This window comes from Hymenobacter mucosus, from assembly GCF_900188255.1.
Classification (GTDB): Bacteria; Bacteroidota; Bacteroidia; order Cytophagales; family Hymenobacteraceae; genus Hymenobacter; species Hymenobacter mucosus.
Genome location: NZ_FZNS01000019.1, coordinates 1 through 57663, shown reverse-complemented (window position 1 = coordinate 57663; position 57663 = coordinate 1). Strand labels below are relative to the sequence as shown.

The window sequence follows — 57663 nt, the reverse complement described above, 5'->3', positions numbered from 1 at the left end:
TGAACCTGATCGAAATCCTCTGGCACCGCTGCAAGCACTACTGGCTCACCCCGGACGACTATCGCACCGAGCAAACCCTACGCGACAAGCTCGACTACCTCATGCCCAGAGTCGGAACTGAGTATACGGTTACTTTTAGCTGACCACTTACCAGCGTGCCAGCACCCGTGGGGTCGTTTTGCTGCTGAGAATTGGGCCGGCCAGGCGTGGCATACCCCACGCTGCCGGCCGCCGAGTGGAAGTTCGCAGCCACGCTAGCACCCGCGGCACGAATCCGTTCCAACGATACACCATTCACGTCGTCTAGCAGCGTCAAGTGTTGGGAGGTATTGTAGGCGTAGCGGTCTAGCACCATGCCCTGGGCATCCTGCACTACCACAGCACCGGCATCATCCGGGAAAGTAGGTAGGGCTGGCAGAGTAAGGAGGGCATCTGGGTTGGTACTAGTAGGGTATTGACTTTGCACTACATCGGGGCGGGTAGTGAGCACCACTAACTGCCCCGGTCCTAGCATCACTGCGCTGGCGCTGATGGGCTCAGTATCCAGGGTCTTATCGGGCTTTTCATTGCCCAGTTCCCAGCCATGCAGGTCCACGTACTTGGTGGAGCGATTCAGCAGCTCCACGAAATCTACGCCACCCGTGCGGGGGTTGAACAGGATTTCGTTGATGACTACGTCGCCCGCGACGGCCGGTACGGGCACCGCAAAGGTAGCCGAGGTAGCAGGGCCGGCAGCATTTCCCACGCAATCGGTAATGCGTTGCACCGTCACCGTCAGCGGCTGGTTTGGGGTAAGTGGCGCACCTAGTGTGAGGTCCACGGCGCGAAAGTCGGGTGACACGGGCGCCGCGCGGGTGACGGCTATGGTGGGCGTAATAGCGTACAGAGTAGTTGTAGCAGCGGTGGCGCTATCTAGCTTTTCGGCAAAGAATAAGCGGACAGTAGTTGTGGAAACAGCTAGGGCACGGAGCAACGTGGGGGCCGTGCGGTCGGGGTTGGTAGCGCGTACAGAGTTGGCACGGCCGGGTGTACCCCCACTAGCATCTGTACTAGCTCGCCAGTTGGAGCCGGCAGCGCAAGGAGTGGCCGTATCTATCATTTCCAAAGTCCAGCCGCCGTCTTTTTTGCGCGCATCTTGGTACCACGCGTCAGCATAGCTTACCTCGAACAAGGTGCGACCATCTTTGGCGCGAAGTATTAACTGGTCGCCGGCATTACTAAGACTAGGAAAGTTACTTAGCCCGAACACTTTACCGTAGTTAGCAAACTGCGCACCGCGCGTGCTTGCGCATACCACGGCATACTCACCGGGTAGCAGTACGGCGCCAGCTGGAAATACCGCAGCCGTGCTGCTACCCGGCTTTAGCAGCCGCACGCCCGCCAGGTCTAGCACGGCAGTAGCGGAGGGATTATGCACTTCCATAAACTCCGAAGTAGGCAGGCCCACTACCGGGCTTTCATCGGCTAGCAGCTCCGTAATGAGTAGTTGATTAATCCCAGGCGCCACAGGAAACCCATTGTTCTGGAAGCTTACCGATAGGGAGCCAGCCGCCGTGTTGCCAAATACGTCGGTTGCGTTGCGCGCTTCCACCGTAGTGGCCCCCAATGGCAAGTCGGCGGCTAAGGTTAGGTGCACTACTGATGCGTCGGCCGCATCACGCGTGGCGGCCGTTATACGGGGGGCTCCCGCTCCGGCCAGCTGGTAGTTGGTGGCAGCTTGGGTAGCTGTTACTGGTTCGTTGAACGCCACATCAAGCTGCCGGGCAGCCGTAGCAACAGCCCGCGTGAGCACGGGAGCAGTAGCATCTGTTACGCGAAAGTCATCGAAGTAAAACGCCCGACTATTGGCCGATGAGTACGTAGCATAGACGCCGACATAGGCGCTCCGCTGGTGGGTAGCGTCGGTGGCAGTGCCCTCGCTCACGTAGGTAGTGCCACCCGCTAAGTCGCGCTCCAGCGTCCACTGGTTTTGCACGTTGCGCCGCACCCGCACGCGTACCAAGTTGTTGGTGGTTGAGCTAAGTGTGGCATCCTGCCCGTTGATGACGTATATGGGGCTACCTGAGGCATCTTTCCGGAACAGGGCTACTTCATCGGTGGTGCCACCTAAGCGCACAAAGTAGCCTTTAGTGCCCGTAGCTTTCAAGTCGGCTTGGTCGGCCATAAGCCACACGTCGGCGTAGTTGCCGCCGCTAGTCGCCAGCTTGAGGTTAACCCAAAACTCCCACGTTGTGCCGGTGCTTGCTGTGCAGGGAGTGAGGAGTTGCAACTCGGTGCCGGTAGTGGCTGGGCCACTGGTTTGGAGCTGCTGAGCCGCGTTTACTTGAAAGGATGAGGCGTCGCCCGTCCAGGTTGGGTTCTGGGTGAAGTTGCCGTCCGTAAAGGACTCCACAAGCTGCGCAGTAGCCGGACTAGCACCGGCGCATAATAGTAGCAGTAGTAATAGTTTCACGCGAAATAAAGCCTGATGAATTGCCGAAGTGCAGCTCCTATTTTACCCAAGGAACAGTTCGGAGCTACAGGGTGAAATATACCACAATTCATGATGTACCTTTACCTCCGACAAATACCTAAACCTCATGAAAGTAGCCGTAGTAGGCGCCACCGGCTTGGTCGGGGGCGAAATGCTGAAAGTACTGGCCGAGCGCAACTTCCCGGTCACTGAACTCCTGCCCGTGGCCTCCGAGAAATCGGTAGGTCAGGAAATTGAATTTCAGGGCAAAAAATATAAGGTAGTGAGCATGGACGACGCCATTGCGGCTCGTCCCGCCGTAGCTATTTTCTCGGCTGGCGGCTCTATCTCCAAGGAGCAAGCTCCGCGCTTCGCCGAAGTAGGTACCGTCGTTATCGACAACTCCTCCGCGTGGCGCATGGACCCCACCAAGAAGCTGGTGGTACCCGAAATCAACGCCAAAGAGCTAACGGCCGACGATAAAATCATTGCCAACCCCAACTGCTCCACCATTCAGATGGTGGTAGCCCTCAACAAGCTGCACGAAACCTACAAGGCCCAGCGCATTGTGGTGAGCACCTACCAGAGCGTAACGGGCACGGGCAAGAAAGCCGTAGATCAGCTTATGCAGGAGCGCTCCGGCGCCGAGGTAACGTCCCAGGCTTACCCTCATCGCATCGACTTGAACGTGTTGCCTCACATCGACGTGTTCGAGGACAATGGCTACACCAAGGAGGAAATGAAGATGGTGAAGGAGACCAAGAAAATATTTGGCGATGACAACATCCGCGTAACGGCTACTACCGTGCGCATTCCCGTAATGGGTGGTCACTCGGAAGCCGTGAACGTGGAGTTTGCCGAAGAGTTTGATCTGGAGCAAGTTCGCGAACTGCTTCGCCAGACCGAAGGCGTAGAGTTGGTAGACGACGTGAAAAACAACGTGTACCCGATGCCCAAAGACGCCCACGGCAAAGATGCCGTGTTGGTAGGCCGCCTACGCCGCGACGAAACCCAGCCCCGCACCCTAAATATGTGGGTAGTGGCCGACAACCTGCGCAAGGGTGCAGCCACCAATGCCGTGCAGATTGCGGAGAAAATGCTGGAAATGGGTTTGCTACAAGAATAAGTCTGATTGTTCTACTGCAGCCTACCTACAGGGGCCGGAGACTATTATCTTCGGCCCCTGTATTTTGCTATAGCACTTATACATAGCTAGGTACCCTCTTCTTTTTCTACTATAATAAGAGTAATTGTATACCTGGCCTTCGCGGCCACGCTTGCCCCCGGCAGTTGCGCTTCTATTCGTTAGCAAAAGCCGTTACCCCATTGCCATTGGCAGCGCACCGGTTGGTGCCAACATCACTATCACCGGCGGCCACAGCAAAGAGGTGTTTAGTGGTGTAGCCCTAGTGTCCATTACGCTAAAATCGGGCGCTGGCTACTTTGCCAAAGCCAGCTACCAGACCAAACTCTCGAAGCCTGGCTTAGATGACAAAACGATGAAGCTGGAGGCCGATCTTAGCGGCTGGTACTTTAGCAACCGCCTGTTCGGAAGCTTGATTGGTTTGCTGATCGTAGACCCCACTACCGGAGCCATGTATCGGATTTCCGACAAAGCAATGTAAGGCGTACTAGTACCTAGCGCCCAGAGCTTCAACCCCGTTGATAAAACTAATCTGCGCGCTAGGTCCCTAGATGAAGCTCCGACTAGCCTGCGCGACAAAATGGTTCTGGTGCAGCGGTAACTACTACTTAGGCTTCATAAAAAGCCCTCTTGGCAGAGCCAAGAGGGCTTTTTATTTTCTTCTCATAGATTCAATGGCTGTTGCTGATATCGGCACAGCAAATCCTTACTTCCCAAATACCAGCTCTGCAAAGCCCTCAATGGCTTTGCGCGTGTCGGTGGGGCGCTCCAGAAACCCGACGTGCCCCACATTGGCTAGCCAGAGTACGGTACAGTGGTCGGGGAGCAGGCTTTCCTCGTGCGTCTTTTCCAAGGGCACCGCCTTATCGTCTTTGCCAGCAATAAACAGGACCGGGTAGGTAGCCCTTTCCAACACCGAGCGCCGGTCGGGGCGGCGAGCTATGGCGTCTATTCCTCCTAACGCCGTTTCCAAGGGTACAGCGGCCCCAATGCGTTGCAACATTTCCAGATGGTTAGTCATCGACTCGCGGTGGGCAGCTGCAAACTGCGGCTTTAGAAACTCCTGCGTGAAAGCCGCTACCCCGTGCTGCTGCAAAAACTCTCGGTTACGCTGGCGCCGTTCTGCATCCTCCTCCGCATCGGGTAGAGAAGAGGAATGAAACAAACAGAGTCCTGCTACCTGAGCCGGAAACTTCTCAGCAAAGGCCAGGGCCACGTAGCCCCCCATGCTATGGCCCACTAGCAGCACCTCATGCGCGCCCTCCTTCTTAAGTGTTGCTTGCAGGTAATCGGCGGCGGCTTCCAGGGAGTAGTCGGCGGCCGGTTGGGGGTCGGGGCCGTAGCCAGGCAGGTTAGGACGCAGTACGCGGTAGTGCGAGGGGAAATCTGTTAGAAACTCGTCCCAAATTTCGTTGCTTTCTAGGAAGCCGTGCAGGAAAACGATAGTAGCCGGGGCTTTGCTCATGAGTAGTGCTGAAAAAGAAGGACCACCCAGCATCCTAGGTGGCCTCTGCTCCCTGTACGAGCAAGCAATGGCAGTCGTTAAGGCCGAGCTACCGACCTGTAATTCCGTATATCGCCTCAGCAAAAGCCAGCAGGGCGTGGCGCGTGCGCTCAGGCTCTTCGAAATACCCTAAGTGACCCACATTGCTTAGTAGCAACGCATAGCTCTCAGCAGGTAAAGCAAGCTGAGGCAGCAAGCTTTCTACAGCCACGGCCACGTCATCTTTGCCACCGATAAAAAGCACCGGAAAACGAGCCTCGCGTAGCAAGTGCGTGCGGTCGGGCCGGTTTTTCATGGCTTCCAGCCCGCCCAACACGGTAGCTTCTGGTGTGTCCCGGCCAATAGCCTCCAAGAACGCCTGCTGCGCTGCCAGCCGCTCCCGGTTGGCAGGCGCAAACAGGGGCCGGATAAAGGAGTCCATAAACTTCCCTACTCCATGACGGAGCACAAAGTCCTTGTTCTTGTCCCGGTTAGCCTTTTTCTCATCGGTATCAGGTAAGGCAGTGGAGTGAAACAGTACCAAGCCGGCCACTGTATCGGGAATTTCCTCGGCTACCGCCAAGGCCACGTAGCCGCCCATGCTGTGGCCCACTAGTAACGCCTGCTCCACGTTTTGCTGGCGCAGCTGCTCCGCCACGTAGCGGGCCTGCGCTTCCATAGAGTAGTCGGAACCGTCAGAAATGTTGTCGCCGTGACCCAAAAGGTCGAGCGTAAAAAGTTGGTAGCCGGCCGGAAACGCACGGATAAACTCCGTCCAGATGGCGCGCGATTCGGCGAAGCCGTGCAGGAAAACGATGGTAGGCTGGTGAGATGACATGCTAGGCGTATACGTTGTTGATAATCAGAGCAACAAAAAAACGTCGTGTCGGACTTATCGGGGCATCTTCACGACCGATGTTGCTGTAGTGCGTTACTATAACAACGAGGCGTAAAGATGCTGCGGTAAGCCCAGCACGACGTTCTTGCGTGGCCGTTTGATCAACGGCTTAGCTTAGCAGCTTAGGCAGCTACTTCTTCTTTCTGCTTGATCAGCTGCACGCTGGCCGACAGCTTCACGTCGTCGCCGAGCACGATAGAGCCAGCTTCGGTTACGGCGTGAAAGGTCAGGCCAAACTCTTTGCGGTTGATTTTGCCGCTGATTTCAAAGCCGGCCTTTTCGTTGCCGTAAAAATCGTTGGCTACGCCGCCGAATTCTACATCCAGCGTCACGGGCTTGGTTACGTCCTTCACGGTCAGGTTGCCCGTCAGCTTGTAGTCGCTGCCCTTTTGGGTTAGCGAAGTCGAAGTGAAGGTAATCTGAGGGTAGGTAGCAGCGTCGAAGAAGTCGTTGTTGCGCAGGTGCTCGTCGCGCTGCTCCTGGTTGGTATCGATGCTGTTCACGTCCAGAGCAAAGCTCACTTGGGCGTTTTCGAAGCTGTCATTCTCCGTTACAGCTTGGCCTTCAAACTTCTTGAACGAGCCCGTAACGGTAGAAATAACGAGGTGCTTGATTTTGAACTGTACTTCGGAGTGGGTGGGGTCAATTACCCAAGTGGTAGTAGCCATAGTAGTAGGCGTTGCTGTTGATGACACTGGAAGACTCTGGAGCATCTGCGCCGCTGAATCTGGGACAAATGTAGAGACATTTATTTGATTGATGTACCTACATGAATAAATATTTTTTTGTTCCCTTACTTCAGTAAGAACCCCCTAATGCTGAAGGGGAAGCGTAGCCATTCACCCCATTTTCAGCGCAACGTAGGCTCCTTGCTATAGCCTGTGTTGCCCGACTGGATATAAGCAAAAAGCCCCACCAGACGAATCTGGCGAGGCTTTTTGCACAGGCAATCAGCTTATAGCAACACAGTTTCTACCGGGGCCTGAGCAACTACTTTACCGGCCAATTCACGCAGGGCACTGGCAATACCAGCGGCATCAAAACCACACTCTTTATAGAGCTCATCCTGAGTGCCGTGCTCCACAATGCGGTCGGGGATGCCGAGGCGCTTCACGGGTAGGCTGTATCCATGATCGGCCAAGAACTCCAACACGGCGGCACCAAAACCACCGGGTAGGCATCCATCTTCTACCGTCACAATGCCTTTATACTGACGAGCAATGTTGTGCAGCATTTCCTCATCCAGCGGCTTACAGAAACGCATATCGTAATGACCTGGGTTGAGGCCTTCGGCGGCGAGCTGTTGAGTAGCTTTCACGGCGTAGTTGCCGATGTGACCGATGCTAAGTACTGCTACTCCTTCGCCCTCGCGCACCACACGGCCCGTGCCAATGGTAAGCTTTTTCAGCGGCTTGCGCCACTCCGGCATGACGCCTTCGCCGCGGGGGTAACGGATGCTGAACGGGCCGGCGTTTTCGGGCAGGGTGGCCGTGTACATCAGGTTGCGCAGCTCTTCCTCATTCATGGGGGCCGATACCACCATGTTGGGGATGCAGCGCATATAGGCTAGGTCGTAGCAGCCGTGGTGGGTAGGACCATCGGCACCGGCAAAACCAGCGCGGTCGAGGCAGAAAACGACGTGCAAGTTCTGCAAAGCCACATCGTGCAGCACCTGGTCGTAGGCACGCTGCATAAACGAGGAGTAAATGTTGCAGAACGGCACCAAACCCTGCGTGGCAAGGCCAGCGGAGAACGTAACGGCGTGCTGCTCGGCAATGCCCACATCGAAGGCGCGGTCGGGCATGGCCTTCATCATGATGTTCAACGATGAACCCGACGGCATAGCCGGCGTCACACCCATGATCTTATCATTCTGCTCGGCCAGCTCTACCATTGTCTCACCAAATACATCTTGGTACTTGGGTGCTTGGGGGGTAGAGAAGGTCTTTTTGTGAATTTCACCGGTTACCTTATCGAAAAGGCCGGGCGCGTGCCATAAGGTTTGGTCTTTTTCGGCCAGCGCGTAGCCCTTTCCTTTCACCGTTACGCAGTGCAGGATTTTGGGCCCCGGAATGCTCTTGAGGTCGTTGAGGATAGTAGCGAGGTGCTGCACATCGTGGCCATCCACGGGGCCGAAATAGCGGAAGTTCAGCGCCTCAAACAGGTTGCTCTGCTTAAGCAGGGTAGCCTTCATGGCCGACTCTACCTTGCGGGCAATCTGCTGGGGATTGGGGCCGAACTTTGAGAGCTTGCCGAGTACATTCCACAGCTCATCACGCACCTTGTTATACGTGCGGGACGTTGTGATATCGGTGAGATATTCTTTGAGCGCGCCCACATTGGGGTCAATGCTCATGCAGTTATCGTTGAGGATAACCAGTAGGTTGGATTTCTCTACGCCCGCGTGGTTGAGCGCCTCAAACGCCATACCGGCCGTCATGGCACCGTCGCCAATTACGGCAATATGCTGACGGTCAAATTCTTTCTTGTAGTCGGAGGCTACGGCCATGCCTAGTGCGGCACCAATGCTAGTGGAGCTGTGGCCCACGCCGAAAGCATCGTACTCACTTTCGCTGCGCTTCGGAAAACCCGACATACCGTGGTAACGACGGTTGGTAGGAAACCGGTCGCGGCGGCCAGTGAGAATTTTATGACCGTAGGCCTGGTGTCCTACGTCCCACACTAACTGGTCGTAGGGCGTGTTGAAAACGTAATGCAGAGCTACCGTTAGCTCCACTACTCCTAGCGAGGCCCCAAAGTGTCCGCCGTAAATCGATACGGAATCAATGATGAACTGCCGCAGCTCCTGGCTTACCTGAACCAACTGGTCTGGACTGAGCTTCTTGAGGTCGTCGGGCGAATTAATCTCCGCCAGCAGGGCACCAGGTTCGACAATCATGTGCAAGGAGTAGAAAAGAGAGATAAGTAGCGAAGCAACAACAAAATAAGCCAGAAGGTTAAGCTGCTTCTAGTTATCTGGTATCGTCAACAGGCAAAGGTACGGGTTTTCCGGTCCGACGGATGAACCGTTGAGTTACGAAATTCCGCCTACGTGACTACTAGGCAAAGGCAAGTTAAGCTACGTACCGGCTGCTGGCGGGAAAGTAGTGCTCTTTTGCTCAGCGAGTAACACCCGCGCGGCAGAACTAGTAAGGACAAATACGGGGTGGTCCTGTTGGACCAATATGCCTGCTGTTTTCGGCGCGGTGCGAGGAAGCAGGCTCACTTGTAGCAGCAATTAACGGCGGTTTAACATCCTCCCCTGCCCTAATCCGTACCTTTACCACGCACCCATTTCGCCCCCATGCCCCAACTCACGGAAACCCAAGCCGAAGATCAGCAACTGCTCGATAAACTGCGCCCCTCGCGGATTATTCTGCCGGTGCTGATTGGATTGGGTGTAGTAGGGTTCATGTTCTGGCGTAGCTACAAGCCCGGCGACCTGGCTCCCCTAGCCAACGCTAAGCCAGTTTGGCTATTGATTATGCTGGCCGTCCTCGTGGCCCGCGACGCGGGATATGTGTACCGAATTCGCTACCTCACCCAAAAGGTTTTGAGTTGGCGAGCCGCCCTAGATGTTATCATGCTCTGGGAATTTTCGTCGTGCGTGCTGCCCTCGGCCGTGGGGGGTACGGCCGTGGCGCCGGTGTTGCTTCACAAGGAAGGCATTCCGCTCGGCAAGTCGGTAGCCTATATCATGGCCACGGCCATGCTCGACAACCTGTATTACGTGCTGGCGGTGCCACTGGTGGTGCTGATTGGGGGCGACGCCCTGTACCCGCACGAGGCCTTACAGGGCGGCTTGGTTGCTACGTTGCGGATAGCATTTATTGCGAGCTACGTCTTTGTATCGGCCTACGCTTTTCTGATGGTGTACGCTATCTTCGTGAATCCCAGATCAGTACGCCGCCTATTTATCCGGTTGTTTTCTATTGCCGGCCTACGCCGCTGGCGTAATAAAGCTTATCAACACGGCAACGAGTTGGTACTAGCCTCAGCGCAACTGCGCGGCAATGGGCTGGCTTACTGGCTGCGCGCTTCCCTCAGCACGGCTTTCGTCTGGACGGCGCGGTATCTGGTTATTGGCTGTCTGATTTCGGCATTCATTGACGTAACCTGGGCGGAGTTCTGGCTGATTTTTGGCCGCAACCTCACCTATAAGGTTATCCTGCTCATTGCCATTACCCCCGGCGGCGCGGGCATTGCGGAGGGCGCCTTCCCTACCTTCTTCGGAAAGTTTATTGGCACGCCTACCATGACCAACTTCATGGTGCTGCTTTACCGCATTGTTACTTACTACCTCTACCTGGTGCTGGGCGCCATTTTCCTACCTCGCTGGATTACGCGCATCTTCGGAAAGCGTGACGCTGAGAAGGTGCTGCACTCCTAATTTCAGGTTATCACCTCTAACCAAAAGTGCCAGCCCAACTACTTGGGCTGGCACTTTTGGTTACGCAGCTAGGAAGCTGCGGCCCTTAGTTTGGAGGTGTCGGAGCGGGTATGAGTCGCTGATAGGTTTGCCAGAACTCCGGACGATAGGCTACTTTGGACAGCTGCCACAGAGGGCCACCCTGTACCTCTACGTTCGTTTTAGGGTCTGGCATGCGAGCCGCAGCAATGGTAGTGGGCGGGGCGTAGTAGATATCGTACGTTTTCTGGTTGTGAAAAGGCGCTCCACCTAGCACCCGACCCACGCTACTAGCCTGGGCCACGCTGGTAGCCGCGTAGTACCGACCCGTGGGAGCCTGTTGGTACATTACGACATGGGCAGTCCGATGGTCAGTGTACACTTGTCTGTACAAACGAGAAATATTATTGCCGCGGCCATAATACTTGTGAGCTATGGCATTATGCTCTGTCGTGTCGTTTTGCCATAAGGCTTCGTAGCGCACCACGGCGTAGTCCTGTTGCCGAACATACAACCGCCCTGAGTAACCACTGGTCTGGTACATGCCCGTTGCCCGGTGGCTAGCGCGCTTCACGGCAAAGCGAATCACGTAGTAGGTTTCGCCACCATGCTGCTCTAGGGTATCCAGCCACAGTTGGTATTTTCCCAATGTGCCGGCTTTGAACAGCGGGGAGATGCGTACCGGGTCGAAGCCCCCCGAAAACCCGTGCCCTCCCTCTAAGTACATGCTGAAGCTGGTGGGCTCAGTAGCGGGTGTTAGCACGTGCTTGTGCTCTACTTTCGTTACAGGCCTGGGCTCCAGGCTAAGAAAGCCGCCCGCCCAGTTGTGATAACCAGCCGGCACAAACTCTTGGCTCACATACTCAACCTCGTGCCGTAACGTATCGAAGCTCATGATTCGCCGGTGGCTGTAGGCCTCCTGTTGGTAGTCTTGCCGTTCGTAGTTCGTTGCTATAGCCTGGATTACCTTCTTCATTATCCGTTTAGGGTCCTGAGACTGGGCACTCACGCGCACGGCAGCAAGGGCAAAGGCAGCAGGCACCAAGCGTACCGTTTGAGTACCCGTAGCCTCGGCAAACATGGTAGCTGCTTCGTACCCAATGCTACTAATCTGTACCACCTCGCCCCGACCAACGTTCATCTGAAAACGGCCCTGGGCATCTGCTATAGTACCCGCACTTCGCGCCGGTACAGCTACCGTAGCAAACGGCACTGGTTGGTTGGTTTTGCGGTCGAGAACTATCCCACTGAGCGCAACCTGACTTCCTGACCTGACCATGGGGCGCGCCGCCGGGTTTGGGCGCCCTGGATGCGTAGCCTCCAAGATAGGGGCAGCCACCGGAGCAATTTCTTGTGCCGTTGCCCCCGTTTCCGGCACCACGGCGTGAGGCAGATTTACCGTTTTCAGGAATAAGAACCCATCCACTACCTCGCTCCATGGACCGGTGATAGGCGCGTACTCAAAAGCATACGTAGTGAGCTGCCTACCCGGTGCGGCCCGCTTCAGGCTGACAAAGCTGTAGTCGTGTCCTTGGGCTAGTAGCTCGGCTTCTAGTGTACCAGCCGCCGGAGTAGGTACTTGTTTGTGTTTACCCCAGTACCCAAAACCATACGTTCCGCCACCGGCCAGCGTGCCTAGCACATACACCGCATCGGGGCCCAGCGCAGCCTTCACGGCGCGGCCCATCGGTTTATACTCGCGCAGTTCAGCGTCTTGTAGTAGCTCGGTGCGGTTGGCAAGATGGGGCAAGGCACCCCAGCAAATCACCTTCTCCCGGGGGTGTTTGCGTAGATACCAGAGAAGGTTATCAGCCATCTGGGCGTCGCGCGGGTTACTATCAGCGGCCTTGAAGCTCGCCGAATCTTTATCGGCGGGGTCGTTGGTGGCGTAGTCGTGGGCTAAGGCCTGAATGCTACGCAGATTCTGAAGCCAAAATTCGGCCCGTTCGCGGCGCTTTGCATCTGAGCCGGCTGCTACCTTTTCGAGCAGCTTACGCGCTTTTCCTACTTGCCTATCAAACAAAAGAATCTGGTGAGACGGCGGAAAAATGAAGACTTCCCCCATGGTAGCCAAGCACTCATCTACATAGTCATAGGCAATATCTCCACTACCTTTTTCAGGCTTCAGGAAAGCTTCAAGCTCTTCTAGAAGCTCGTCCTGATGGCCGCTCAACTGGGAATCGAAGCCAGCTACCCGGAGGCCACCCTTTCCCAGAAGTGGCAGAATAGCCTGAAACTCCTGGGTCTCACTCCATACAGGATACACGCTGCTATGTACTACTTCACGCACGGGTTTGCCGGCCTCCAGTGCTTGCTGCGCTTTGTCTAGCTCGTAGAAGCTACTCTCGAATGCCACGGTAGTAAAGCTCATGCGCTGCTGCAAGAACTTTATCAGCCGGATTTTAGCTTCCGTCACATTCCCCTCCCCGTGCGTAGGCTCGCCAAGCATTACCACGCGGGCATTTCCTATTTCTGCGCGTAGAAATGCGAGGTCCTCGAAGCTGGAATCAGTAGGTGCGCCGCTGCGAATAATGTGAATGGGTAACGGGGCGTTGCTTGGTTGGGCCCACAGCCGGCTGGTGATGAGCAGGAACAGGAAGGCACTACTTAGCGCGCGGTATACACTAGCCATAGAAAGTAGCTGCTTTATAGAGTAATGAAGCGTAAGCTACGGATTCCGTGCTGGTGTCTTACTGCTTGTGGAAAGTAACGCCGCGTGTCTTTGCTTCGCCTTCAAACTGTAAGTAGTACGCCCCGGGTAGTAGGTGTTCTACCCTTAGATAAGTCGTACCGGGCTGGGTCTTTCCAGTCAGCACTACTTGTCCCAAGAGGTTCAGCACCTGGTAGCGCAGTGCCGCAGGGACCTGAATGGTCAGTTGGTCTTGCACCGGATTGGGGTACACAATGGCCAGGTCAGTAGCCCCACTTACTACCGCCACGGCAGAGAAAGTAGCAGTGCCCGTTACATCTACTTGGCGAAGGCGGTAGTACAGGGTACCGCTTTCGCGCGTTTCATCCATCCACGTGTAGTTGTGCGCAACAGCGCTATTTCCTTGCCCGGCCAGGGTAGCTACCGTGGCAAACTGCCCGTTTGCCGTGCGCCGCTGCACTTCAAACTGGGCGTTGGCTTGCTCCGTAGCGGTAATCCAGTACACCTGCACACCAGATGCTAGGCGTTGAGCGTCAAATTTGGTGAGGCTAACGGGCAATGGATTTTGACTGATAGACGCATCGGTGCTAGCCAACGCAAACCGGCCTAGCCCCGTCATTGGCCCCGACGTCAACGAACCCGAAACGTAGGAGCCTGCAGTAGCGGTGCCAGTGCTACCTCCACGCCCCACGCTGCTCCAGCCGCTACCGTTGTTGCGGGCTACTACCAGCGCGGAAGCTTCAGGATTGTTGACTTGGTCATCGGGTCCGAATGCCAGCGCAACTGTTCCCGCAAAGGCTCCTGGTGCTAAGCTTGGCTCCGCACTGATGGCAAAATGGCGTACCCGATTCACGCGCCGCAAGTCGCCGGTAAGCAAACCTGGCTCAAAGCTGCCTTCCGTTTGCACTGCCGTAAATGCGGTGGCTTGCGTTAGAGCAGTGATAGTAAGCACCAAGGGCCGGTAGGCCGTACTTTGGCTGGTAGGGCGTCCTAACGGAAACGCCAGCGTGGCGGGGCCAGCAGCCACACGCGCCACAGGACCATTAACGAAGCTGTTATCGGAGCCGCCGGTAGCATCGTTGAGCAGGGTGAGCATGTTGGTGGCATCGGTGGTGAGACGCCCAGCCGTGAGCTGTAGCACATTATTTACCTGCACGGAAGTAGCCAGCGTTACGCCGGCAGCGCTAGTGTTAGTAATCTGCAATGGCACATCGGCGCCCAGATAGCTGCCACTAGACGCTGGTCCTCCCCAAGCAGCACCACTAATACGCTGGGCAGTGCTGCCATTTAGCACTAGCCGGGCGGTGGTAGTACCACTAGTTTGCGGCTGAAACCGGAACGCACCTTGCACCACAATGTCGCCCGCCACCCGAATCTCACTATTTGTGGAAGCCGTGAACGTAGCTCCTGGCCCAACCACCAACTTACCCCGCACAACTAGAGGACTGGAACCACTACCCGTATAGTTGATAGCGTTTTGCCCCAGCCGACTGCGGAATAGTAGATTAGGATAGGTGCGGCCATTAATGGACACGGTAGCGCTCGACTGACTCTTGGCCCGAAACTCCCAAATACCGGCCTCGGTGCCCACCACTGCCGCCAGGTTTTCAACTAGTGCTGCGTGTGGTCGGTCGGTATAATGCCGGTACGTGCCCCCATTATAGAGGTAGAAAGTTGGGTTGGCACCTACCACGTCAATGACGCCTACGTCGCTAGCATTTGTCACAACGGCCTTGCTGTGGACGGCTAATGCTATTTCCGTAACGCTACTGCGGGTAAGACTCAGGGGCGCCGAGTTTGTATTGAGCGTTGGTATCTCAAAGAGAATCGAGTCGCCCGCGCCGGGGTTGAGCGTCAAGGACCGGATTCCTACCGCGGGGCTGCTAGTGGTGCTCGTAGCACCCCTCGGAACTAACAGCACCGTATAGCGTCCGGCAACTACGGCGTGGTCGAGGAGCACATCATCATTTTCAGTCGGCACGGCATCTCCTACCCAGTTCTGAGCATCAAACCAGCTACTGCTACCCGCACCGCCGTCCCAGCGCACCACGGGCGATATTACAAAGCTGCTGCTACCCGACGTGCCACCACCAGGCCCAGGGTTGACTACCGTAATGGTGGCAGTGCCCGCCTTCGAGACAGAGCTAGCCGGTACGCTAGCCGTTAGCTGCGTTGCACTCACAACTGTGGTGGCTAGGCTAACTCCGTCCAGCTGCACTGTGCTACCACCAAAAAATCCGCTTCCGGTTACTGTGAGAGCAAAGCCATTGCTGCCCTCCGCTATACTGGTTGGGTTAATGCTCGTCAGTACCGGCACGGGATTTAGGGACGAAACGGCCTGTATCTGCACGTTGTCGATGCGTAGCGTGCTGGTACCAGATGCCCCGCTAGCCAGCAAACGCAGAATAATATTCGACTTATTATTGAGAGCATAATACCCTGATAAGTCCACGACGTGCTCAGTAAAGCTGCTTACTACAGTGCTCGTCACGGCGGGCAGGTCAGTAAACGAACTGCCGCCGTTGGTACTGAAAGATACCGTTAAGGTAGGCGCCCCACTGGCAGGATGTTGCTGCTGGTAGTAGAGTTTATAGGAAGAATAAGTGGGTAGGCTAGTGCCTCCAAGGGTAAACTCAAAGTACCGGCTGTTATTCCCGCTGGAGTTATTCATGCCTAATGCCTGCCCCGCAATACTGGTTGCAGTGAATGCGGCAGCCCCCGTACCGTTGCCATTAAACGTCGTGAAGGGTTCAGTAGAAGAAGCCGTAGCCGTCACGTTGGGAGCCAGCACGGGCGTAAGCTCTGCATAACTAGCGCCCGAGTTGAAGGTGTAATTGACGATTGTGGTTTGAGCGAAACTATCTACTGATTGAATAAAGAAGGTGGTGAAAAGGCTTGCTAGCAGCAGCACTTGTTTCATGAGTAACAGGCAATAATGTAGATGAATAGCAATAAGTCGGTTCAGCAATATAACAACCTGATAGCTACTTCCCTTATACCTCTCCCAATAAGCCTTGCTAACACGCGCTTCTACTAGTTGAATAGAATGCTTTCGTTGCTAAAGCAGAATTTTACGGGTGTACTACAAGCAAAACAAAAGGCCTTCTGCTGGTAGCAGAAGGCCTTCTCATTACAAGGGCCGCTATGGCACCAAAATAGCACTCTAATTACTCTTTCTCGAGCCGTAGTTCAGCACCGGTAGGAGCTTTGAGCGTCAGCTTGTCGTCCGTCAGAGTTACGACATCAAAGGTGTTGCTTTCAGCGGCACCGTCGGGGGTCATAGTGATTTTCTTACCTGCTTGGTCGAACGTGTATTTGCCGTTTACCGCACCTGCAACCGAGGTCATATTATACTGGCCATTGGCAAAGAACTGAATACGGTCGTCTTCCTGCGCATCAGTTTGCTTTACCTTATCACCGGTGGAGCTGAGCTCTTTATCGGTTTTCCAGGTTTTGCTTTCGGTGCCATACAGCATGTTTACGCCTTCTACTTTACCTTCTTTGCTACCGCAAGAAGTCATGAACAATGCCATGAGGACGAGCAGGCTAGCAAGGTAGCGGAGGGGAGTGAATTGGGTTTTCATGGGAGTAGGGAGTTGGTTGGAGAATACAGATGTAACCGCTGGGCTAGGGCCCAACTTGCGCTTCTTACGGCGGGTTGTTGCAAGATGTTCTGGTATGTACTGTTGAGTTTATACTACGTACAACCTAATTGCAAGCCCGGCGTAAGAAGGCCTACAGCGCCAATCATCCACCTGATACTCGGTGCTTTCCCCCTCACTTTTAATTACCTACTACTATGGGACTGTTTGATTTTCTTTCCAACGACGGCGATAAAAAACCTGTTCAACCAGCTGCAAAACCCGCCGCTGGTGGGGCCACCGATTTCTTCGGCAACGCTGGTAACGCGGCCAAGCCTGCTGCCCCCACCGCAGCCGCTGGCGATACGTATACCGTAGTAAGTGGCGACTCGCTTTCTAAGATTGCCAAAAATCACTACGGCGACGCCGCCAAATGGCACCAGATTTATGATGCCAACAAAGCAACTATCGGTTCTAATCCTGACCGCATCGAGGTGGGCCAAGTACTTACGCTGCCGAAGCTGTAAGCAAGCCCTTCTCTTAGTAATATCCTAAAAAGCCATCCTGCACAGGATGGCTTTTTTTGTACTCTGGCGCCTAGCCGGGTGGTAGAAAAATCGTTGTCCGTGCTATAATCTGCTGGCCAAGTCAACAAATATTTTCTTTATCAACTAGTGGAGCACTGTTCCACAGCCGCCCAAACAGGCACGTAACACGCTGGCACAAGCACATATATAGCCTAATCGTGGTATAGTGAGGCAGCCACGAGTAGAAAATATTTTTTTCACCTAAGTGTTGCATATGTCAAAACCACTGCCATACATTTGCAATACCAACACGGTACTCCTCTGCTAGCGGCAGAGAAGTTTTCATAGGATTTATACAGAAGTGGCGAGAGAACAGGCTCCGTGACCCACTGGCAACCATCGACCGCGCGAAAGGTGCCAATTCCTGCCCGACCCGGCTTCCGCCGAAGGGGCATATAACTCAGAGTACCATGGAAAATCTATTCGCTTTCGCCCTTATTCACCCATCTGCCCCGGCCGCCACGCTGCGCTCCGGCTTGCTGATGGATTCTTGCGTTGCTTTCACCGCCACTGCGGCCTCAGCTACTGCCCGAATGCGAATGCGCTGCTGTTGCAGCGCCTGCTACTAGTCGCCTAGTATTCGCGACCTAGCTCCTCCTCTTTCCCTGGCTTTGCTGGTGGTGCCCTTGTGCGGCACGCCACAGCCTTTGCGCAAGTCAACCTACTAGCTTCCACTTAGTTCTGCTGGCTCTACTGCGCCCTGCTGCTCTTCTACGCGGCTCCCTTCCCCTACAAATCTGAATCTTCTTCTTCCCGCTACTCTCTAAACTCAGCATTGCCATGTCGACCCAAAACTTCCACTTCGAGACGCTCCAACTCCACGCCGGCCAGCAGCCTGATCCCGTAACTGGCTCCCGGGCGGTACCCATTCACCAGACTACTAGCTACGTCTTCAAAAATGCGGAGCACGGAGCTAATCTGTTTGCGCTGAAGGAATTTGGCAACATCTATACTCGCTTGATGAACCCCACCACCGATGTGTTCGAGCAGCGCATTGCCGCGCTGGAAGGTGGAGTTGCAGCACTAGCAGTATCCTCGGGGCAGGCAGCTCAGTTCATCGCACTGAACAACATCCTACAGGCGGGCGACAACTTTGTGAGCACTACTCACTTGTATGGCGGCACTTACAACCAGTTCAAGGTAGCTTTTAAACGCTTGGGTATTGAGGTACGCTTCGCCGACGGCGACCAGCCCGAGAAGTTCGAAGCCCTGATTGATGACAAAACCAAGGCTATCTACCTCGAAACCATTGGCAACCCTAGCTTCAGCGTGCCCGACTTCGAGCGCATTGCGGCCATTGCCAATAAATACGACCTACCCCTGGTAGTAGACAATACTTTTGGGGCGGGCGGCTACCTGTTCCGCCCACTGGAGCACGGCGCGCACATTGTAGTAGAATCGGCTACTAAGTGGATTGGCGGCCATGGTACTAGCGTAGGTGGGGTAATCGTAGACGGTGGCAAGTACGACTTTGGCAACGGCAAGTTCCCACAGTTTACGGAGCCTTCTGAAGGATACCACGGTTTGGTGTTCAATGATGTATTCGGTAAGAATGGCCCCTTCGGCAACATTGCCTTCATCATTCGGGCCCGGGTAGAAGGGCTGCGTGACTTTGGTCCTTCGCAGAGCCCATTTAATGCCTTCTTGTTGCTGCAAGGCCTGGAGACGCTAAGCCTACGGGTGGAGCGCACCGTAGAAAATACCTTACGCGTAGCTACCTGGCTCGAGCAGCACCCCCAGGTGGAAGCCGTAAACTACCCCGGCCTGCAAAGCAGCGCCTACTACCCACTAGCCCAGAAGTACCTAACCCGGGGTGCAGGCGGCGTGCTCACCTTCGCCATCAAAGGCAACAAGGAAACGGCTACCCAATTCATCGACAACCTGAAGCTGGTAAGCCATTTAGCTAACGTGGGCGACTCCAAGACGCTGATCATTCAGCCCTCGGCTACTACCCACCAGCAGCTCTCCGAAGAGGAACAGCGCGCTGCCGGGGTAACACCTACTCTACTACGCCTATCGGTTGGCATTGAGCACTTCGAGGATATCCGTGCCGATCTGGCCCAGGCATTTGAAGCGGTGCGCAACGCTACTCCGGCCCAAACGGAAACAACGGGTACTCTGCTGCCCGAGCCAGAACTCGAACACGCCGCCACGCTGGAGGTCTGAGACCAAGAGAGGGGTTGAGAGGCCGGTCGCTCAGGAGAGCGGCCGCGCATCAGACTCCAGCTAGCGGTTTGCGGGCAGTCCAGCAGCTTTTTTGTGAGAGAGGGAGCCGCTGACGATACTGCCCGCACCCAGCCGGGGCTGAGCTGGTATAGAACTAGCTCAGCCCGCGGACTGGGATTCTACCCGACTATTGCACTGCTTACCATGGCTGATTCCGAACAACAGGTATTCCGACTACCCCGGCCGCTCCGGCTGGAAAGTGGCGCCGTTTTGTCGCACGTGGAAGTGGCCTACCATACATTTGGCCGCCTCAATGCCAGCCGCGACAATGTAGTTTGGGTGTGCCACGCCCTAACCGCCAACGCGGAAGTAGAAAGCTGGTGGCCCGGCCTATTTGGTGTTGGCACTCACTTCGACCCCGCTGATTGGTTTGTGGTGTGCGCCAACGTACTAGGCTCCTGCTACGGCAGCACTGGTCCGCTCACTTCAAATCCCGAAACGGGCACTGCCGCCTACCACGAGTTTCCGTTGCTTACCATCCGGGACTTAGTAACGGCACACGAAGCACTGCGGGAGCACTTGGCATTACCCCGTGTTCATACGCTTATTGGCGGCTCTTTGGGAGGCCAGCAGGCAGTGGAATGGGCCATTCAGCGGCCTTCTCTCTTCGAGAACCTGGTACTACTAGCCACCAACGCCCGGCATTCGGCCTGGGGCATTGCGTTCAACGAAGCACAGCGCCTCGCCATCTTCGCCGACCCAACGTACGAGCAAGCCACTCCTGACGGTGGCGCTGCCGGTTTGCGCGCTGCCCGGGCCATGGCCTTGCTCAGCTACCGCAGCTACGATGCGTACGGACGCACGCAAACCGAGCCCAACGACGAAGTACTGCAGGATTTTCTGGCTAGCTCCTACCAGCGCTACCAGGGCGACAAGCTTGTAGCGCGCTTCAATGCCTACAGCTATGTGTCCTTGTCTCGCAGTATGGACTCGCACCACGTTGGTCGTGGCCGCGGTGGGGTGGCAACTGCCTTAGGCCGCATTCAGGCACGCACATTAATTATTGGTATTTCATCGGATGTGCTGTTTCCGCCCGCAGAGCAGCAGGTACTAGCTCGCCACATTCGGGGAGCCACGTACGCCGAAATGGATTCAGCCTACGGCCACGACGGTTTCTTGATTGAAACCGCCCAAATCACGCACTTTCTCGAACGGTTTTATGTCCAAACCTACGTTCACTAAGTCTGCGCTGCCTCAAGCGGCTGCTTCGGTATCTTCTACTCCCGCCGCGCAAGTGTGGCAAGTAGGACTGATCGGCTTCGGCTGCGTAGGCCAGGGCCTCTACGATATCCTGCAGCAGCAACCCAACGCTAGCTTTGCCATTAGCCGCATTGTGGTAAAGAACCCTACCAAGGAGCGCATTCTGCCAGCCGAGCGGTTTGAGTTCGACGTTGATGCTCTGCTAGCCGACGACTCGCTGGACGTATTGGTGGAGGTAATTGACGACGCTGAGGAAGCGTTCCGAGTTGTGGCCGAAGCCTTGCGCCGGGGCCGCCGGGTAGTTACCGCTAACAAGGCCATGCTGTCGCGCCACTTGCCGAAGCTCGTGCAGCTACAGCGTGAAGGTCGAGGCACTTTATTATACGAAGCGGCCGTGTGTGGCAGCATCCCCGTGATTCGTACCCTGGATGCCTACTTTGGGGCTGAGCCCCTGCGCCGCCTCACGGGCATCCTCAATGGCTCTTCCAACTACGTGCTGACGCGCATGGGCGAGCAAGACTCCGAGTATGCCCCCGCCTTAGCTGAAGCGCAGGCCAAAGGCTTTGCTGAAACCGACCCCAGCCTCGACATGGGTGCTTTTGACCCCCGCTCGAAGGCAGTGCTATTAGCGGCTCACGCCTACGGTACTTTCCTACAGCCTGAGCAAGTACTCAACTTGGGTATTGAAGGCATCAGCGCCGTTGATATTGCCTTTGCCACCAGTCAGGGCCAAAAAATTAAGGTGGTAGCAGGCTTGCAGCGCCTACCTGATGGTCGGGTAACGGTGCTCGTGACGCCCCAGTTCGTGGGCCCCGAGTCGCCTCTTTACACTGTAGACCACGAGTTTAACGGGGTAGTTATTGAAGCCGATTTTGCCGGCGAACAGTTTTTGCGCGGCCGCGGTGCTGGCGGGCACCCTACCGGCTCGGCCGTACTAGCTGATTTGGCGGCGCTGCGTCAGGGCTACGCTTATCACTACCCCAAAGCCACCGCCCCCGCCCCCGAGTACGCCTCCGACCTAGAAGTTGAAATTTACCTACGCACCGACGAGGACCGTCTCGTTGATGTACTAGATTTCAGTGAGATTTCGGAAGAAGCCGACGAAGACGAATACGTGGTTGGTTACGTTGCCCTCGAAAACCTAGTGCGCCACCGAGACCTCCTGCGCAAGTACGGCGCGTTTGTGGTTCGCACGGGCCGTCTCCGGCCTATCAGCACCGCTGTAGCAGCGGCATTGATAGAAGAAGAGTCTTTGTAAGCACTAGTCCGTGCCAATGACTTAGGTAGCCCCTCCCACTGCATCAGCGGCGGGAGGGGTTTTGGTTTGCTGGCTAATTGATTTCACTGCCCTTACTTCTTAGGCGGAGCGGTAGCTGGTGATGGCGGAGTTGGGCTAGCTGGGGCAGTAGGCTGGGGCGGAGTTGTCTCGGAAGTTTCCTGTCCTACTGGTATAGTTGGAGCAGGCAGGAGCGTGTCCTTCGGGGCAACCGTAGCTTGAAGGACAGTAACTGGCTTCACTACCAGCGTATCGGGCTTTGGCGCTGGCTGCGGGAGAACTGGCACTGCCCGCGCCCGCAATAGGGCCACTGGACGGGGCTGGGGCTTGAGTGCCGCGGCCAGCAACGGCCCCGGCAGCCCCACCCCGAGCAGGGGACGTAGGAAGTCGCGGGCAGCCACAAAAGCAGTATCGAGGTAGGCTGGCTCTACGGAGTAGGGTACGTGCCCAGCCCCACGCAGGCGCCGAAGCACATTGGGAACTCCCACAGCAGTAGCCCGCTGACTAACCGCCCCACCCCCGTACACCCGCTGAGCAGGGAGCGGACTGCCTACAAAGCCCCGGCCATAGGGAACCAGCCCGTCGCGGGTGCCGTGCACGTTGCATACGGGTACATCGCCAGGCTGTAGCCAGCGCAAGTTGGCTAGGGCGCCACACAGGTTGATCACGCCCCGCGGGCGGCTGCTGTAGCCAGCATTACCCCCGTTGCCTTCTAAGCCTCCGAAGTCAGCTATGTGCAAATAAGCTGGTACTTCCGCTGGTTTATCGAGGTAGGCGGTAAGCAAAGACATAAACCCGCCCGCCGAGGAGCCACCCACGAAGATGTACTGCGGATGCACCCGAAACCGGCGCGCCGTAGCGGCATCGTGGCGGAAGAACCGGATAGCGGCGCGCATATCCTGAGTTCCGCGGATGGCCGCCCGCCCAATGCCGACGGTATCGAAGGGAAAGAAGTACAGGCGATAGTCGATGCTGGCTGTCACGTAGCCCAGGCGCGCCAACCGGGTACAGAGCGTAGTCATCACGGCATCGTCGCGGGTACCGGTTAGGAAGCCTCCTTCATGGGCAAATACGATGAGGGGGCGCCGCCGCACAGTATCGCCCAGCGGCTGGTACACATCCATGTAGAGCGGCTGCGAGCGGCCAATAAGGTCGGAGGCATGGGCAAATTCTACGTTGCGCAAAATTTGCACTTGCCGGAACCGGGGCCGGTGGTAGCGCCCTCCAGTTGTATCAATCTGGGCGTGGCCCGGTGTGGTATCTAGCAGCAACCCAACCAGCAAGGCTAGGAGCAATACGTACTTCATGCGAGTATAAGAAAGCCGAGACAACAGGCTCGGATAGTAGTCTTCCGGTAAAGATACCGGAGGGCCACCGGCTATACTCCGGCTCAGCTGCATATTCTACTAGATAGGCTACATATTGATACTACCCCACCAACGCACAATAGTACGCTAGTGGGGTAGCATCGAAACTCGTAGCGGTGGAGTAGCCCAATGCGGCCAGACCTATTCAAATATGATTCGTTGCGCAGCCAAGCCCTCAGGCCGTACTAGGTAGGTGCCTGCCCGTAGCGTCTCGCGCGGAATCAACAGTTCAGGCTGCTCCCAGCGGAAGCGCCGCACTACCCGGCCCATAGCATCAAGCAGTTCTACTGGGCGGGCGTGAAAGGCCATGTTGCTCGACCAAGTAAGGCGCACAACTGTGGCCGCTGGCACCGGGTACGCTTGCAGCACAGCTTGGGTATTGGCGCGCTGGGCAGCCGTTACGGTGCCAGTCTGGCGCAGCAGTGGGCGTAGAAAGTCGCGCACGAAGCGGAAGGTAGTATCCATGTAAGCCACCGCCGTAGCAGAAGTGCCCGAGAAGGGCACGTGGCCTGCTCTTTTAAAGGTATAGAAGGGATTTTGCACCCCTACGGCAATAGCGCGGGTGTTTAGCACTGCGCTGCCGTATATTCTTTGGGGCGGCAGCCCACCTCCTACCCTACCAGCGCCATAGGGCACTATTGGGTCATTGGTGCCGTGCATACTCACAAAAGGCACATCGCCCGCCTCTATCCAAGTAGGGCGGCCCAGAGCGCCAGACAAATTTATTACGCCCCGCACCGCACTGGAATACGTGGGATTGCCTCCCGTTCCTTCCAAGCCGCCCAAGTTTGCCAGATTAATCGTGCTCGGCACTTCCGAGGCCTTGTTGAGGTAGGCTGTTTGCAGAGCCATGAAGGCGCCAGCAGAAGAGCCGCCCACGTAAATATAGTCTGGATGGATGCGGTAGTTATCGGCGGCGGTGACGGCCGCGGTGGCAGCTTTCATCCGAAAAAACCGGATGGCAGCGCGCATGTCTTGTACGCCCCGGAAAGACGCAATACTAATGTTTGTCGTGTCAAAAGGCAGAAACAGTAGGCGGTAGTCGATGCTGGCCGTAACGTAGCCCAGGCGAGCGAAGCGCGTGCACAACTCCGTCACATCTTGGTCTGTCTTGTTGCCGCTGATAAACCCGCCTCCGTGCGCAAAAATCAACAGCGGTCGGCGGCGCACTGTGTCGCCGGTGGGCTGGTACACATCTAGGCGTAGCGCCTGCTGTCCACCCAGATAATCAATGCTGGAGCCATACGTAATGTCCTGAGTACGCGTAACGTTGGCGAAGATTGGTTTGTAGTAGCGGCCACCGGTTGTGTCGATGCGCGTTTGAGCAGAGGCAGCCGCTGCAAACCACAGCAGACCTAGCAGTGCGAAGAGGTGTTTCATATGGTGGGGTTTTAGCTTTTGTAAAGATGATATATAAATGTTTTTGTTTCAGCTATATTTTACCCTAACTATGCTTCAAGTATCGCGGAATGGTTATGTAGGTTTATAGTCTGCTGCTCTTCTACTTTACTCTATGCCAACTATTGCTCCGCCCCCATTGCAACCCGGCGACACCGTCGCCATCGTCTGTCCGGCTCGAAAGGCCTCTCACCAAGAACTTACTGCGGCCGTAACTACCCTTCGTAGCTGGGGGTTAGAAGTAGTTTTGGGTGCCAGTACCAATGTAGAGCACCACCAGTTTGGCGGCGCCGACGAGGTTCGGGCCCAGGACTTCCAACAGCAACTTGATAACCCCGCGGTGCGCGCTATTCTGTGTGCTCGTGGTGGGTACGGCACCACCCGCATCATCGACCAGCTCGATTTTTCCGGCCTGGCGCAGCATCCTAAGTGGATAGCCGGATTTTCTGACATCACAACTCTCAACAGTCACTTACTGGCCCTGGGGTACCAGAGTGTTCATGGGGTGATGCCGCTATTGTTTCATCAGGAAAGCGGAGAGGAATCCTTGGAGAGTTTGCGGCGAGCTTTGTTTGGGGAGTCGGTAGGCTACTCAATACCTGCGCACCCACTAAACTGCCTGGGTACTGCTACCGGGGAGCTAGTCGGTGGCAACTTAAGCATCCTCCAGACGCTTACCGGCACTCGCTCCGACTGCTCTACGGCCGGGCGCATCTTGTTTCTGGAAGATATTGATGAATACCTCTATGCCATTGACCGCATGCTCGTGCACTTAGACCGTACGGGTAAGCTGGCGTCCTTGGCGGGGCTCTTGGTGGGCCACTTCACCAATCCCCAAGACAACACCACTCCCTACGGACAAACGCCCAACGAAATTATTGCTTACTACGCCGGTAAGTATGGCTTTCCCGTGGCACACGGCTTTCCGGTAGGGCACGAGCCTCAGAATATGGCTTTGATCTGCGGCCGCATGGCTCAGCTCCGCGTAGATAACACTGGAGCGCGGCTTGCCTACCTCTAGCAGTTTTTGTAGCGGCTATGTTTATGACTATTCGTGCCTTGCAGCCGCATGAGGTGTTGCAACACATGACCTCGCTTGCCGGCCTGCTTCAGGACTCCGTTGCCAATGGATCATCCGTAGGCTTTCTGCCGCCGGTAGTGCCGGCGGTGGCGTATGCTTTCTGGCAAGATGTAGCGGCGGCTATGCAAAATGGGCACCGTGTATTGCTAGTGGCCGAAACCGACGGTATTGTACTAGGTACTGTGCAGCTAGATTTGGTGATGAAGCCCAACGCCCCGCACCGGGCCGAGGTTATGAAGCTCTTGGTACATTCGCAGGCTAGGCGGCGCGGTATTGGCCGGCGGCTGATGTACGTTATTGAAGAGCAGGCCCGCCAGCACCAGCGCACCACCCTCGTACTGGATACGCGCAAGGGCGACCCCTCTGAACGGCTGTACCAGAGCTTGGGCTACACCGTGGCTGGTAGTATCCCGGCGTACGTGTACAGCGCCAATGGCTCCTTGGATGCTACCGTTATCTACTACAAACTATTACAGTAGTAGCCTCGATACCAAACAAAAAGCCCGGGGTACTGGTCGTACCCCGGGCTTTTTGTTTGGTATGCGCTGTGACGTTACTCGTTATACAGGGTAGTAAGCACGGTTTGGCCCACGGCTTTTAGTGTACGCTTGTCAATAACACTCATGTTATCTTGAGTGGTATGGTGGTAGGCGGGGAAGTAGTCGTCGCCCACTGGGAGGTGGTCAATGATGTCGATAGTGCGCACCCCGGCTTGATTTGTAAACACGTGGTCGTCGGTGATTCCCCCGCTGTCGTTGAACAGGAAGTAATCAGAGAAGCCCAGTTGGGCGGCCGTGTTCCACACCTTGTCTACTACATCGCGCGCCTGCTGCCGCGACAGTTCCTCCCGGCTGAAACGGGCATTTTTGGCCCCTACCATGTCAAGCAGGATGCCGTAGCTAGGCTTGTAGTTGGCCGGCAGCAAGTGCTTGGCCCAGTACTGAGAGCCTAAGCACCAGCTCGACTCGCCGCGGTTTTCCTGCTCAGCCAACAAGTTCTTCTTCTCTCCTTGGGTAGCGCTGTCGTAGCCATAGTCCTCAGAGTCGAACAGAATAAAGTCTACTCCTACGCCGGGGGCCAAGCTATCGGGCTGAGCCGCTAGCACGCGGGCCATTTCTAGGGCAATGCCTACCCCACTAGCACCATCCGAAGCACCATCTAAGGGGGCATTTTTATTCTGCTTGTCCTTATCGGCGAAGGGACGCGTATCCCAGTGCGTGAAGACGGCAATGCGGCGGGTTGCCTGGGGCTGATATTGAGCCACAATATTGCGAGAGCGAAGCATTTTGCCATCGAACGCCATGGCTTCGAAGGGCTGCTCCTTCACGGTGAGGCCGGCCTCTTTGAACTTGCGGATAATCCAGTCACCGGTTGTTACGTGAGCGGGCGTATTGGGCACGCGAGGCCCAAAGGCTACCTGGCGGGCCGTATAGGCGTATGCCGAGTCGGCATTAAAGGCGGGTGCCTTCGGCAAGGCGGCCTCCGCTGGCGTAGTATCCGTCTCAACGGTGCTTTTCTTCTCGGGGCAGCCTGTCAGCAGCAGTAAAGCAACAAAGGCGGCGGGGGCAAGGCGGGAAAGGTTCATGTGGCGTAAGCTACAGCTTGCGCCGCCGGGTGCGCAACTGGCCCGACGGAAAATGGAGAAATAGATACAACACGCGGGCCATTATGTGGGGCCGGCAACCAAGGCGCAAGCTCACTGCTCGCGCCTTGGCTTTACTCTTCGCTATAGGCCCAATCGACGCCGGCTTTAGTGTCCTTTACCACAATACCTTGCGCCTTAAGCGCCGCCCGAATCTGATCTACTTTGTCGTAAGCTTTGGTGGCCTTGGCTTCTTGGTAGAACTCTAGGGTAAGGCGCAGCAAGTCCTCCGTATTGGCGCGGGGCTCATCTACTAGGCCCAGCACGTCAACAACCAGCGTGTGGTAGGCCGTAGTAGCTTCTTCCACGGCCACGGCGCTTACTGTAGCCAAGGTAGCCAGGTTGGCCGCAAACCCGTTGAGCTTGCGCAAGAGGTTGAAGAGGCTGGCAATGGCGCGAGCCGTGTTCAGGTCATCGTTGAGGCCCGTATAGCAATCGGCTACTAGCTTGCGCAGTTCAGCATCGCCCTTTTCCGTATCGGGAGCGCGCTCTACGTCCGCAGGCAGCACCAGTTTCTCCAGGAGGCGCAGGCCGTTCATTAGCTTGCGGTACCCCTTGCGGGCAGCTTGCAAGCCTTCATCCGTAATATCCACGGTGCTGCGGTAGTGCGCTTGCAGTAGGAAGAAGCGCGCCGTCATGGGGGAGTATGGCTGGGCCAACGTAGTATTGGAGCCCTCAAATAGCTGACTGATGGTGATGAAGTTGCCGAGCGACTTGCTCATCTTCTGCCCATTCACCGTAATCATGTTGTTGTGCATCCATACCTGCGCCTCGTTGGTAGGATGGTTGCAGGCTTGGCTCTGGGCAATTTCGCACTCGTGGTGCGGGAACATAAGGTCGAGCCCGCCGCCGTGAATATCGAACTCAGTGCCGAGGTACTTGCGGCTCATAGCGGAGCACTCCAGGTGCCAGCCAGGAAACCCATCACTCCAAGGTGAAGGCCAGCGCATGAGGTGGCGCTCATCGGCCTTTTTCCACAGGGCAAAATCCAGGGGGCTGCGCTTCTCTTCTTGCCCGGCCAGGTTGTCGCGGGAGCCAGACAGTAGCTCTTCCACCACGCGGTTGGAGAGTTTGCCGTAGTGGCGGCCGGCGGCATTGTAAGCAGGCACGTCAAAATATACCGACCCATTCGACTCGTAGCCGAACCCGTTGTCGATAATTTGCTGAATCATCTCTACCTGCTCGGTAATGTGGCCGCTCGCGCGGGGCTCAATATCGGGCGGCAAGCAACCCAGCACCTCCATGTGGCGGTGGTAGAGATTGGCATATCCTTCGGCTACCTGCATGGGCTCTACCTGCCGAGCCCGGGCAATTTTACCAATCTTGTCGTCGCCTTCGTCGGTGTCGCCTTCCAAGTGCCCTACGTCGGTGATGTTGCGCACATAGCGCACAGTGTAGCCCAAATGGCGCAAGTAACGCGTCAGCACATCAAATACCACCGGCCCGCGGGCATTGCCAATGTGGGCCTCATTGTAAACCGTGGGACCGCACAAGTAGACCCCTACGAAGGGAGCATGGAGGGGTTGGAACGGAGCTTTGCTACGGGTAAGGGTATTGTAAAGCGAGAGGGGGTGCTGCATAGGAAACAAAAGTATGACGGATTACGGCGTCTTGCAGGCAGTACACAGATTTTATAACCCAGTTGCTCCGCGAATGATCCGAGCCTCATCAACAAGAAAATCTGCGTTTCGGCTACGACTTGGCCCGAATTTTACGCAACGAAGTACAAAAGCCCAGTTAATCGGCACAAAAGCACTGGAGAGTAGTCTATAAAGTTCACTTACCAGTACATCATGCGCAGCTGCTAGTAATAAATCAACCGGTTGGTACTTATGATTTCCTTACTCGCGCTGCGGTTTCAGGCGGTAGGTGGCCAAGGTGGGGAAGTGGTCTGAATACGGAATCTCATGGTGGATCTGAAAGTCCTCGATGGTGAAGCGCGGCCCGGCAAACTGGTTATCAATGCGCACAAAGGGGAGGCGGCCGTTGTAGGTAGCACCCACGCCCGTACCCACGGTAGCCCAAGCATTCTGGAAGTGGTCGGCCAACTGATCGTAACTGTAGCTATAGGGCACGTCATTGAGGTCGGCACAGAGCAGAATGGGGTAGCGGCACCGCTCGAAGCGCTGGGTGAGAGTATCAACCTGCGCGTTGCGGGCTACCAAGCCCCGCTTGAACCGACGGAGTAAGCCGAGGCCCTTTTTCTTCAGGCCAGCCTTACTAGAGTAGCTGTCTACAATATCCTGCTCCTCCATACTCATGCTTTGGAGGTGGAAGTTGTAAATGCGAATGGTATCCTTGGAGGGAAGGCGCAGATCGGCCCACATGGCGTGGTTTTGCGTGAGCTTGCCGAACTGGATGGTGCCCCGCCCAACAATGGGAAAACGAGAGAAAATAGCCATGCCAAACTCGGCCCCGGCGCTATTGGTCAGTGTTTTGGAAATGAACGCCTGCCGTCCTACCTGACGCCCGAGCTTGTCTTCGGTGCGAAACACGTTTCCGTCGCGGCTGCGGGTGCCCGCGGGCTCGTTATAAAATTCCTGCAAGCAAAGAATGTCGGCGGGGTTTTCGGCTAGGAAGCGTACCATCTCACGGGAGGAATTTAGCTCCGCATCGCGCAACTGGGGGTACACATTGAAGATGCGCACATTGGAGGACAGTACCCGCACTAGCTGCCCCGGGTGCTCTGCGGCACTACCACCCCCGAATGGATGAATGGCTAGCCCACGCTGGAAATGGGGCCACGTTAGCACGGCTACGGCTAGCGGCAGCAAAGCCACCCGCCTATTTCGCAGTAGCCAGTACAGTAGTAGCAACAGGTTGAGGGCTAGCGCGAGGGGTAGCGTGAGCGCCCCAAACGCAGCCGGCCAAAACGTGTAGCCGGGCACTTGAGCGCAGCCAATGGCTAGCAATACCCACCCAATCACCAGTAAAGTGCACTTGAAGGCAAACGAACGACGCACAGGCAACTATTTTCCGGGAGACAGGATCAATAGACAAAGGTATGCGTTCCGTGGAAGCGAGCTGGCTCGCTACGTATGTAGCCTTATTTTCGTTGTATATTTCAGAGCTTTTATCCAACCGTCCGCTATGTATCTTTCTACCCTTCGGTCTTATATCCTACCCACGCTTCTGGCTACTGTGATAGTGCCGATGGGTGTGCTAGCAAAACCGCACGCAGCCGTAGCGCCAACACCTACTACTAGTCTCGAATTTGTAGAGAACAAAGGCCAGTGGGACGCCTCCACTCGCTTTGCAGCCAGCCTACCGGCCGGCCGTTTGTTTCTGGCTAGCACCGGCTTTACTTATACCTTCGCCGACCCGCAAGCCCTACGTGCCTACCACGACCATGAGCACGGCAAGGCTACTGCCGCCAAAGGACCCATAGACGACAGCCTGCGCATGCACGCTTACCGGGTTACGTTTGAGGGAGGCAACGCCAAAGCCCACGTGCGGGGGGAAGAAGCAACCGCCGAAGTACGCAACTACTTCCAGGGCAATGACCCGACGCACTGGGCTAGTCAGGTGCGCGGCTTTCGGGGCGCACGGTATCAGGAAGTGTACCCCGGCGTAGATGTGCACCTCTATGAGAATGCCACTCATCAGCTAGAATACGACTTTGCTGTGCGCGCCGGTGCCCGCCCGGAGGCTATTCGACTTCGCTACTCGGGCGCCGAAAGCGTACGCCTCACGCCAGAAGGCAGCCTATTGATTCATACCAGCGTGGGCGACGTTACCGAGCAAGCACCGCGCGCCTGGCAAATTCGCCCCGATGGGGAGCGGGTATCCGTGCCGTGCAGCTTTGAGTTGTCGGGTACAGTTCTGAGTTTCCGCCTGGGGCGCTACGACCGTAAGCTGCCCCTGCTCATTGACCCCACCGTCATTTTCTCCTCGTTCACGGGTGCCACCGGCGACAACTGGGGCTTCACGGCTACGTATGACGCGGCAGGCAATATGTACTCGGCGGGCGTGGCATTTGCGCCCGGCTTTCCAACTTCTACCGGAGCCATTCGCACTACCTTCGCCGGCGTTGGCGACATGGCCATCATCAAGTACCGCACCTCTGTTTCGGGTAGCGCCTCCCGTATGTATGCCACTTACGTCGGCGGCAACTCGGTTGATGTGCCGCAGAGCATGGTGGTCAACAGCCGCGACGAGCTGGTCATTCTAGGAACTACGGGTTCTACAAACTACCCCGTAACTAGTGCGGCCTTTTCGCGCACATTCAACGGCGGCTCTTTCTCAGATCCGCTCCAGGAAAACGACTCGCGCTACATTCAGTACCCACTTGGGTCCGATTTGGTAGTAACTACCCTAAACGCCAATGGAAGCGCACTAATAGCTTCTACTTACTTAGGGGGGTCTGGCAACGATGGCCTGAACCTGAATCTGAACGCCAATCTGACGTCCCCCTTAGTTAACAATTACGGCGACCAGTTTCGGGGTGACATCATCACTGACTCCGACAATAATGTGTATCTGGCCTCCACTACCATGAGCAACAACTTCCCGGTTCGGAATGGCTTCGACTCTAGTTTTAATGGTATTGCTGATGGTGTGGTGTGTAAGCTTTCCGCTAACCTGAGCACACTCATCTGGAGTAACTTTTTAGGAGGCAGCAGCTACGATGCCGTGTACTCCATTCAGCTGGGTGCGGGCCGGTCGGTGGTGGTAGCTGGCGGTACGAACAGCACGAATTTCCCCGTCACGGCCGGTGCATTGCTGACCACGGCTCCCGCGGGTGTCAACGGCTTTGTAGCCCGCATTGCGCCGGCTGGCACTAGTATTCAGCAGGCTACCTATGTGGGCACTACCGGCAACGACCAAGCCTATTTTGTGCAGCTAGACGCCTCCGATAATGCCTACTTGTTTGGGCAGAGTTCCGGCAACTACCCTGTGACTAGTGGGCGCTACCAGAATGCCGGTAGCCACCAGTTTATTCATAAGCTCAACGCTACCTTAAATCAAACCGTGTACTCAACGGTGGTAGGTACGGGGCGCCTTTCCTATGACATTACCCCCACAGCCTTTCTGGTAGACGACTGTGAGCGAATTTACATTTGCGGCTGGGGCGGTTCCATCAACGATGGGTACGGTATCGGCACCCTTGGCAGTTCTACTGCTGGCCTACCCGTTACGTCCGATGCGGTTCAGTCCCGCACCGACGGGTCCGACTTCTATCTAGCTGAGTTTACGCCCGGCATGGGCAGCTTGGAATACGGTACGTTCTACGGGCAAAGCGGTGGCCGCTCGGGAGAGCACGTGGACGGGGGCACCTCCCGTTTCGACAAGCGCGGCATGGTGTACCAAGCCGTATGCGGCGGTTGTGGCGGCGACCAAGGGTTCCCCATCCCACCCGGCGCCAACTACTACACTACCCGTAATGGAAGCACTAACTGCAACAACGCCGCTTTCAAGATTGATTTTGGGGTAGTTATTGCTGACCCCGGACCTTCACGCTACGTGTGCTCCAGCGACGGACCTATTACCCTAGGTGGTAGCCCCGCGGGCGGCACTTGGGCGGGCCCCGGGGTAACGGCCATTGCGGGTGGCGGCTACCGCTTCACCCCCTCCGAATCCCTCATTGGCCGAAACACCCTCACATACTCAGTGGCAGCTACGGGCATTTGCGTGAGCACCAAACCGCTGCGCATCACAGTTATGGCTACCCAGCCCGTTACTATCACGCCTGTTCCGGTACTATGCCGCAATGGCAATACCGTAACGATGCAGGCAACGCCGGCCGGGGGCACCTGGAGCGGGCCAGGCATGTCGGGCACTACGTTCAATCCCGCGCAGGCTGGGCTGGGCACCCACACCCTCACCTACTCCCTGGCTGATACGCTGGGATGCGCTACCGGAACCTACCAAGTAACCGTCCGGGACCTCCCACGGGTAGAGGCGGGCCCCGACCTTGTGCTCTGTGCTTATGAAACGCAAGCCGTACAATTACAGGGAATGGAGCCCGCTGGTGGCACCTGGAGCGGCACCGGGGTAACTCCAACGGGCCTGTACACCCCACCCAACACCGACCTGAAGGGCGGCATCTATACGCTTACCTACTCTTATAATATAGGTGGCTGCGTAAACTCTGATACAAGGCGAGTAGTACTAGCCCCTTCTCCTACTGTTAATTTTCCTCTGAACGTACCCGAGTGTACAGCGGCGCCACAATACACAGGCTTAGCCCCGTTCACGTGCTCCTTTCAGCCTGTGCTGGCGGGTGGCACCTACACTTGGGACTTTGGCGACGGTAGCCCCCTTTCCACGGAAGCATCCCCAACGCACCAGTACGTCAGCGCCGGCACATATAATGTAAAGCTGACGGCTCGCTATGCCAACTGTAGTGTGGAAACCGGCTTCGCCCCGGTAATAGTAGGCGACGTGTTCGTTCCCAACATCATCACGCCTGGCGACGATGATACTAAAAATGACACTTTTATCCCGCGCTTCAGTTGTCAGCCTGCCACCCTACGAGTCTTTACTCGGTGGGGCAATAAGGTGTACGAAACCGCTAATTACCGCAACGACTGGCGCGGCAACAACCTAGCTGACGGCCTCTATTACTACCACCTGCGCGACGCGGAAGGCCGCGAAGTGAAAGGCTGGGTTCAGGTAAAGCGGTAAGGCGCCACCCTCTGCTCTAGCGTCATCTTACATGAGTAGATAGAGAACGGAACTCCCGCGCAGAGTATTTCTGTTGGAAGATATAGTGCAGTAGTACCCTATAGGTAGGGAGCCGCTACTATGCTACCTGCCTTGTGAACTGGGCTTCCAGCGGTGATGCTACTGCCCTTTTCGGGTATAAGGCAGCCTCGCTAGGCCCCAAGCCATAGCCCCTTTGGATTCGCCGGGTATTTGTGCTATCTTTGCACTAGCAAATGAAAGACACGAACAGAGGGGACGGATAGTCCCCTCTTTCTTTTGCCACCCCGCCCATCGCTTGTATGAAACTCGACCGCGCCCATCTCGCTGAACTGCTGCAAGAAAGTCTGCCTACTGACGGCAGCTTGTTTGTAGTAGACCTAACCGTATCTGACGCCATTCGGCCTAAAGTAACTGTTACTCTCGACAGTGAGCAGGCGCTGGGCATTGACGAGTGCGCTCAAGTTAGCCGCCGTCTGGCTCGCCGGGTCGACGAAGTGTATGGTGAAGACGCCAGCTACACGCTGGAGGTAACTTCCCCCGGTGCTGACCAGCCCTTGCGCGACCCGCGGCAGTACACCCGTCACGTTGGTCGGTCCTTGGCGCTTAAGCTACAGGACGGCACTGAGAAAACTGGCGCTCTGGAAGCCACCGAAGCAGAAGGCATTCAGCTAGCGGAAGTGGTGAAGGAAAAGAACAAGAAAAAGACGCTACCCGCCGCCTTTATTCCCTACTCGGAAATTCAGGAAGCGCGCGTAGTCATCTCCTTTAAATAACATAACCCGCTGCGGACCCGCAGCCCCATCCGCTACTGGGCCCGCAACGCTATTAGAGTAACCAGCAAAACCAATGATTCCATGAACAGCAACGTGCTTATTGAATCGTTTGCCGAATTCGCCCGGTCCAAGAACATTGACCGCCCCACGATGATGAGCATCTTGGAGGAAGTGTTCCGCACCATGATCCGCAAGAGATACACCGATGACGCCAACTTCGACGTCATTATCAACGTGGATAAGGGCGACTTGGAAATCTACCGCAACCGCGAAATTGTAGACGATAATTCGGAGGATATTTGGGACCACGACAAAATTCCGCTGGCCGAAGCCCAAAAAATTGAGCCCGACTACGAAGTAGGCGAGCAGGTGGCTGAGGAAGTAAAGCTGGAAGATTTCGGCCGCCGTGCCGTGCTCATGGCCCGTCAGACGCTGATTCAGCGCGTGAAGGACCTGGAGCGCGACAACCTCTACCAAGCCTACAAAGACCAGGTAGGTGAAGTAGTAGTAGGCGAAGTTTACCAGGTATGGAGCCGTGAAGCCCTTATTCTTGATAAGGACGAAAACGAGTTGGTACTGCCCAAAGGCGAGCAAATCCCGAAGGACCGCTACCGCAAAGGCGACACCGTGCGTGCGGTAGTGCACCGTGTAGAAGTTATCAATGGTACACCCAAGATTATCATCTCGCGCGCTGCTCCGGCCTTCTTGGAGCGCCTGATGGAGCAGGAAGTGCCAGAAATCTATGATGGTCTCATCACGATTAAAAACATCGTGCGGGAGCCTGGTGAGCGGGCCAAGGTAGCTGTAGAAAGCTACGACGACCGTATTGACCCAGTAGGTGCTTGTGTAGGCATGAAAGGCTCACGTATTCACGCGGTGGTGCGGGAGCTGGAAAACGAGAATATCGACATCATCAACTACACCAATAACCTGGAGCTTTACATCGCTCGGGCATTGTCGCCGGCTAAAATCGGCTCGATGAAGATAAACGAACAAACTGGCCGGGTTTCAGTGTTTCTGAAGCCAGACCAAGTGTCATTGGCCATTGGCCGGGGTGGTGCCAACATCAAGTTGGCTTCTCGCTTGGTAGGAATGGAAATTGACGTATTCCGCGAAGCAGAAGACTTTGAGGAAGATATTGCCCTCGACGAATTCACCGATGAAATTGAAGGTTGGGTAATTGAAGAATTAAAGAAAATTGGCCTTGACACTGGCCGCGCCGTACTGGCGGTGAACAAAGAAGACCTTGTTCGTCGCACCGAACTAGAGGAGGAAACCGTGGAAGAATTGTTCCGCGTAATCCATAACGAGTTCGAAGAGCATGACGAAGAGGGTCAGGTAGAAGAACAAAATTCCGGCGCCGCGCAATGAGTGCGCGGCGGCCGGTACGGCAAGGGCGTTAAATCAAGCCGGGTGGCGTGATTTAACCCCGCCCGGCAAGATTTAATGTAGTACCTTTGCAACTAGATAAGAGTATCGTTCGCGAGCATAGAATGGCGGAAGCAGCAACCAAACGGCTACAACAGGCGGCCAAAGACCTGAACGTTGGGCTTTCCACGATTGTGGATTTTCTGGCGGGTAAAGGGCATATCATCGAAAATAAACCCACGACGAAGCTAACGGGGGAGCAAGTCTCCTTGCTCAACAAGGCTTTCGAATCGTCGGCAAATGATAAAATCGAAGCTACCAAGCTCAGTCAGGCCAAACGCCAGAACGAGCAGGAAGTAGTTCCGCCCCGCCCCGCAGAGCCAGCAGCGCCCAAAGCAGCTGCTAGCCCCGCCACGCCCGTTCCGGCCCCAAAACCTGTTGAAACCCCACAGGCTGTAACTCCCCAGCCCACCCCGGCGGCGGCAGCTCCAGCAGCTCCGGCTGAAGACACTAACCGTGTTCCTGGCTTGAAAGTACTGGGCAAAATTGAGTTGGATGCGAAAGGACGTCCAGTGCCGCCGCGTCCGGCAGCACCTACACCTGCCCCCGTAGCGCCTGCGCCCCCAGCGCCGGCTCCCGTAGCTGAAGCACCTAAGCCAGCGGCTCCGGCACCAGTTCCGCAGCCAGAAGCTAAGCCAGCGGCTCCGGCGCCAACCCCGCCACCGGCACCAGTTCAGCAAGCACCTAAGCCTGCTGCACCTGCTCCCAGCCCAGTGGTTCAACCTGTAGCCAAGCCGGCTCCTGCTCCGCAACCCACGCCAGCTGCCCCACAACAGGCAGCTGCACCCGCGCCTAGCGCGGCACCAGTTTCGGCAGCGCCAACTACCCCAACTCTTCCAGCAGCCCCCAAACAGGCTGCGCCAGCGCCTAGCGCTCCGGCTGCACCCGCAGTACCAGCTACTTCGGCGCCAGCTACCCCAGCCGCCGAGACACCGGCCCCTGCTGCCACCGAAGAGGCTAAAACCATTGTAGCAAAAGCCGACCAGCTAAAAGGTCTTACCGTACTCGGTAAGATTGAACTTCCTCTCGATTCTTCGCGGCGCGGTGGTGGACGCGGTGCGCGCCCAGTTGCTTCCTCTGATGTTCGGAAGAGTGGCCTCGGCCCCGATTCTAAGAAGAAGCGCCAGCGCATTCCAATGAATGGTCCCGCTACTCCTGGTCAGCAGGGTGGTGGTCAGGGCCAACCAGGTACCGGTCAGGGCAATCAAGGCGGCCAAGGTGGCGGCAACCGTCCCGGCGGACCCGGTCAGCAGGATCGTCGTCCTGGCGGTCAAGGCGGCCAAGGTGGCAACCGTCCCGGCGGACCCGGTCAGCAGGATCGTCGTCCTGGCGGTCAAGGCGGCCAAGGTGGCGGCAACCGTCCGGCTCCTACCCCAGCTACGCCTGAGCAGAACGAAAAGCAGATTCAAGAGCAGATCAAGGCAACACTTGCTAAGCTCAGCGGTGGCCGTGGTGGTCAGCAAGCTAATCGTGCTAAATACCGCCGCGATAAGCGCGCCAACATTGCTGAAGCTGCTGACTTGCAGCGCCAGCAAAACGAGCTAGCCTCGAAGACGCTGAAAGTAACCGAGTTTATTTCGGCAAACGACCTAGCTTCATTCATGGACGTGTCGGTAAACGAGGTTATTAAGGTGTGCTTGAACATGGGCATGTTCGTGTCCATCAACCAGCGCCTTGATGCTGAGGCTATTACGGTAATTGCCGATGAATTTGGCTACGACGTAGAATTCCTAAGTGCAGAGGAAGAGGATACGGTTATTGAAATCGAGGATAACGAAGAAGACCTTCAGCCACGGGCTCCCATCGTGACCATCATGGGTCACGTCGACCATGGTAAAACCTCGCTACTTGACTACATCCGTAATGCCAGCGTAGCCAAAGGTGAAGCTGGTGGTATCACTCAGCACATCGGCGCCTACGATGTAATGACTAAGTCAGGCAAGCGGGTAACGTTCCTTGACACTCCTGGTCACGAAGCGTTTACCGCTATGCGTGCCCGTGGTGCGAAGATTACTGACATTGCCATTATCGTGGTAGCTGCTGATGACTCGGTGATGCCACAAACTAAGGAAGCTATCAATCACGCTCAAGCGGCCGGCGTTCCTATCGTAATTGCTCTCAACAAAATTGACAAGCCTGGTGCTAACCCCGACAAAGTGCGGGAAGAACTTTCGGCTATCAATGTGTTGGTAGAGGAATGGGGTGGTAAATACCAAAGCCAAGAGGTATCCGCCAAGACCGGTCTCGGTATTGAGGACCTTCTGGAAAAGGTGTTGCTGGAAGCCGAATTGCTCGACCTCAAGGCGAACCCAGACCGTAGCGCAGTAGGAGCAGTTATTGAAGCCTCGCTTGACAAAGGCCGGGGCTACGTAACTACCATCTTGGTACAAACGGGTACCATGCAGGTTGGTGATATTGTTCTGGCAGGACCACACTTCGGTCGTGTGAAAGCCATGACGGACCACCGCGGCAAGAAGATGAAGAAAGCTGGCCCGGCTACTCCGGTACAGGTTCTGGGATTGACTGGTGCACCACAGGCTGGTGACAAAATCCAGGTGATGGAAACGGAGCGTGAAGCCCGTGAACTAGCCACCCAGCGTCAGCAGCTAGCTCGCGAGCAAAGCCTGCGGACCAAGAAGCACATTACCCTCGACGAGATTGGTCGCCGCTTGGCTATCGGTTCGTTCAAGGAGCTTAACGTGATTGTGAAAGGTGACGTGGACGGCTCGGTAGAAGCACTGGCCGACTCCTTGTTGAAGCTGAGCACGCCAGAAGTGGCCGTAAACATCCTCAACAAAGGCGTAGGTGCCATTTCTGAATCCGACGTACTCTTGGCCTCGGCCTCTGATGCTATCATCATCGGCTTCCAGGTTCGTCCCTCACAGAGCGCCCGCAAATTGGCCGAGCAAGAGCAGATTGATATCCGTCTCTACTCTATCATTTACAACGCCATCAATGAGGTGAAGGATGCTATGGAAGGCATGCTTGCTCCAACGGTGAAAGAAGTGGTAGTGGCCAACGCCGAGATTCGTCAGGTGTTCAACATCACCAAGGTAGGCACCATTGCCGGCTGTATGGTGACGGACGGTACCTTCACTCGCAAAACCAAGGTACGCCTTGTGCGCGATGGTATCGTGGTACACTCAGGCGAGATTCAGGACCTCAAGCGCTACAAAGACGATGTGTCGGAAGTACGCCAAGGGTACGAATGCGGTATCTCAATTAAGGGCTTCAATGACCTGCGCGAAGGCGACAACATTGAAGGCTTTGAAGAGCAAGAAGTAAAGCGGACGCTCTAAGCGCTGCTCAACAACGATAGGAAAAGCCTCAGTCTACTTCAGTAGGCTGGGGCTTTGTCGTTTTGTAGTGCTACTAGGGAAAAAGGTTACTGCCTCCTCTGATGCCGCAGATTCTTCTATCTTCGCACACTTTCTACACTAATCCTGCAAATATTTGGACTAAACTGCTACTACTCCATTGTACCTGCAACACCCTCCGCATGAAGATTCTTGCCCTTACCTGCCTGCTGCCTTTCGTTACCTTATTCCATAGTTCTGCTCAGGGGCAGGTTCCTGTGTTACGATCCGGTGGGCAAAACATATTGGCGAAGCCTAATAATGCCTCTACGCGTAGCAGCACGAGCAAACATTCGGGAAGTTCCACTACCTATGCTACCCCTCCCTTCGGATCTAGCCAAACGAGCACTGATGGACTGTTTCGCGAGGGTACTACTGTAGTAAACCTGGGCCTTGGCTTAGGGATGGGGTACGGTTCCCCTTTTCGCAGTGTGGATGCTACACCAGCAATGAGTATTTCGGCCGAACGCGGAGTACTGGAAGGAATAGGCCCCGGCGTGATTGGTCTTGGTGGTTTGATTGGGTATAAGGGATACCGCTACGACTATCCGGGGTCCGAATACAATGCTTCCTGGCGGAACATTGTTGTGCTTATACGAGGCACCTATCATTACGACCTACTCCAGGTTCCTAACCTAGATACCTACGTAGGCGCTAGCATAGGAGCCCGGTTCGAACACTACAAAGACACGTACCTGGAAACTGTGCCTGCTTCTGAATATGATCCTGGACTCGGTACCAAATTTGAAACTGGTGTTTTTCTAGGTGGGCGCTATTATCTAACCAACCGAATTGGAGCTTTTGCAGAACTTGGCTATGATATGAGCTATTTCAAGCTAGGCCTTACAGGTAGGTTTTAGGCAACATAGGTAACCAGCCAATCCGCTACGTGCACAACATGAAGTGAGCCAACCGGCTTCTGCATGTACGCGTCCTACTTACCCAGTAATGAAAAAGCCCCAACGTGGTACGTTGGGGCTTTTCCTATTCGTAGCATGTATGAGTTCTAACTTACTTGAAGAACAAGAACCCATGCTTTTTCTTCTTGTGCTTTAGCGGTTTACCCTTAGGATCTACAAAGCCAGCGGCACGGGTCTGACCACGTTTTTGCCGGGCTGTACCAATGCGGTTGTCCTTAAACTTCTTTACCGTGAAACCACCGGCGCCCTTCTCGTACTGCCGCGCAGGACCGGAAGAGCGGCCGAAGCTCGTGTTGCCAGTACCTCCACCCGCACGGGCTTCCAGAATCTCCATCTGCTGGTCGCGCTTCGCTTCATCGGGATTCATGCTCATGCGTTGCTGCATCCGGGCAATGTCACCCGAGGAAGCCTTCCGCTTTTTGCGCAGCCCAGCCTCATCCGCTTTACGAGCCTGCTCAGAGCGCTCGGGGCTAGTAGATTGGGCATGAGCGGGGGCGGCCAACAGACCAGCAGCAGCAAACACTGCAACAACGAGCAGCTTCATCATGAGGAAAGAAGGTAGAAAAATCCGGTGACCAGGAGGCCGGTGGCAACAACCTGGCCAGGAAGTTATTGCCCAGCAACGGGCAGGTGGGTAAGTTAGTTCAAATTTTCCTAGAACTTGTATGTCAGGCCAATACCTAGCGTTTCTTTGAATTGAATTCGGCGCCCCCGGTCGTCGGGAGTACCATCTTCGTTTCGGTCTAGGGGTACCAGTACGTCATCATCATACACCAGGTTAGTAGAGATACTGGCACTGATCAGCTTGTTGACCTTGAAGTTGATGAGATTTTCCCAGTTGACGTCCACGTTCTGAGGATTATGAAAGTAGTTACTGAACAACTCTAGCCGTGTTTGGTACACGATGTTTTGCCCCAAGCTGCGGCGGTAGCGGGCATTCAGGTACGCGCCCAGCTCTTCGCGCAGCCGCTCCCCAGTTCCTCGAATAGGCGCATCCGTTGTATCACGGCGGGCAGCTTTTACTCCAAATGCTCCCGCGTCGGCTAGCGTGCGGTCAGCTACGATGGTGAACTTCCCGGTAATGGGAGATGCAAACACAGAGAAGTCGTCGTTGGGTTTGTATTCAACCCCCAGGGAAGTCAGAATATAAGCCGGTGCAAAAAAGCGCGACAATAGGGAGTCTGGCTTGTTAAGCGCCTTAGTGGGCGTGATCTGCGTTTTGAGGTTCATCTGCGCCGTGTACGAAAGCTTATTAGCGAACTGACGACCATAGCGGGCATTTAGCTCCAATCGGTCATCGTTTTTGCGCATGCGCGCCTTACCTGGCTTGAGCAGCCCATATACCATATCTGCTGCTAGGTCGAAAGTATGGTCGGCGCCACGGAAGTGCGCGTATACGTTGCCCAGAGCAAGCAACGATAAGGAACTTTGCCCACCAGCAGCCCAATTGCTTAGACTAACTTGACTGAAGTTGAGCGTGCCTACGCCCCCACGATGCCAGCCCCGGGCCGTGTCGACCTCAGTAGCCACTTTGTATGTGTAGACGGGCACCGGGCCCCGATTTGGAGCGGGCACTTGTGCTAGGAGGCACGGCGTGGACAATACTAGTATCAGGGTAATCAGCCACCTACTCCTTCCCACTACGTTCTTCATTTTCAACAGAACTACATTTTTGCGCAAAGAAAAGCCGGTCCTTGCTCCTTCCAGAGCAAAGGCCGGCTTTTCTTTGCCAGTATTACGGCTGCTACACCCGGGTACGGAGCGCGTCACGAATTTCCATCAGCAGGGCCTGATCTTTCGTAGGGAGCGGGTCGGCCACGGCTATTACCTCCTGCGGACGCTTGAAGCGGTTAGCTAGTTTTACTACCCAAAAAATCACGAAGGCAATGATGAGGAAGTAAATGACGGCGTTCAGAAAGTTGCCGTAGCTAACGATGGCGGCTTTCGCGTCTTGGGCTGCCTTGAGGTCCTTATACTGCTGACCGTTAAGGGCAAAAAACTTCTCTTTGAAGTCAATTCCTTGGGTGAATACACTCAGAATGGGCATGATGATGTCATCCGTAAGCGAGGTTACGATCTTTCCGAACGCACTGCCAATGATAACGCCAATGGCCAGATCCAGCACGTTTCCTTTTGAAATAAACTCTTTAAACTCTGACACAAATCCCATAGTAGTGAGAAGGTTAACGGTGGAAGCCAACAGCAATACGGGCAAATATATAGTTTTCATCAGCTAGTCCTACCGTTGTGCTTCTGCCAACAGCAAGCAAGTCCTGATGCGGTATACATAAGAAGGCGCTACCGTCACTTTCGCGGTGCACTCTTACATAAGGTCGCCTACCATACGGCCAGATAAGGCAGCAGCCACCGCAGGGCTTTTACAGTATCTTTACCCGCGTTCTAACTGCCCCATCCCTATCTACTTTTCGCATGGCCTCTTTCGAAAACCTGCTTTACGAACTAAATGCTGCTACTGGCATCCTTACGATTACCATCAACCGTCCTTCCAAGCTCAATGCGCTCAATGGCGCTACCATCGAAGAAATTCGGGGTGCCATGCAGCAAGCCTTGGACGACTCGGCAGTGCACGGAATCATTCTTACTGGTAGCGGCGAGAAAGCCTTTGTAGCTGGTGCCGACATTTCTGAGCTAGCAGCCCTAGACGAAATTGCGTCGCGCCGGGCGGCTGAGCGCGGGCAGGAGGCATTTTGCATGATTGAGGAAAGCTCCAAGCCCGTTATTGCGGCGGTAAATGGCTTCGCCCTCGGGGGGGGCTGCGAGTTGGCCATGGCTTGCCATCTACGCGTAGCCTCCGATAACGCCCGCTTCGGGCAACCAGAAGTAAACTTGGGGCTGATTCCGGGCTACGGGGGCACCCAACGCCTCGTGCAACTCATTGGCAAAAGCAAGGCCTTGGAGTTACTCCTCACCGCCGACCAGGTAAAAGCAGAGGAGGCACTGCGCCTGGGCCTAGTCAACCAGGTAGTTTCTCAGGCGGAGTTGCTGCCCTTCTGCGAGCAGTTGCTAACACGCATCCTCACGAAAGCGCCCCTTGCCCTGGGCATGGTAATCGACTGCGTAAATGCTTACTTCGACAAGGACCGGCATGGTTACCAGACGGAGGCCAATGCCTTTGCCCGCTGCTTCGCGTCGGAAGACTTCCGGGAAGGCACTTCCGCTTTCTTAGAGAAGCGCCCCGCTGCATTTACTGGCAAGTAAAAACACTCGTACGCGGCAGCCAGCATTACCTTCTAGGGATTCAGTGGGCAGGCTTGCATTGGTAGCGCACCTTTCTGAGCCCGAGTATGTGCTTGGCCGAGTTTTCATCTTACAGTTTCAATTTTTCATCGTATTGAATGAGTATTGCCAAGCGGCTGGCTTCCCAGACGGCCATTTATGGTGTCAGCAGTATTGTGGGCCGGGTACTCAATACCCTCTTGGTTCCGCTCTACACAAGCAGGTTTGTAGCCGCTGAGTATGGTATTGTAACAGGGCTATTCGCCTACGTGTCGTTTCTGAACGTGCTGTTCACCTACGGCATGGAAACTACCTACTTCCGCTTTGCTAACCGCCCCGGCACCGACCGACCAGAGTTGTACAACCGGGTAATGACCCTGCTGCTGCTGACCAGTGCGCTATTCACGGCTGGTTTGGCATTGCTGGCTAGGCCACTCATGAGCTTGCTGGCCCTGCCGCCGGGCCATGAGCGGTACGCCGTCTGGATTGCTTTCATCCTGGGTTTAGATGCCGTAGCAGCTATTCCCTTTGCCCGGTTGCGTCTGGAGAATAAGGCCCGTCGATTCGCGGTTATTCGCTTCGCCAATATTCTGATGAATGTGGGCCTGAATCTGTTCTTCATTGTATTTTGCCCGGATATTTTGTCGGGTAAGTACTTGGCTGGCCTACGGCCTCTAGTAGAACAGTTATATGATCCTAGCATTGGGGTAGGCTACGTGTTCCTCTCGAACCTAGCGGCCAGTGCCTTCACGCTCGTTCTACTGGCGCCCGAGTTGCTAGCGGTGCGGTTCCGCCTGAATTTGGAACCGCTCCGGCCGCTGTTGCGGTATGCCTACCCTATTATGCTGATGGGGCTGGCCGGCATGGTCAATGAAACGCTAGACCGGATTTTGCTGCCGCGGTGGCTACCGGAAGGCTTTTACCCGGGACGTAGCAACCTAGCAGCCGTTGGTATTTATGGGGCATGCTATAAGATTAGCATCCTGATGAACCTCGTGATTCAAGCTTTCAGGTACGCGGCCGAACCATTCTTTTTTGCTCAAAGCAACGAGAAAAACTCCCCACACACGTTTGCGCTGGTGCTCAAATGGTTCACGTTGTGCTGCGCCATGCTGTTCGTTGGTGTAAGCATTAATGTGGAGCTAGTGGCCCGGGTATTTCTGCAAAGGCCCGAGTACTTAGAAGGCTTGAGTGTAGTTCCGGTTCTGCTGCTAGCCCAACTGTTTCTGGGAGTGTACTGGAATCTTTCGGTGTGGTTCAAGCTCACCGACAAAGCCTACTATGGTGCCTACATAGGTGTTGCGGGGGCTGTACTCACCATCGTTCTAAACTTCCTGCTCATTCCTATAATCGGCTATATGGGGTCTGCTTTAGCCACCTTGGCCTGCTATTTTATGATGGCGGCTATCTGCTGGTGGCTAGGAGATCGGCACTTCCCGGTGCCTTACCCCGTAGCGCGCTTGCTCATATGGCTGCTTGTTGCAGTAGGCGTAGTAGCAGTTAGCTGGTGGGCGCCCATTGGTGAGGGTTGGGGACGCTACGGGTTCCATGCCCTCCTCACCCTAGGATTTGTGGGGCTAGTAGCCGCCGTGGAAGGCCGGCGGTTGAAAGCTCTCTAACTACTAATCTTTCCCAGTTCCTCGTTTGAAGATAGGGCCTTACTAACATGCTAGTAAGGCCCTATCTTCTTTCTGCTGAGAACTGGTACCGACAAAAGCCAGCTGAGGCGCTGCGAAACACTCTTAATTCCTGATGATTTTTCCGTTGTCGCGCCCAACTGCTGCCTGATTAAACACAACTGTACGCCCTCTAGCTGGCGCATATAGCTGCACAGCAGATTACAATACTAGCCTTGAATTATACCTGAGAATAACTTGCTTTGTGCGCTGGTAGCCTTTTAAGCCACCCTTGCTTGCCGCTTTTAGGTTACAAGCTTCTATTATTTTCTGGGAGCAACCGCCCTCGGTCCCGCCGGGCCTACGGTCTGGGCTGCTCACTTTTGTTTTGGGTACTTCCCTGCTGTTCTTTCGCTTATGCTCCTTCCCGTCATCAACCAGTCGCGCCATGCGCTGCCCGAGTACCAAACTGCCCACGCGGCTGGTCTGGACGTACGGGCCAACCTCACCGAGCCGGTTACGTTGAAGCCCCTGCAACGTGCTTTAGTACCTACTGGTTTGTTTGTAGAAATTCCGGTGGGTTACGAAATGCAAGTACGCCCCCGCAGCGGCCTAGCATATAAGCACGGAATAGGTATTGTAAACAGCCCAGGCACTATCGATGCCGACTACCGTGGAGAAATCAAAGTCCTCCTCGTTAACCTTTCCGACCAGGATTTCGTGGTGCAGGATGGGGAACGAATTGCTCAGCTGGTAGTTGCGCGACACGAAACGGTGCAATGGCAACCCGTGTCAACCCTCAGTGAAACTTCACGGGGAGCGAGCGGCTATGGTAGTACAGGCCAGCAGTAGTCAAACTGGTTCTTTTTTTCTTAATATTCGGTGGCCAAAATCTAGTTATCATTGCTAATTAGTTGGCCCTCGCCTCCCACAGACGAGACATTCTTTCCTGCGTACAAGTAATTTCTTAACTCCCGAATACCCTCACCTCTATGAAAATCATCGTTCCGATGGCCGGCATGGGCAAGCGCATGCGCCCGCATACCCTCACTGTTCCCAAGCCTCTTATTCCTATTGCTGGTAAGCCCATCGTACAGCGCCTCGTAGAGGACATTGCCAAAGTCTGCGGCGAACAAGTAGACGAAGTAGCTTTCATCATTGGCCGCTTTGGGGCGGAAGTAGAGAAGAGCCTAGTAAAGATTGCTGAATCAGTGGGTGCCAAGGGCACTATTCACTACCAAGACGAGCCCCTAGGTACGGCCCACGCCATCCTGTGCGCTCAGTCGGCCCTGAGTGGCCCGGTAGTAGTAGCTTTTGCCGACACCCTTTTCAAAGCCGATTTCATCCTGGATTCTTCGGCCGAGGGCACCATCTGGGTGCAGCGCGTAGATGATCCTAAGCCGTTCGGAGTAGTAAAGCTCAATGAGGAAGGCCAAATCACGGACTTCGTGGAAAAGCCCGAGACGTTTGTGTCGGATCTGGCCATTATCGGCATCTACTACTTTAAGGATGGCGACTACCTGAAGAACGAGCTGCAATATCTGCTCGACAATGACATCAAGGACAAAGGCGAGTTCCAGCTCACCAACGCCCTTGAGAACATGAAGAACAAGGGCACTACCTTCGTACCTGGCCGTGTAACGGAGTGGCTCGACTGCGGCAATAAGGATGCTACCGTGTACACCAACCAGCGCTACCTGGAGTATCTGCAGGAGCGGGGCGAAAACTTAGTAGCCGAATCCGCCAAGGTGACTAATTCCGTATTGATTCCGCCAGTATACATCGGTGAGGGCGCCATCATTACTGATTCTGTGGTAGGACCACACGTATCGTTGGGTAGCCAAAGCAACGTGCGCGGTTCGGTGCTGTCTAATAGCATTGTACAACAATCGGCCTCCGTATTTCATGCCAACGTTACAAACTCCATGATTGGCAACCACGCCACCGTGGCAGGTACTCCCGACGACTTGAGCCTAGGCGATTATAACACACTCCGCGTGTGATATTTTTGCCTCTCCTGACGTTGCAGTAGCGCGGCCCTTGTGGCCCTGATGTTGTGTTAGGCTGTATCTTGCTTTCTACCAACCGCGGCTACTGGGCCGCGCTGCTGCGTTCATGAGTCAAAAAAGTGCTTTTATTCTGCTCTTGCTCGGCCTACTAGTGGCCAGTCCGGGGCACGCCCAGCGGCAGCCCTCGGCACCTGCCACCAGCAAGCCGAGCCCAGCCAAGCCAAAAAAGCTTAGTCGGAAAGAGCGCAAAGAGCTAGCTCGCCGGGCCGAGATTGAAGTTGTTCAATCACAAGGCCGTCAACTATCGGAAAAGGACCGCGAAATCAGCGAGTCCTTTTTCGTAGATGGCATTCGGTATCTGCTGCTGGAGGATTACAACAAGGCGCTAGAGCGGCTGCTGAAGGCGTATGCCTTAAACCCGGCTAACGCGGCCATCAATTACAAGATTGCCGAAACCAACATGCTGAGCGGCAACTTGCAGGATGCAACCAACTTTGCGCAAGCAGCTGTAAAGCTCGACTCAAAGAATGCCTATTACCATTTGCTGCTAGCCCAGATTTACGGTAGCCAGAAGCAGTACGACCAAGCGGCCCAGGTATACACAACCCTGATTCGCGACGTACCTGACTCGGGCTACTACCTCTTCAACTTAGCCGATTTGTACATCACGCAGGGCAAGCTGAACGAAGCGCTAAGCACCTTTAATCAGGCCGAAAAACAGTTTGGGCCGCTGGATGAGATATCCTTCAAGCGGCAGCAGATTTACCTCAAGCAAAACAACCTTGACAAGGCGCTGCAGGAAGGCGAGAAGCTAGTGCAGGCCAACCCCGATGAGGTGCGCTACGTGCTGGCACAAGCACAAATGTATGCGGCTAACAACCGTTTTCCAGACGCCATTCGGGTAGCGGAGCAGGCGCTGAAAGCAGAGCCAGAAAATCCGCAGGCCCGTATGATTCTGGCCGATATTTACCGCCAGCAGAATAACCCTACGGAGTCGCAGAAGCAAATCAAGCTCGCGTTTGAGAGCCCCGCACTCGACGTTGACAACAAGGTGCGGATTCTGGTAGATTACATCAAGCAGCTTCCCAATCCTGCCCTTACCCAGCCCGCCCTAGAGCTGGCCGCTATAACCACCCGGGTACACCCTAAAGAAGCCAAAGCGTTTGCCATTGCAGGCGACATTCAGACGGTAACCGACCACAAGGCGGAAGCCCGCTCCAACTATATGAAAGCTATTCGGCTGGACAACTCCCGCTTCCAAATTTGGCAGCAGGTAGTCCTGATTGATGCCGAACTGAACCAGACGGACTCCTTACTGCGCCACACCGACCAAGCGCTTGAGCTTTTTCCTAATCAAGCGCCCCTGTGGTTTTACAACGGCGTGGCGCACATTCTGCGCAAGGACGCGAAAAAGGGAGTTAAGTCGTTGGAGTATGGTCGTAAGCTAGCCACCGACAATCCGGAACTACAAGCGCAGTTCGATACCCAGCTAGGCGATGCCTATCATGAGTTGAAAGACTACGCTAAGTCGGACGCCGCGTATGATGCGGCATTGGTGTTCGACGCCAACAATGCCCAAGCCCTAAACAACTATAGCTACTACCTCTCTCTGCGAGGAGAAAAGCTTGAAAAAGCCAAAGAGATGTCGGGTAAGCTGGTGAAGCAGAATCCCGACAATGATACCTACCTCGACACGTACGGCTGGGTATTATACAAGATGAAGGACTACGCAGGTGCCCGCCAGCAACTCGAAAAAGCCCTGAAAACCTCCCGCGACGCCACCGTAGTAGAGCACTATGGCGACGTTCTGTACCAACTAGGCGAAAAGGAGAAGGCCCAGGCCGAATGGGAGCGCGCCCAGAAGCTGGGTGGTGCTTCTCCCTTAATCGACCGTAAGATTAAAGACAAGAAACTGTATGAGTAAGCGTTTTCCGTTGGCCGTGTTTTGCGCCGTTGCGTTGCTGAGTGGCTGCCAGCGTAAGCTAGCCCCCACGGCCGCGCCCCCCGTGTCAACGAAGGCCCCGGAAACGGTGAAAGCCACCAACGTGGAGTTTCGCTACCTTAAGGCCAAGGGGAAAGTTAATATTGATGTTCCTGGTCTACAGCAAGCAGCTAACCTGAACGTACGCATTCGTAAAGACAGCGTAATTTGGCTGTCGGCCTCGCTTGGCATTGAAGGCTTCCGCGCTTACATCACTCGCGACTCGGTGAAAGTATTGTTTCCCTTGCAGCGGCAGTACTACGTTGGAGATTATGCCTACCTCAGCCAACTGCTGAATGTGCCCGTGACATTTGAGCGAGTACAGGCCCTGTTGCTAGGCGACTACCTTCCGGCTAGTCCGCCCAATGTGCAGCCCACTGTGAGCACAGAAGGCGACCAGCAACGCGTGCAGTACGAGCAGCAGGGCATCCTGGTGCAGCAGCTTATTGACCTACCAAAAAAGCGCGTGCAGCAATTAAACGTGCAGGAACAGGCCACGCAGAATACGTTGAACATTGAGTACACTGATTTCCAGCCGTTGGAGCCCCGCAACCAATTGTTCGGTCATACTACTACTCTCAAAACCACCCAAAAAGGTGCCCCCGCAACTGTGGTTGTAACCTACCGGAACGTAGACTTAGATAAAGAGCGCCTGTCGTTCCCCTTCTCGGTACCGAAAGGCTATGCGCGCAAGAAGTAAGTATTGGCTGGCGTGGCTGGTGGTACTAGCAGTAGGGCATTTGAGTACGCCTAGTGTGGCGCAGCAGCGTACTACTCGGAGTAAAACCAGCACTGGCACGCGCAAAACCAAAGCGCAGTTGGAGCGTGAGCGGCGCGCCACGGTACGCCGTATTCAGGAAGCTAGCCGCATTCTGGAGCAAACGCAAAAGCAGAAAGAAGCCTCCGTAGGTCAGCTCAATGCCCTCAAGGAAAAGCTCACGGTACAGCAGGGCGTTATCAAGAATATCAGCAATGAGCTGCGCTACATTGAGACCGATGTGGTACAGACCGAAGGCCAGGTGCAGCAAACACGCCAAAACCTGGAGCAACTAAAAGCTGAGTATGCCCGCCTGATTTACATTGGCTCCAAGACGGCCAATAGCTACAATCGGGTGATGTTTCTGTTCGCCTCAGAATCATTCAACCAGTTTATGCTGCGGTTGCGTTACATCCAGCAGTACGCGGAAGTGCGTAAAGCCCAGGCTGCCCAGATCAGTAGCACGCAGCAGCGTCTCAGCCAGCAGCTCGCGGGATTACAGGAAAAGAAACAGGAAAAAGGCAGCCTTCTTAACAACCAACTGTCAGAAAAGCGCAACCTTATCACGCTTAAAACGCAGCAGGATCAGGTTGTTACCAAACTCAGCCAGCAGGAAGAAAGTCTACGGCAAGAGTTAGCCGCTAAACAGCAGGCCGTTTCCCGGCTCGATAATTTGATTGCCCAGCGAGTACGCGAAGAAATTGCGCGTGCGGCCCGCTTAGCGGCCCGTCGGGCGGCGGCTGCAAAAGCGGCGGCTAGCCGTACTGCTACGGCCACAGCTCCTACGCGCAGCCCTGGCGCTACTAGTCGTACGAGTCCTACGGCGGCCGCCGAGGCCGAGGCCGAAGCTGCGGCAGAACGAGTAAACCGGGTTACCCTGACGCCGGAAACGGCAGAACTAGCCTCCTCCTTCACCGACAACCGGGGCCAGCTACCGTGGCCCGTTAGCAAAGGCTTTATTTCTCAGCGCTTTGGCCGCCACAATCACCCGGTGCTGCACAATGTAGTAGTAGAAAACCGAGGCGTCGATATTCAAACGAGTGCTGGCGAACCAGTACGGGCCGTGTTTGACGGTAAAGTACTGACGGTGGCTAGTGTTCCTGGCATGAACACCATTGTAATGGTGCAGCACGGTGACTATTTTACGGTGTACGCCAAGCTGCGCAGCGTGAGCGTAGCCGAAGGCCAAGTGATTAAGGCCCGCCAACCAATTGGCACTGTATACACGGACGCCGAAGGAACTTCGGAGGTACAGTTTCAGGTCTGGCACAACAGCTCAAACTTGAACCCGGAGAACTGGCTGGGTCATAAGTAAGGCTGCTCACGTATTCTGGTAGATCAAAAAAAAAACACCGTACAGCATACGGTGTCTTTCTGAGCTATGAAAACAAACTTAGCTACCAGTACTTCCGTCCCAGAGCATCCAAGAAAAAGCTTGTCAGCTGGGGGTGAAACTCCCGATAACATGACGAAAGATAGCAGTGGCCTGGGGCTGATGCTACTGCAATTCGCCGAATTAACTGATTCCCTCGGTGAACACTATATTTTCTATCCGACACATGAGGCAATCTATTTCAAGGTTCATTAAATCAGGTTTAAGCGACTCAGCAGGGTAGCTTTGTAGGAGCTACCAATGGGCACTGGAATTACGCTAGTTGCTTGGTCGGAACTATGGCCCATTTCTACCACTACCGCGTCCGACTCAATGGCGATAATACGGTCGAGGCGCACGATGTATTTGCGGTGTACCCGCGCAAAATTGCGTACGGGCAGCTTGGATTCTAGCTCTTTCATGGTGCTGTACACCGTGTACCGCTCCCGTCCAGTATAAATATTCACGTAGTCGCCGAGGGCCTCCACGTACCGAATATCAGCCGTAATTACGCGCAGCAGTTTGTGGTCCTGCTTGATAAAAATCTCCGTTTGCCCCCCACTGGAGTAAATAGATTCTGCGGCGTCGTTAGCCATTTGCAGCAGGCCTTCCAGCTTACGCTGCTCTTGCTCCAGTTGAATTCGTGCCCGGCGTAGTTCCAAGTGCGCTACTACTTCGCGCGCCAATACCTGCAACGCATCGCGTTGGGCGTCGTTGAGGCGGCGTGGCACCGAATCAATGGCGCAGATAGTACCCAGCGGCTGCCCTTCGGGTGATAGCAAGGGCGCACCCGCGTAGAAGCGGATGTTGGGGTCGCCGGTAACTAATGGGTTAGCTTGAAATAAAGGATCGAGCTGAGCATCCTCTACTTCGTACACGTTCTCGGCCAGCATGGCATGCTGGCAGAAAGCGTGCTCACGGGCCGTGCTTTGTAAAGAGTCTAAGCCAATTCTAGCTTTAAACCACTGGCGCTCCTCATCAATGAGCGTTACGGCTGATGTAGGAGTATTGCAGATGTACGCCGCCAGCCGCACTAGGTCATCAAAAGCTTTTTCAGGCGGGGTATCGAGAATTTGATAGGCACGCAACGCTTCCAAGCGGCTATCCTCATCCTCCGGGTGCAAAACGGACGGGGTGGGAGCCTTGGGAGCAGTAGAGGGGCGCAATTTAGCAGGCATTAACGCGGGAAAGTTCAGGTTAGAAACTGTAGGTCGAAACGTAGCGCATTCAATAGTATAGCCGCTACGCTCAGCAAATTAGGCAAGCATTGGCAGTTGTTACCCGTAGGAAACGCTGAACGCAAAAGTTTGCCCGCCGAAGGCAAGGGATTTCTAGATTGTATCCAAGCTCGCACTTAGGGGTAACGTAAAGTATCTAGCCGCAGGGAACTGATTTTAAAATTATGAGGTACCTTTACCAATCCTGAACCGTACAAAGCTGCGTACACTTAGCTTTGACACCCAAACTGGCCTTTTGGCTCCCCACTCTATGAACTTTGCCACCCTCTTGCTTGGAATCGGCGGTCTTGGCGGCACCGAACTTCTTCTCATTGGTCTCGCCATTATCCTGTTGTTTGGGGCCAAGCGCATCCCGGAGCTATTCCGCGGTATGGGTCAGGGAATTCGTGAATTTAAGGACGCTTCGAAAGAAGAGAAACCTGAGTTTCGTGACCGGCCCATCAACCCTAATGATCCTACCCAGCCACGCCTCTAATTGATGTTAACCATGCAAACGCCCCTTTTCCTTTTCTTAGGCGACTTAGGTGGTGGTGAGATTATGCTCATCATGGTCGTGATTTTGATTTTCTTTGGCGCCAACAAAATTCCTGAGCTGGCCCGTGGCCTTGGCAAGGGCATTCGTGAGTTCAAAGATGCTTCTCGTGAAATTCGTAGTGAGATAGAAAACGCTGGTCAACCTCAGCAACCCTATCAGCAGCAACAGCCCTACCAGCAGCAGTTCAACCAACAGCCCGCGTACGAGGCGCCCATTCAGCCGGCACACCCCGTAACGGATGCCCCTGCGGCTGCTCCTTTGGCACCGCCCATGGATGGTGGTATTACTACGCCTCCGCCCGCACGCACGGAAGAACGCCCTCGCCTTGACCAAGTGAACTAATATCTTTCTTTGATTTGAGACGCTTTACCTCTCTCACGGAAGTTCGTAACGAGCTGACGGCAGGCACTTTGTCCTGTCGCCAGCTCGTGGAGTATTATCTGGATAACATCCAGCGCAAAAGCCATCTGAATGCTTTCTTGGAAGTGTGGCCGGAGGAGGCCCTTGCCCAAGCCGAAGCCGTGGATGCCAAACTAGCGGCCGGAACGGCGGGCAAGTTGGCAGGCATGGTAGTAGGGCTGAAGGATGTGCTGGCCTACAAAGACCACGCCCTGCAAAGCAGCAGCCACATTCTAGATGGTTTCAAGTCTTTGTTCACGGGTACGGCTGTGCAGCGCCTGCTTGATGAAGATGCCATTTTCATTGGCCGCCAGAATTGCGACGAGTTCGCAATGGGGGCGTCTAACGAAACATCCTACTTTGGGCCGGCCCGTAACGAAATCGACCCCGACCGAGTGCCGGGAGGGTCCTCTGGGGGCTCGGCCGTAGCGGTACAAGCCGACTTATGTCTAGCGTCTATCGGCTCCGATACGGGGGGGTCAGTACGGCAGCCTGCCGCTTTCTGTGGTATTGTTGGTTTCAAGCCTACCTATTCGCGCATTTCGCGCTACGGCCTGATTGCGTACGCATCTTCCTTTGACCAGATTGGTACCCTGACTCGCTCAGTGGAAGATGCAGCCCTGCTGCTTGAAGTGATGGCTGGGGCCGACAACTTCGACAGCACAGCTAGCCAGCGCGAGGTACCTGCTTACAGTGAACTGATGACGCCGGCGCCTCATTACCGCATCGGCTACATACGCGACTGCCTGGAACGCCCGGGCCTTAACCCCGAGATTAAAGCCGCTACGGAGCAAGCCTTGGATGTGCTGCGCGGGCAAGGCCATGTAGTTGAAGCAGTAGATTTCCCCTATCTAGACTTCATCGTACCAACGTACTACATCCTCACCACAGCCGAGGCCAGCTCTAACCTGAGCCGCTATGATGGGGTGAAGTTTGGCTACCGTGCTTCGGATGCCACCGACCTGGAGTCATTGTACAAGAAAACCCGCTCCCAGGGCTTTGGCCCCGAGGTACAACGGCGCATCTTGCTGGGCACTTTCGTACTCAGCGCCGACTACTATGACGCCTACTATACCAAGGCCCAGCAAGTACGGCGGCTAATCAAAGAGAAAACCGATGAGTTGTTGCGTGAGTACGACTTCTTGGTTCTACCTACTACTCCTACCACCGCCTTCCGCATTGGCGACGTGAACAAGGATACTCTTGCCATGTACTTGGCTGATATTTTCACGGTACAGGCATCATTGGCAGGTGTGCCAGCTATTTCGGTGCCAGCAGGACAAGACTCGCAAGGGCTACCGATTGGCTTGCAGATTTTGAGTGGAGCGTTTCGCGAAGAGCATCTGCTTGCCTTTGCTGGCTCCGTTACGGAATCATTGGCTCCGGCGCTAGCCTAGTTTACAGCGCGTATAGATACCCCGGAGGTAGATGCTCTGGCTTGGTAGAATCACGATATCTAAGGGTTCGGTTCTAGCAAGTCGTAGCGTACCTCCGGGGTATTTACGCTAGGTCCTTACTCGGCTTGTACCTGAGCAGGTCGGTTTTTCACTGCCCGTTGTTACATTTGAAGATGCGCTGGTCTGATGGTCAGCGTTTTGCACCTACTGGATCATCTACCCCAGTTTAGTATGTAAGATGAAGAAGTCGTTGCTGCGCGCTGCCGCCCCTGTTTTGTTGGCTTTCTCTTTGGCTCGTCCGGGGGCGGCTCAGGTACGTCCATCCTTGCCGCTTCCTCCCAATGCGGGTACAGTGCCCGCCGCGGAGGACTCTATGCAGGTACAGTTGGAGCTACTCCCCGACTCACTGGTGGTAGCACCCGTTGATTCCAGCAAACTGCTCTGGATGCGCACTCCACCCGAGTTGCGCGACTTGGTAGGAGACCGAATCATGTGCTTTGAGACAGATGTACCACATGCTTTCAACCCGTCGGTCTTAGCGTTTGTACGCCTTTTTACGGAACGACAGCGCGGGTATACCCAACGCGTCTTGGAACGCGAAAACCTGTACTTTCCGCTCTTTGAGAAATACTTAACGAAGTACAACCTACCCACCGACCTGAAATACTTGGCCGTGGTGGAGTCGGCGCTGATTCCTACGGCTAAGTCGCGGGTGGGTGCAACGGGGCTCTGGCAGTTTATGGGTCCTACGGCCAACGACTTGCGCCTCCGCCGCGACGACTGGGTGGACGAGCGTATGAATCCGGAGAAGGCGACGGAAGCCGCGTGCAAGCACCTGCGTTACCTCTACGGTGTATTTCACGATTGGGAGTTAGTACTAGCTGCTTACAATTGGGGAGCAGGCAATATGCAGCGCGTACTACGCCGCACTGGAAAAAAGACGTACTGGGACGTACACGCAAACTTGCCCGCTGAGACCCGCAACTATGTTCCCACCTTCACGGCCATCATGTATGCCATGAAGTATGCCAAGGAGCACCAGCTGCACTCCCCTACTCTGCGCTACCAGTACGCCGAGACTATGGACACCCTCCAATTAGGTGGCCATGCCTTCGACTTGACCCGGTTGGCCCGCGCCTGTGGCTACCCCGATTCTATGACGCTGATGCGCCAGAATCCAGAATTACGCAAGCCGTGGCTTCCAGAAGGCTACCGACCTTATACGGTGCAGCTACCTGCGGCCGTCCGGCCAGCCTTGGCTTTGGTAGACCGAGCTACGCTATTCGATTATTGTCGCCCGCCAGCGGAATTGCCCACGCTTCTGGCCCCACGGCCGGTTCGCATCAGTGGCGTAGAGCCCTTCCCTACTCGTACGTTACTAGCGAATGGCGCACCCCGAGAAGCTACCCCCGATGAGCAACCCCGCTACCGTCGGCTTCGCCACACGGTTCGTCGGGGCGAAACAATTGCTTCCGTTGCGGCTCGGTACGAAGTAAGCCAAGCGCAAGTGCGTCGCTGGAACGAGTTGCGCAAAGGGCAGCCGTTAACGCCCCGCCGTCAACTAGTGCTTTTCGTTCCCCTGCCGCCAACTGCTCCTACTGAAACTAGCGCAGTGGCATCTGCAGCACGCCGACCGGCAACGATGGAAAGCCGGGCACCCCAAGTTGGGAAGGTAGGCGTCCTTCGCACTACTCCGCTTATTGCAACGAGTACAGCCGAAGACCCTACCGCTCCCGAGCCTACTAAGCCAGAGCGCGGGTCTCGCTCAGGAGCCAAGGCTACTCGGAGCGAAAACACCGAGGTAGTGCGTGCTACCGCTCCTGACACCGCCGAACCTGCTGCCGAGGAATATGTAGTACGGCGGGGTGACTTCCTGGAGAAGATAGGCCGCGAAAGGGGAATTACCGTAGCGCAACTGATGGCTTGGAACAACCTTAGTTCTGTGGCCGTGATGCCCGGACAAAAGATTCTTCTGCACGCCCCAGCACAAACGGACGATGCGCCGCCAACTGCTGCCCTTGCCACTGCCCAGCCTACGCGCACGGCTTCTTCAGCGTCTGCCTCTCGGACCGAGCCCACCAGCAAGGTCTTGCCCCCGAAAGTATACTTAGTACAACCCGGCGATACGCTTTATAATATCTCACGTCGCTACCAAGGTGTCACCGTCGAAAAACTACGCCGGCTCAACAATCTGAAATCCGACGATGTGAAGCCAGGCCAGAAACTACTGGTAGCTAGCTGAGAAAGTAGAGGAACAAATAAGTACGAGAACGAACGCTAAGGCAGAGGCTTCTTCCAATTAGCAACTCGCCAGCAGCTTTACACGGCTTCATCCTGAGCTATTTACAAGCCCCGTACTTCCCCGGTACGGGGCTTTGCTTTTCGGTAGCTGGTCTGTTAAAACTTTGATTCCGGACGATTTCGCCCCAACTTGCCCTATTATACTCCACCCGAGTATTCACCCGTTGCCACCCGAGTATGCTTAAAATCAATAAACAGGACGCCCTGAACTACCACTCGCAGGAGCCCGCCGGCAAGATTGAAGTAGTGCCCACCAAGCCCGTCAGCACCCAGCTCGACCTGGCCCTGGCCTACTCGCCCGGC

At 55.4% G+C, this 57663-nt stretch carries 43 protein-coding genes and 1 riboswitch; of the genes, 26 read left to right on the top strand and 17 right to left on the bottom strand.

Annotation, left to right across the window (positions count from 1 at the left end):
• Nucleotides 1–94: 94 nt before the first annotated feature.
• Complete coding sequence (locus CHB83_RS22500; protein ID WP_089334389.1) at nt 95–2452, bottom strand: lamin tail domain-containing protein; 2358 nt, start codon at nt 2450–2452, stop codon at nt 95–97.
• Nucleotides 2453–2579: 127 nt separating this feature from the next.
• On the opposite strand from CHB83_RS22500, the gene CHB83_RS22495 reads away from it, so the two are divergent.
• Together CHB83_RS22495 and CHB83_RS22490 are read left to right on the top strand one after the other, a co-directional pair.
• Nucleotides 2580–3578: an aspartate-semialdehyde dehydrogenase gene (locus CHB83_RS22495; RefSeq protein ID WP_089334388.1), complete on the top strand. Its 999-nt coding sequence runs from the start codon at nt 2580–2582 to the stop codon at nt 3576–3578.
• 151 nt (nt 3579–3729) lie between these two features.
• On the top strand, nt 3730–4077 hold the full coding sequence (locus tag CHB83_RS22490) for a hypothetical protein (RefSeq protein ID WP_143437255.1): 348 nt from the start codon (nt 3730–3732) through the stop codon (nt 4075–4077).
• A gap of 225 nt (nt 4078–4302) precedes the next feature.
• On the opposite strand, the gene CHB83_RS22485 is transcribed toward CHB83_RS22490, so the two are convergent.
• From CHB83_RS22485 to dxs, 4 genes are all read right to left on the bottom strand, one after another.
• Nucleotides 4303–5061 (bottom strand): alpha/beta fold hydrolase, encoded by a 759-nt coding sequence (locus CHB83_RS22485; protein ID WP_179225612.1) that lies wholly within the window; start codon nt 5059–5061, stop codon nt 4303–4305.
• Between the two features lie 88 nt (nt 5062–5149).
• Nucleotides 5150–5917 carry an alpha/beta fold hydrolase gene (locus CHB83_RS22480; RefSeq protein WP_089334385.1) on the bottom strand — a complete coding sequence of 256 codons (768 nt, stop codon included), beginning with the start codon at nt 5915–5917 and terminating at the stop codon, nt 5150–5152.
• Nucleotides 5918–6099: 182 nt separating this feature from the next.
• Nucleotides 6100–6645, bottom strand: a complete 546-nt coding sequence (locus CHB83_RS22475; RefSeq protein WP_089334384.1) for a YceI family protein — start codon at nt 6643–6645, stop codon at nt 6100–6102.
• 287 nt (nt 6646–6932) lie between these two features.
• A complete protein-coding gene (gene dxs / locus CHB83_RS22470) occupies nt 6933–8876 on the bottom strand; it encodes a 1-deoxy-D-xylulose-5-phosphate synthase (protein WP_089334383.1) in 1944 nt (647 codons plus the stop codon).
• 405 nt (nt 8877–9281) lie between these two features.
• Between dxs and CHB83_RS22465 the strand changes: the two genes are divergently transcribed.
• Complete coding sequence (locus CHB83_RS22465; protein ID WP_089334382.1) at nt 9282–10367, top strand: lysylphosphatidylglycerol synthase transmembrane domain-containing protein; 1086 nt, start codon at nt 9282–9284, stop codon at nt 10365–10367.
• Nucleotides 10368–10452: 85 nt separating this feature from the next.
• Here CHB83_RS22465 and CHB83_RS22460 read toward each other — a convergent pair whose 3' ends face one another.
• From CHB83_RS22460 to CHB83_RS22450, 3 genes are all read right to left on the bottom strand, one after another.
• Nucleotides 10453–13017, bottom strand: a complete 2565-nt coding sequence (locus CHB83_RS22460; RefSeq protein WP_089334381.1) for an erythromycin esterase family protein — start codon at nt 13015–13017, stop codon at nt 10453–10455.
• Between the two features lie 58 nt (nt 13018–13075).
• Nucleotides 13076–15955: a T9SS type A sorting domain-containing protein gene (locus CHB83_RS22455; protein ID WP_089334380.1), complete on the bottom strand. Its 2880-nt coding sequence runs from the start codon at nt 15953–15955 to the stop codon at nt 13076–13078.
• 247 nt (nt 15956–16202) lie between these two features.
• Entirely contained in the window at nt 16203–16619 is a 417-nt protein-coding gene (locus CHB83_RS22450; protein ID WP_089334379.1) for a lipocalin family protein, read from the bottom strand.
• Nucleotides 16620–16834: 215 nt separating this feature from the next.
• Between CHB83_RS22450 and CHB83_RS22445 the strand changes: the two genes are divergently transcribed.
• From CHB83_RS22445 to CHB83_RS22430, 4 genes are all read left to right on the top strand, one after another.
• On the top strand, nt 16835–17143 hold the full coding sequence (locus CHB83_RS22445) for a LysM peptidoglycan-binding domain-containing protein (protein ID WP_045689744.1): 309 nt from the start codon (nt 16835–16837) through the stop codon (nt 17141–17143).
• Nucleotides 17144–17491: 348 nt separating this feature from the next.
• Nucleotides 17492–17605: riboswitch (SAM riboswitch) on the top strand.
• Between the two features lie 378 nt (nt 17606–17983).
• A complete protein-coding gene (locus tag CHB83_RS22440; RefSeq protein WP_089334378.1) occupies nt 17984–19369 on the top strand; it encodes an O-acetylhomoserine aminocarboxypropyltransferase/cysteine synthase family protein in 1386 nt (461 codons plus the stop codon).
• A gap of 204 nt (nt 19370–19573) precedes the next feature.
• Nucleotides 19574–20611 carry a homoserine O-acetyltransferase MetX gene (metX, locus tag CHB83_RS22435; RefSeq protein ID WP_089334377.1) on the top strand — a complete coding sequence of 346 codons (1038 nt, stop codon included), beginning with the start codon at nt 19574–19576 and terminating at the stop codon, nt 20609–20611.
• Nucleotides 20589–21887, top strand: coding sequence for a homoserine dehydrogenase (locus CHB83_RS22430; RefSeq protein ID WP_089334376.1), 1299 nt, complete (start codon nt 20589–20591; stop codon nt 21885–21887). The genes metX and CHB83_RS22430 overlap by 23 nt, the downstream gene beginning before the upstream one ends.
• A 92-nt stretch (nt 21888–21979) precedes the next feature.
• Here CHB83_RS22430 and CHB83_RS22425 read toward each other — a convergent pair whose 3' ends face one another.
• The gene (locus CHB83_RS22425; protein WP_179225611.1) at nt 21980–23212 is read right to left on the bottom strand and encodes an alpha/beta hydrolase; all 1233 of its coding nucleotides are present in this window, start codon (nt 23210–23212) and stop codon (nt 21980–21982) included.
• 201 nt (nt 23213–23413) lie between these two features.
• Nucleotides 23414–24652 carry an alpha/beta hydrolase gene (locus CHB83_RS22420; RefSeq protein ID WP_089334374.1) on the bottom strand — a complete coding sequence of 413 codons (1239 nt, stop codon included), beginning with the start codon at nt 24650–24652 and terminating at the stop codon, nt 23414–23416.
• A 133-nt stretch (nt 24653–24785) separates the two neighbouring features.
• Here CHB83_RS22420 and CHB83_RS22415 point away from each other — a divergent pair, with 133 nt between their 5' ends.
• Nucleotides 24786–25691 carry a S66 peptidase family protein gene (locus tag CHB83_RS22415; RefSeq protein ID WP_089334373.1) on the top strand — a complete coding sequence of 302 codons (906 nt, stop codon included), beginning with the start codon at nt 24786–24788 and terminating at the stop codon, nt 25689–25691.
• A 23-nt stretch (nt 25692–25714) separates the two neighbouring features.
• Nucleotides 25715–26230: a GNAT family N-acetyltransferase gene (locus CHB83_RS22410; protein ID WP_218823226.1), complete on the top strand. Its 516-nt coding sequence runs from the start codon at nt 25715–25717 to the stop codon at nt 26228–26230.
• 74 nt (nt 26231–26304) lie between these two features.
• Here the strand turns inward: CHB83_RS22410 and CHB83_RS22405 are convergent, their stop codons facing one another.
• The 3 genes from CHB83_RS22405 to CHB83_RS22395 form a co-directional block, all read right to left on the bottom strand.
• Nucleotides 26305–27336, bottom strand: a complete 1032-nt coding sequence (locus tag CHB83_RS22405; protein WP_089334371.1) for a M28 family peptidase — start codon at nt 27334–27336, stop codon at nt 26305–26307.
• Between the two features lie 131 nt (nt 27337–27467).
• Nucleotides 27468–28973 carry a cysteine--tRNA ligase gene (cysS, locus tag CHB83_RS22400; RefSeq protein ID WP_089334370.1) on the bottom strand — a complete coding sequence of 502 codons (1506 nt, stop codon included), beginning with the start codon at nt 28971–28973 and terminating at the stop codon, nt 27468–27470.
• Nucleotides 28974–29234: 261 nt separating this feature from the next.
• Nucleotides 29235–30356 (bottom strand): endonuclease/exonuclease/phosphatase family protein, encoded by a 1122-nt coding sequence (locus tag CHB83_RS22395; RefSeq protein WP_143437254.1) that lies wholly within the window; start codon nt 30354–30356, stop codon nt 29235–29237.
• 127 nt (nt 30357–30483) lie between these two features.
• Here CHB83_RS22395 and CHB83_RS22390 point away from each other — a divergent pair, with 127 nt between their 5' ends.
• The 5 genes from CHB83_RS22390 (at nt 30484) to CHB83_RS23675 (ending at nt 40458) form a co-directional block, all read left to right on the top strand.
• Nucleotides 30484–34020 (top strand): DUF7948 domain-containing protein, encoded by a 3537-nt coding sequence (locus CHB83_RS22390; RefSeq protein ID WP_179225610.1) that lies wholly within the window; start codon nt 30484–30486, stop codon nt 34018–34020.
• Nucleotides 34021–34340: 320 nt separating this feature from the next.
• Nucleotides 34341–34814 carry a ribosome maturation factor RimP gene (locus tag CHB83_RS22385; RefSeq protein ID WP_179225609.1) on the top strand — a complete coding sequence of 158 codons (474 nt, stop codon included), beginning with the start codon at nt 34341–34343 and terminating at the stop codon, nt 34812–34814.
• Nucleotides 34815–34895: 81 nt separating this feature from the next.
• A complete protein-coding gene (gene nusA / locus CHB83_RS22380) occupies nt 34896–36185 on the top strand; it encodes a transcription termination factor NusA (protein WP_089334367.1) in 1290 nt (429 codons plus the stop codon).
• A gap of 122 nt (nt 36186–36307) precedes the next feature.
• Nucleotides 36308–39541, top strand: coding sequence for a translation initiation factor IF-2 (gene infB, locus CHB83_RS22375; RefSeq protein WP_089334366.1), 3234 nt, complete (start codon nt 36308–36310; stop codon nt 39539–39541).
• Nucleotides 39542–39741: 200 nt separating this feature from the next.
• Nucleotides 39742–40458 (top strand): hypothetical protein, encoded by a 717-nt coding sequence (locus tag CHB83_RS23675; protein ID WP_143437253.1) that lies wholly within the window; start codon nt 39742–39744, stop codon nt 40456–40458.
• A gap of 151 nt (nt 40459–40609) precedes the next feature.
• Here CHB83_RS23675 and CHB83_RS22365 read toward each other — a convergent pair whose 3' ends face one another.
• The 3 genes from CHB83_RS22365 to mscL all read right to left on the bottom strand — a co-directional run bounded on the left by CHB83_RS22365 (nt 40610) and on the right by mscL (nt 42748).
• Nucleotides 40610–41065 (bottom strand): hypothetical protein, encoded by a 456-nt coding sequence (locus CHB83_RS22365; protein ID WP_055562509.1) that lies wholly within the window; start codon nt 41063–41065, stop codon nt 40610–40612.
• Between the two features lie 107 nt (nt 41066–41172).
• Nucleotides 41173–42048: a DUF3078 domain-containing protein gene (locus tag CHB83_RS22360; protein WP_052694928.1), complete on the bottom strand. Its 876-nt coding sequence runs from the start codon at nt 42046–42048 to the stop codon at nt 41173–41175.
• A gap of 214 nt (nt 42049–42262) precedes the next feature.
• Nucleotides 42263–42748 carry a large conductance mechanosensitive channel protein MscL gene (gene mscL, locus CHB83_RS22355; protein WP_317044816.1) on the bottom strand — a complete coding sequence of 162 codons (486 nt, stop codon included), beginning with the start codon at nt 42746–42748 and terminating at the stop codon, nt 42263–42265.
• A 200-nt stretch (nt 42749–42948) separates the two neighbouring features.
• Between mscL and CHB83_RS22350 the strand changes: the two genes are divergently transcribed.
• The 8 genes from CHB83_RS22350 to CHB83_RS22315 all read left to right on the top strand — a co-directional run bounded on the left by CHB83_RS22350 (nt 42949) and on the right by CHB83_RS22315 (nt 51706).
• The gene (locus CHB83_RS22350; RefSeq protein ID WP_055562508.1) at nt 42949–43737 is read left to right on the top strand and encodes an enoyl-CoA hydratase/isomerase family protein; all 789 of its coding nucleotides are present in this window, start codon (nt 42949–42951) and stop codon (nt 43735–43737) included.
• A gap of 137 nt (nt 43738–43874) precedes the next feature.
• Complete coding sequence (locus tag CHB83_RS22345) at nt 43875–45374, top strand: lipopolysaccharide biosynthesis protein (protein ID WP_089334364.1); 1500 nt, start codon at nt 43875–43877, stop codon at nt 45372–45374.
• A gap of 414 nt (nt 45375–45788) precedes the next feature.
• Complete coding sequence (dut, locus tag CHB83_RS22340) at nt 45789–46223, top strand: dUTP diphosphatase (protein ID WP_045689026.1); 435 nt, start codon at nt 45789–45791, stop codon at nt 46221–46223.
• A gap of 140 nt (nt 46224–46363) precedes the next feature.
• Nucleotides 46364–47374: a sugar phosphate nucleotidyltransferase gene (locus tag CHB83_RS22335; protein WP_089334363.1), complete on the top strand. Its 1011-nt coding sequence runs from the start codon at nt 46364–46366 to the stop codon at nt 47372–47374.
• Nucleotides 47375–47486: 112 nt separating this feature from the next.
• Nucleotides 47487–49304 (top strand): tetratricopeptide repeat protein, encoded by a 1818-nt coding sequence (locus CHB83_RS22330; protein WP_089334362.1) that lies wholly within the window; start codon nt 47487–47489, stop codon nt 49302–49304.
• Complete coding sequence (locus CHB83_RS22325; RefSeq protein WP_082455503.1) at nt 49297–50061, top strand: DUF4292 domain-containing protein; 765 nt, start codon at nt 49297–49299, stop codon at nt 50059–50061. Before CHB83_RS22330 ends, CHB83_RS22325 begins: the two co-directional genes overlap by 8 nt.
• Entirely contained in the window at nt 50045–51433 is a 1389-nt protein-coding gene (locus CHB83_RS22320; RefSeq protein WP_245855410.1) for a murein hydrolase activator EnvC family protein, read from the top strand. The genes CHB83_RS22325 and CHB83_RS22320 overlap by 17 nt, the downstream gene beginning before the upstream one ends.
• Nucleotides 51434–51499: 66 nt before the next feature.
• The gene (locus CHB83_RS22315) at nt 51500–51706 is read left to right on the top strand and encodes a hypothetical protein (protein ID WP_045689029.1); all 207 of its coding nucleotides are present in this window, start codon (nt 51500–51502) and stop codon (nt 51704–51706) included.
• Here CHB83_RS22315 and CHB83_RS22310 read toward each other — a convergent pair.
• Nucleotides 51703–52668 carry a GAF domain-containing DNA-binding protein gene (locus tag CHB83_RS22310; protein WP_052695295.1) on the bottom strand — a complete coding sequence of 322 codons (966 nt, stop codon included), beginning with the start codon at nt 52666–52668 and terminating at the stop codon, nt 51703–51705. The two genes, CHB83_RS22315 and CHB83_RS22310, sit on opposite strands and share 4 nt — an antisense overlap.
• Nucleotides 52669–52978: 310 nt before the next feature.
• Between CHB83_RS22310 and CHB83_RS22305 the strand changes: the two genes are divergently transcribed.
• The 4 genes from CHB83_RS22305 to CHB83_RS22290 all read left to right on the top strand — a co-directional run bounded on the left by CHB83_RS22305 (nt 52979) and on the right by CHB83_RS22290 (nt 57301).
• Entirely contained in the window at nt 52979–53203 is a 225-nt protein-coding gene (locus tag CHB83_RS22305; protein WP_173664792.1) for a twin-arginine translocase TatA/TatE family subunit, read from the top strand.
• Between the two features lie 12 nt (nt 53204–53215).
• Nucleotides 53216–53605: a Sec-independent protein translocase subunit TatA/TatB gene (locus CHB83_RS24340; protein ID WP_082455514.1), complete on the top strand. Its 390-nt coding sequence runs from the start codon at nt 53216–53218 to the stop codon at nt 53603–53605.
• Between the two features lie 14 nt (nt 53606–53619).
• Nucleotides 53620–55059, top strand: coding sequence for an Asp-tRNA(Asn)/Glu-tRNA(Gln) amidotransferase subunit GatA (gene gatA, locus CHB83_RS22295; protein WP_089334361.1), 1440 nt, complete (start codon nt 53620–53622; stop codon nt 55057–55059).
• Between the two features lie 238 nt (nt 55060–55297).
• Complete coding sequence (locus CHB83_RS22290) at nt 55298–57301, top strand: LysM peptidoglycan-binding domain-containing protein (RefSeq protein ID WP_089334360.1); 2004 nt, start codon at nt 55298–55300, stop codon at nt 57299–57301.
• The last annotated feature ends 362 nt before the right edge of the window (nt 57302–57663 follow it).

What these genes read in the sequence shown, in the direction of transcription:
- CHB83_RS22495 (WP_089334388.1), top strand. Translation starts at nt 2,580, where the DNA reads ATGAAAGTAGCCGTAGTAGGCGCCACCGGCTTGGTCGGGGGCGAAATG.
- CHB83_RS22485 (WP_179225612.1), bottom strand. Translation starts at nt 5,061, where the DNA reads ATGAGCAAAGCCCCGGCTACTATCGTTTTCCTGCACGGCTTCCTAGAA.
- CHB83_RS22480 (WP_089334385.1), bottom strand. Translation starts at nt 5,917, where the DNA reads ATGTCATCTCACCAGCCTACCATCGTTTTCCTGCACGGCTTCGCCGAA.
- CHB83_RS22475 (WP_089334384.1), bottom strand. Translation starts at nt 6,645, where the DNA reads ATGGCTACTACCACTTGGGTAATTGACCCCACCCACTCCGAAGTACAG.
- dxs (WP_089334383.1), bottom strand. Translation starts at nt 8,876, where the DNA reads ATGATTGTCGAACCTGGTGCCCTGCTGGCGGAGATTAATTCGCCCGAC.
- CHB83_RS22465 (WP_089334382.1), top strand. Translation starts at nt 9,282, where the DNA reads ATGCCCCAACTCACGGAAACCCAAGCCGAAGATCAGCAACTGCTCGAT.
- CHB83_RS22460 (WP_089334381.1), bottom strand. Translation starts at nt 13,017, where the DNA reads ATGGCTAGTGTATACCGCGCGCTAAGTAGTGCCTTCCTGTTCCTGCTC.
- CHB83_RS22455 (WP_089334380.1), bottom strand. Translation starts at nt 15,955, where the DNA reads ATGAAACAAGTGCTGCTGCTAGCAAGCCTTTTCACCACCTTCTTTATT.
- CHB83_RS22450 (WP_089334379.1), bottom strand. Translation starts at nt 16,619, where the DNA reads ATGAAAACCCAATTCACTCCCCTCCGCTACCTTGCTAGCCTGCTCGTC.
- CHB83_RS22445 (WP_045689744.1), top strand. Translation starts at nt 16,835, where the DNA reads ATGGGACTGTTTGATTTTCTTTCCAACGACGGCGATAAAAAACCTGTT.
- CHB83_RS22440 (WP_089334378.1), top strand. Translation starts at nt 17,984, where the DNA reads ATGTCGACCCAAAACTTCCACTTCGAGACGCTCCAACTCCACGCCGGC.
- metX (WP_089334377.1), top strand. Translation starts at nt 19,574, where the DNA reads ATGGCTGATTCCGAACAACAGGTATTCCGACTACCCCGGCCGCTCCGG.
- CHB83_RS22430 (WP_089334376.1), top strand. Translation starts at nt 20,589, where the DNA reads ATGTCCAAACCTACGTTCACTAAGTCTGCGCTGCCTCAAGCGGCTGCT.
- CHB83_RS22425 (WP_179225611.1), bottom strand. Translation starts at nt 23,212, where the DNA reads ATGAAGTACGTATTGCTCCTAGCCTTGCTGGTTGGGTTGCTGCTAGAT.
- CHB83_RS22420 (WP_089334374.1), bottom strand. Translation starts at nt 24,652, where the DNA reads ATGAAACACCTCTTCGCACTGCTAGGTCTGCTGTGGTTTGCAGCGGCT.
- CHB83_RS22415 (WP_089334373.1), top strand. Translation starts at nt 24,786, where the DNA reads ATGCCAACTATTGCTCCGCCCCCATTGCAACCCGGCGACACCGTCGCC.
- CHB83_RS22410 (WP_218823226.1), top strand. Translation starts at nt 25,715, where the DNA reads ATGACTATTCGTGCCTTGCAGCCGCATGAGGTGTTGCAACACATGACC.
- CHB83_RS22405 (WP_089334371.1), bottom strand. Translation starts at nt 27,336, where the DNA reads ATGAACCTTTCCCGCCTTGCCCCCGCCGCCTTTGTTGCTTTACTGCTG.
- cysS (WP_089334370.1), bottom strand. Translation starts at nt 28,973, where the DNA reads ATGCAGCACCCCCTCTCGCTTTACAATACCCTTACCCGTAGCAAAGCT.
- CHB83_RS22390 (WP_179225610.1), top strand. Translation starts at nt 30,484, where the DNA reads ATGTATCTTTCTACCCTTCGGTCTTATATCCTACCCACGCTTCTGGCT.
- CHB83_RS22385 (WP_179225609.1), top strand. Translation starts at nt 34,341, where the DNA reads ATGAAACTCGACCGCGCCCATCTCGCTGAACTGCTGCAAGAAAGTCTG.
- nusA (WP_089334367.1), top strand. Translation starts at nt 34,896, where the DNA reads ATGAACAGCAACGTGCTTATTGAATCGTTTGCCGAATTCGCCCGGTCC.
- infB (WP_089334366.1), top strand. Translation starts at nt 36,308, where the DNA reads ATGGCGGAAGCAGCAACCAAACGGCTACAACAGGCGGCCAAAGACCTG.
- CHB83_RS23675 (WP_143437253.1), top strand. Translation starts at nt 39,742, where the DNA reads ATGAAGATTCTTGCCCTTACCTGCCTGCTGCCTTTCGTTACCTTATTC.
- CHB83_RS22365 (WP_055562509.1), bottom strand. Translation starts at nt 41,065, where the DNA reads ATGATGAAGCTGCTCGTTGTTGCAGTGTTTGCTGCTGCTGGTCTGTTG.
- mscL (WP_317044816.1), bottom strand. Translation starts at nt 42,748, where the DNA reads ATGAAAACTATATATTTGCCCGTATTGCTGTTGGCTTCCACCGTTAAC.
- CHB83_RS22350 (WP_055562508.1), top strand. Translation starts at nt 42,949, where the DNA reads ATGGCCTCTTTCGAAAACCTGCTTTACGAACTAAATGCTGCTACTGGC.
- CHB83_RS22345 (WP_089334364.1), top strand. Translation starts at nt 43,875, where the DNA reads ATGAGTATTGCCAAGCGGCTGGCTTCCCAGACGGCCATTTATGGTGTC.
- dut (WP_045689026.1), top strand. Translation starts at nt 45,789, where the DNA reads ATGCTCCTTCCCGTCATCAACCAGTCGCGCCATGCGCTGCCCGAGTAC.
- CHB83_RS22335 (WP_089334363.1), top strand. Translation starts at nt 46,364, where the DNA reads ATGAAAATCATCGTTCCGATGGCCGGCATGGGCAAGCGCATGCGCCCG.
- CHB83_RS22330 (WP_089334362.1), top strand. Translation starts at nt 47,487, where the DNA reads ATGAGTCAAAAAAGTGCTTTTATTCTGCTCTTGCTCGGCCTACTAGTG.
- CHB83_RS22325 (WP_082455503.1), top strand. Translation starts at nt 49,297, where the DNA reads ATGAGTAAGCGTTTTCCGTTGGCCGTGTTTTGCGCCGTTGCGTTGCTG.
- CHB83_RS22320 (WP_245855410.1), top strand. Translation starts at nt 50,045, where the DNA reads ATGCGCGCAAGAAGTAAGTATTGGCTGGCGTGGCTGGTGGTACTAGCA.
- CHB83_RS22315 (WP_045689029.1), top strand. Translation starts at nt 51,500, where the DNA reads ATGAAAACAAACTTAGCTACCAGTACTTCCGTCCCAGAGCATCCAAGA.
- CHB83_RS22310 (WP_052695295.1), bottom strand. Translation starts at nt 52,668, where the DNA reads ATGCCTGCTAAATTGCGCCCCTCTACTGCTCCCAAGGCTCCCACCCCG.
- CHB83_RS22305 (WP_173664792.1), top strand. Translation starts at nt 52,979, where the DNA reads ATGAACTTTGCCACCCTCTTGCTTGGAATCGGCGGTCTTGGCGGCACC.
- CHB83_RS24340 (WP_082455514.1), top strand. Translation starts at nt 53,216, where the DNA reads ATGCAAACGCCCCTTTTCCTTTTCTTAGGCGACTTAGGTGGTGGTGAG.
- CHB83_RS22290 (WP_089334360.1), top strand. Translation starts at nt 55,298, where the DNA reads ATGAAGAAGTCGTTGCTGCGCGCTGCCGCCCCTGTTTTGTTGGCTTTC.